The organism is Echinicola shivajiensis, assembly GCF_018642165.1.
GTDB classification, from domain to species: domain Bacteria; phylum Bacteroidota; class Bacteroidia; order Cytophagales; family Cyclobacteriaceae; genus Echinicola; species Echinicola shivajiensis.
This window is the reverse complement of the sequence record NZ_JAHHZM010000019.1, coordinates 1-57,671: the sequence shown is the minus strand read 5'-3', so window position 1 is coordinate 57,671 and position 57,671 is coordinate 1. Positions and strand designations below refer to the sequence as shown.

Genomic DNA, 57,671 nt, shown 5'->3' with positions numbered 1-57,671 from the left:
TTCAACTCATTGGGGATTCCACCATTTATAATTCGTTTCAATGACCGTCTAGCATCAATAATAGAAGACGTTGTTAAGGAATCGGAACAAAATACTCCTGGTAAGGAACGTGTGATCAAATTGCATACCGAGCTTTTGGTTGTGGAATTGGTGAGGCATATTCTTAAAAACCGTCTATTTGTAGAAGAAATGTCTACCAATAGTACTTATTTTAAAGACCCTCGATTAATCGATATGTTTAATTATATCAAGAAAAACATCGGTGGAGACCTTTCTAATAAGATACTGGCGAAGGTGGCCAATGTATCAGAAGACTATGTAGGCCAGTATTTTAAAATGCTTACCGGAATCAATCCTCAGGATTATATCGAATACCAAAGAATGGAAGCTGCAGTGGATCTGCTAAGGACTACTAAGAAAAGCATCCGTGATATAGGCAAGGAAGTTGGATATAAGGACACTGCCTATTTCTGTAGAAGATTTAAGATGATGTATGGATTGCCTGCAGGAAAAATGAGAAGAAGAGAATCCCTAATTAACGTTCAGGGATAAGTTATAGACATGAACATAATCAAGAACCTCGGTCAGCAGATCGGGGTTTTTTTCTACCCCATTTCCTAAAACAATCAAATCAGCTCCCGCATTCCAGGCAGCTTTTGCTTTTTCCACCGAATTGATGCCCCCTCCTACTATCAATGGACATGCTGTATGTTCTTTTACTTGGGAAATGATGTTTTCACTTACTGTGCTGGATGCCCCGCTGCCGGCATCAAGGAAAAGATGTTTTAATCCCAAAAACTTTCCTGCCAGGGCTGTAGCTACTGCCAATGCAGGCTTATTGTTGGGAAGTGGCATGGTCTGACTGATATAGTTGACGCTGGTAATTTCCCCATTATTGACCAGCATATATCCTGTTGGCAGAACCTCCAAATTGGTCTTGGCCAGGATTGGCGCAGCTGTTACCTGTTGACCAATTAATAGTTCTGGGTTTCTTCCGGAAATAAGCGTTAGAAATAAAATACCATCTGCCAAGTCACTTACTTGGATGACATTGCCCGGAAAAATTACTACTGGTATTGTAGGGCATATCCCTTTAATAAAAGAAATGAGCTTATGGATATTTTGTGCTGTAAGCAAGCTGCCCCCTACAAAGAAGAAATCGATAGCTTTATCGGCCGCCATATTGATCAATGCTTCAAAGGGGCGTTTGTCCGCTACTTTTTCTGGGTCTATCAGCAGGGCCACTGCTTTTTGACCAGTTAAATGCAGTTCTTGAAGTTTTCTGCTAATATGATCAGGCTTTTTTATTGGCATTAGCTGCTTTTTTTGATAATTCGTTCATCAATTTTGCCTGACCTGCTGATAGCAAAACCATAAAAAGTCTTTTTCCCATGGAGCCCAATAAGGAGGATTTCTTCTTATTAGCCTTTTTGAGTGTGTTTTTTTCGATTGCTCCTTCACTTTCCAAATCCTTGATCAGTCTTTTAAGTTTTTTGTCTTTCTTTTTTCTGAACATTTTTGAGACCCCGTAAGAAAGGATTCCTCCGGCCAGAACAGCTCCCCCAAACTTAACCCAAGTTTCAGACTCTTTTTTCAAAGTGCCAATTTGCTGTTCCAGTTGCTTTTCCAGATCAGCGGCTTCCTGCCTAAGGTCTTTATTCGTCATGATCTTTTTTCTGGTTTTTGGTGTATACAAAAAACTTATGCAATCCCTCAAGGATATAGTTTTGAATGGTTTTAGAGTCTTTTATGATATATAATACTATAAAAAGGCCCAAATAAATCAGTCCAACATATAAGAATCCAAGAGAATTGGAATAGGTAATTTCAGCAAAATAGAATGCTAGGGAAATGCTGGAAAATAAAAGGATCAGTACAGCTAAAATCACCATCATGCTCAAAAGGGCAACTTTGGTAATTACCTGAGCTATTTGTCCCTCAAAATCCTTTTTGACCATTTCTATCCTGACCTCAATTAGCTTTTTGACAGTCTTGATAATCTCAGCGGCGTTTAGCATCATTTTAGATTTATAATTAAAAATTTATTCAAGAGATTAATATGTTACAATATACATCAAAAAGCTCGCACCAAAAACTAATATTGGATGACCTTTAGTGCAAAATTAACTCTTTAGGATTGCTTCCTAAGGCATTTGAAGCAGCTTTTTCATTTGAGTATACTTAATATGGTCATATGTTTCAGTGATATAGCTCTAATGAATCTAGATCAAATTGGATATAAACCAATGCTATTCTGTAGGGATATTTTGTTTTTTTATATGCCTCTTTTTTTGAGCAGACTTTAAATTTCAGAGAGTTCAAAGGTAATGCTTTGTTGAAATAGTGAATTTTTCAACAAATTTTTGCGAGCAGGCTTTTATCATAGGATGATTAATATCATGAACTTAATTACTGTGTGTATTGATCTGTAAAACAATGGATTAGTTGGTTTTTTACCTTTGTTTTGTACTGGTATTGGGTCTGTTTATTCAAAGCTTGGGAGCTAAAACAGGATCTGAAATGGCCTTAATTATACATTGGGATTTAACTAATGGTGTTTTTTTTGCGTTTTATTAATAATGGAAAAGATTAATATAAGTAGCTAAAAGTACCCACTTTTAGAAAAGTCTCGATCGAAGTTTTTTAAACCTTAATGATTATGATGAACGGAGAACCCAAAAAAAAGGAGATGACAGAAGAAGAAAGAATACGCCGAGCTTTTAAGGAGAAAGATTGGAGCGAAATCAAAAGTGCAAACTCATGGGTGATTTTTAAGGTCATGTCGGAGTTTGTGGAGGGTTTTGAAAAATTAGCCAAAATAGGACCTTGTGTGTCGATATTTGGCTCGGCCCGTACCCCACAAGGAAATAAGTATTATAAAATAGCGGAAGAGTTGGCTTCTAAATTGGTCAGGCACGGCTATGGGGTAATTACAGGTGGTGGACCTGGTATCATGGAAGCAGGAAACAAAGGAGCTCATGCAGAAAATGGTAAATCTGTGGGCTTGAACATACAATTGCCTTTTGAACAGTTCAATAATATTTATATTGATCAGGATAAATTGATAACATTTGACTATTTCTTTGTCAGAAAGGTTATGTTTGTAAAATATGCTCAGGGCTTTATAGTTCTTCCTGGAGGTTTTGGAACGATGGATGAGCTTTTCGAGGCCATGACATTGATCCAAACCAAAAAAACAGGCCGCTTTCCGATTATTTTGGTCGGCAAGGAATTCTGGGAAGGATTGATAGATTGGATAGAAAGTGTGATGCTGGAAAAACACAAAAATATAAGTCCAGAAGATATGGACTTGTTCTCGGTAGTGGACACAGCTGAGGAAGCGGTCAAGTTGATCGACGAATTTTATAATAAATACCTATTATCTCCGAATTTCTAATTTTGAAAAATTATCATATTTACGTTTTGTACGGCCTAGTGGCCGTACTTTTTGGTTTAGTACTTTATTACAAAAACAATCCTCAAGAAAATATTTCCTTTCGAGAAAGGACAGAGGCTCATATTGGTCCCCAGCCCAGTTCGACAGGGGCAAGGGTAAAGCTGTTCGATCTGCCCGAGAAGCTGGATTTTGCAGGAGAGGAAGTGCCCTTAAAGGAAAGGGATATCAAGGAGCGGTTGGAGAGAGAAATTTATGTTAATGTGTATTGGGAGTCCAATATGCTATTGATGATGAAGCGTGCAGGGAAATTTTTGCCTACCATTGAAAAGATATTGGCCGAGAATGGGGTGCCAGATGATTTCAAATATGTGGCCATGATAGAATCTGGCCTGATGAATGTTGTATCTCCAGCGGGTGCTAGGGGATTTTGGCAGTTTATGGAGGGGACAGCAAAGGATTATGGCTTGGAAGTAAATAAGGAAGTGGATGAAAGGTATCATTTTGAGAAGGCTACTTTGGCTGCCTGTAAATACATCAAGAAGTCTTATGCAAAATTTGGTCAGTGGACCAATGTAGCTGCTAGTTATAATATAGGCCAAGCCGGGCTAAGCAGAAGGATAAATGATCAGCACCAGCCCGACTACTATGATCTTTTATTAAATGAAGAGACCAGTAGGTACATGTTTAGAATATTGGCTTTTAAAACAATTTTTGAAAATCCGAAGAAATATGGGTTTGAATTAAGCAAGGATGATCTGTACAGCCTTCCAGAGCTAAGGACATTAGGCATCAAAAGCAATGTGAAAGATTTGGCGGACTGGGCGATTAAGCATGGAAGTAACTATAAGGAGCTGAAGACCTATAATCCTTGGTTGAGAAGAAGTCAATTGACTGTAAGAAGAGGGAATGAGTATTTTGTGCAGCTTCCGGTAGAATGATTGGTTAATGGCGTGATCTTGGGAAATAATCGCTATTTTTCATATGGATTAGACTTGTATCCCAATGAAGTTCAAAAGATTATTGATTTTTCTGGGTATTGCCGGATTATTAGTTGTGTTTGTCCTACGGGGCATTCCTTTTTTTGTGAACCTGTATCTGAATAGCCATGCAGATGAAATTGTTGGTGATTTGATCACTAGGACCAATGATTTTAGTGGCCATAAAGTACGTTTTGGGAAAGTAAAACTGGATTATGATTACCGTGGGACCTTCTTGGAGTTGGATTCCGTGGCGATTTATCCTGATGAAAATTTTTCAGAAAGCAGGGTCAAGATACAGTTGCTTGCAGATAGGATATTATTGTCGGGCTTGAGATGGAAGGACCTACTTTTAAACAATACCGTAATATTGGATTCGGCGGAGCTTAGGAAGGTAAAAATACAGTCCCTTTCTCCTTCATTGGATTCTTTGAATCTTAAAAGCAAGCAAGGAATTAGTCGAAAAAAGGGGAAAGATTATCAAGCCATTAGTGTGAACAATGTGCAGTTGAGTGATTTTTCTATTGAAAATAAAGATGTGGACACCGATTCCACTAGGTTTGAGATTGATGGGCTGACCGTGACAGCGCAGAAATTCACCTTGACCAGTAAAGATTTGTCAGAGCCTGATGCGCTGTTTGATGTGGAAGACATTGAAGGAAAAATTGTTCATTCTTCCATTCATTTCAATAAGTACAGGAATCAACTAAATGCTGAAAACTTAATGTTCAGTATGAAAGAGCGAAGTCTTTCCATAGAGAATGTAAGTCTGGATAATAAGCTGCCCAAATATGAGTATATACAGGAATTTGATAAAGAGACCGATTGGGTAGAAATAGAGCAGGCAGGACTGGAAATGAAAAACATGAATTATGATGCTTTTTTTAGAAAGGGGATCATAGAGTCAGAGAAATTATTTGCTAAGGATTGGCGGATAGTGGTGTTTAGGGATAAAAGGAAGCCTGATAATACCTTGAAGCGTCCTAAAATGATCCAAAAAATCATAGGGGGAATTCCTAAGCCTGTCCATGTGGATATGGTCCAATTAGAAAATGGCCATGTGGAATATATAGAGCGTCCCGATAATGAATATCCGATAGCTGGAAAGATGTTTTTTAACCAAATCAATGCGGAAATAATCAACATCACCAATATCCCTGAAATGCTTGAAATGCATAATGAGATGACATTGAGGGCAGATGCTAGAATTATGGACAAAGGGGAAGTAGATCTCAATGTAGTTTATTATCTACAGGATAGCACAGGAGGATTTACGATGAAGGGCAATGTCAGGAACTTAGAAGCTCCTGCTATGAATGCCATGCTTCGCCCAGCCACTCAAGTAGAAGCCAGAACGGGGATCATTGATGATTTGGCTTTTAATATTAAAGGGGATGACATAGAAGGTTATGGGGAAGTGGTGATGAAATACCATGATTTGGCGATTGATATACGGGGTAAATCATTTGGTAAGCCACAGAATATTTTTCAAAAAATCGGTTCTTTTTTAACAAACAAATTGGTTATCCCCTCTGACAATCCGAATAAGAAAGGCCAGCTGAAAAAAGGTGATGTTTACTTTAAGCGGGATCAGAGCAAGTTCATTTTTAATTATTGGTGGAAGCTTGTTTTGAGCGGAATGCAATCAACCCTTACAGGTCAGGACGAAAAGAAAATGAGAAAAAATGCTGAACGGAAAGAATAGCCCAATAATCCGGAAAACTTATTTTGTTTTCCAAGGGTTTAAAAAGATGGCAAGGGTATTCCGTTAATAATCCATATTTTTGTCAAATTGTAATATCATCAAAAAAGTCCTGATCCATTCATGGCCAATACAGTAGCAGCAGTAGAAGAGAAAATAGAGATTTATGGTGCAAGGGAGCATAATCTCAAAAACATAGATTTATCCATTCCTAGGAACAAATTGGTGGTCATTACCGGGCTTAGTGGCAGTGGTAAGAGTTCCTTGGCTTTTGACACCATTTATGCAGAAGGCCAGAGAAGGTATATGGAAAGCTTTTCGGCCTATGCTCGTTCTTTTTTGGGAGGTATGGAGCGGCCAGATGTGGATAAGATCAATGGGCTTTCCCCGGTGATATCCATTGAGCAAAAGACGACCAGTAAAAATCCTAGATCAACTGTAGGGACAGTAACTGAAATTTATGATTTCATGCGTCTGCTTTATGCCCGCTCTGGAGAGGCTTATTCTTACCTTTCAGGGAAGAAAATGATCAGGCAGACGGAAGACCAGATAATCGATCAAATCCTGACGCACTTTGAGGGCAAAAAACTATATATCCTTGCTCCAGTTGTAAAGGGGCGTAAAGGGCATTACAGGGAGCTTTTCGAGCAGATCCGTAAAATGGGATTTTCCAAAGTCCGGGTAGATGGTGTGGTGATGGAAATGGTACCGAAGATGCAGGTAGACCGTTATAAAATCCATGATATTGAAATTGTGGTGGATAGGGTTGTGGCGGAAGAGGACGACCGTTACCGCATTACCCAATCATTGAAAACAGCCCTTCAGCATGGAAAAGGGATCATCATGTTGCGTGATGAGGATGGTGAAATACACCACTTCTCCAAATACTTGATGGACCCGACTACAGGCCTATCCTATGATGAGCCAGCACCCAACTCATTTTCTTTTAACAGTCCCTATGGCGCTTGTCCTACTTGTAATGGTTTGGGTAAAATAGATGAAATCACTCCTGAGAATATAATTCCAGATCGCAATCTAAGTATATCCCGTGGAGGGATCGCTCCCTTGGGGGAGTACAGGGATATCTGGATTTTCAAAAAGATAGATGCGATCTTAAAACATTATAAGTCCAGTCTTTCCACTCCCATTAAAGACCTAAAAGAGGAAGTATTAGAAGTACTCCTATATGGAGATAAAATGGAAGTAGAAGTGGATTCTGTAAAATATCCTGGTACAAAATGGAATACCACCTTTGAAGGGATAGTTAACTTTCTTGAAAAGCAGCAAGAAGGCGGTTCAGACAAAATCCAAAAATGGGTGAGTGATTTTACTACCACCAGGGTTTGTCCGGATTGCGAAGGCTACAGGTTGAAAAAGGAAGCTTTACATTTTTTGATAGCGGGCAAGCATATTGGACAGCTGGCCATGATGGATATTCAGCAGTTGGGAGACTGGTTTGATAATATAGAGGAAAAGCTGACTGAAAAACAGAAAATAATAGGAACAGAGGTACTCAAGGAAATTCGCAAGCGTATTGGTTTCTTATTGGATATAGGCTTGGATTATCTTTCCCTCAACCGTCCGTTAAGGACCCTTTCTGGTGGAGAGGCACAGCGTATCCGACTGGCTACTCAGATAGGAACACAATTGGTTGGGGTATTGTATATTCTGGATGAACCAAGTATTGGTTTGCACCAAAGAGATAATGTTAAATTGATCAAGGCGCTTCAAGATCTTAGAGATCTTGGCAATTCTGTTTTGGTGGTCGAGCACGATAAGGATATGATGATGGATGCCGATTATGTGGTGGATATCGGCCCAGGAGCGGGAAGGCATGGAGGTCATATTGTTGCCGAAGGAAGTCCTTCAGAATTTCTCCAGCAGAAAAGCCTTACCGCGAGGTATTTAAATGGGGATATGAGCATAGAGGTGCCAAAAGAGCGAAGAAAGGGCAATGGGAAAATACTTAAGCTGAGCAAGGCTACAGGTAATAACCTGAAAAATGTTGACCTGACCTTGCCTTTGGGCAGTATGATCTGTGTGACAGGAGTATCTGGAAGTGGAAAAAGTTCATTGATCCATGAAACCCTCTTTCCACTTTTGAACCAGCATTTTTATCGTTCCAGAAAAGAACCCCTTTCTTATGGAAGTATTGAAGGTTTGGAACATCTGGATAAGGTAATTGAAGTGGACCAATCGCCTATTGGAAGGACACCAAGGTCCAATCCAGCTACCTATACCGGTGTCTTTACAGACATCAGGGCATTGTTTACTGAATTGCCGGAAGCGAAAATTAGGGGGTATAAACCAGGTAGGTTTAGCTTCAATGTGAAAGGTGGACGCTGTGAAGATTGTGAAGGAGCAGGTATGAAATTGATTGAAATGGATTTCTTGCCAGATGTACATATTCCATGTGAAACCTGCAAAGGCAAACGTTATAATCGTGAAACCCTGGAAGTCCGCTTCAAGGGAAAATCAATTTCAGATGTGCTGGATATGACAGTTGAGCAGGCAGTGGAGTTTTTTGATAAACAGCCTAAGATTCTGCGAAAAATCCAGACCTTGAATGATGTTGGCTTGGGATATATTACCCTGGGGCAACATGCCACTACCCTATCTGGTGGTGAAGCGCAACGGGTGAAACTCGCTACTGAACTTTCTAAAAAGGATACGGGGAAAACATTCTATATACTGGATGAGCCTACCACTGGTTTGCATTTCCAAGATATAGAGCATCTTTTGGAGGTTTTGAACAGGTTGGTGGAGAAAGGCAATACAGTATTGATCATTGAACATAACCTGGATGTGATCAAGGTGGCTGATCATATTATTGACCTTGGGCCCGAAGGAGGAAATAAAGGAGGTGAGATCGTTATCCAAGGGACTCCCGAGCTAGTGGCAGAGCACCCTTCAAGTTATACGGCCAAATTCCTAAAGATGGAATTGGAGTAAGGGTTAGGCTAATTGGTCAAAACAGGTGATTTCCCTTTTAGCCAATGCTTGATCCATTGATAAAAAATACCTTCTGACATCCCAATACTTCCTTATATTTGGGAAAGCATGGATAGAAGTCGTTTATATTGGATATTGCAAATATTGGGTTGGTCTTGCTTTGCAGTGATCAACCTCTTTTTTGTCTCTTTGATTAGGGGCATCACTTCTGTGCAGATAGGGGCCTACCTTTCTTTAGGTGCTTTTTATTTGGTCTCTACCCACTATTTCAGGCATATCATCATTACCAAAAAGTGGTTCGATTTTAGCTTCAGCAAGTTGATGTCGAATGCGTTGGTGTTTTTGCTGGCGTTGAGCTTTGCCAATGTCATCGCCACTATTCTGATTAACTGGATATTTGGGATTTTAAGGGTACATGAGGACCTAAAGCCGATAGTATTACTGGTAAATATGTTCATCAGCTTCCTGTATTATACGCTGTGGACGATGATGTATTTTCTATACCACTTTTTGGAGAATTATAATACCACCCTTAAGTACCAAGCTAAAATCAATGAAATTAAACTCAATCAACTGAGAAGTCAGCTGAATCCACATTTTATCTTCAATGCCTTAAACAGTGTGAGAGCTCTTGTAGATGAAAATCCTCCAAAATCAAAGGAGGCCATTACCCAGCTCAGTAATATTTTACGTTACTCTCTGATCATGGACAAGAAAAGAACCATTGATTTCGGAGATGAAATTAAGATTGTACGGGATTATCTGGATCTGGAAACGATCAGGTTTGAAGAGCGGCTTAAGGTAAGTTTTGATATAGAAGAGAATGCCTATCATTATAAGATCCCTCCTATGATGTTGCAAACCATTGTTGAAAATGCTATCAAACATGGAATTTCAAACCGTATGAAGGGCGGTTTAATAGAAATCAAATGTTCTATAGGCCTTGCTGGGGACCTCTATCTCTTAGTTAAGAACAGCGGACAATTAAAGGGGGGTGTTGGTAGGAAGAATGACGGTAGTGGCCATGGCGTTTCCAATACCATGCAGCGGCTTAGATTGATATATGGCAACAAGGCCAGCTTTAAAATGAGAAACTTTGATGCTGAGTTTGTGCTGACAGAAATTAAAATTCCGAAACAAAGTATTAAATTAGATTAAACTTTTAAAACCATGCGCGCATTAGTAATCGATGATGAAAGACTGGCCAGGAAAGAACTTATCAATTTGCTTTCAGGGATAAATGATGTAGAAGTAGTTGGGGAGGCCATGAATGTAGATGATGCCAAGGAAAAGATTGCGGAATTAAATCCCGATGTAATTTTCTTGGACATTCAGATGCCAGAGAAGACAGGATTTGATTTATTGGCTGAATTAGAGGCTGTTCCCAAAGTAGTTTTTACCACAGCTTATGATGAGTTTGCCCTGAAGGCTTTCGAAGTCAATGCGCTAGATTATCTTTTAAAACCAATTGAGCCGGAAAGGTTATCAGAGGCCATCGCTAAACTGAAAAGTCAGACCGATTCCGGAAACGACAATACAAGTGAAAAGGCGGTAGAAAGTGAGGAGCCAAAATTAACTCTTAAGGATCAGGTTTTTGTAAAGGATGGTGATCGATGCTGGTTTGTAAAACTAGAAAATGTCCGATTATTTGAGTCTGATGGAAATTATATCAAGGTGTATTTTGATAATAATAAGCCGATGATCCACAAATCCCTCAATGCCCTGGATGAAAGGCTGGATGAGAAATCTTTTTTTAGGGCCAGCAGAAAGCACATTATTAATTTAGGTTGGGTAGAAGGGATAGAGCCATGGTTCAATGGAGGCCTAGTGGTGACTCTTAAAGGAGGAGACAGGATAGAAGTGAGTAGACGTCAGGCCGCCCGATTTAAGGATATGATGAGTTTATGATTTAAAAATGCAGTTATTGAATTGTATTTGTGGATTAATATTTACATTTTCATTGCGCAAGAACAGTTTTGGAAGAATTTCTGGAGGACGATCGGAAACCAGAATGGATTAAGAACATAACATTTACAGGTAAGGAACCGCTAATAGAATATGAAAGAAGAAAGAATTTTGGTTGTTGAGGATGATCCGGATATTGCAGAAAATATTGAGGAGATTCTCGAACTTTTAGGATATGTAAATATCGACATTGCTAATTCTGCCAATCAAGCTATTAAAGTAATCAAGAAGTATCGTCCTGATTTGGTATTTATGGATATCAAATTGAAAGGAGATAAAGATGGAATCGAATTGGGTGAGATCGTTCAGCAAATGGTTGATGCCCCCATCATCTATGTTACTTCATATAGTGATCCATCCATAATTGAAAGGGCCAAGCGCATACATCCAGCTGGATTTATTGTAAAGCCTTTCAATACCAATGACATTCACGCAATTGTTGAGATTGTTTTATATAACCGAAGAACCAATGCTTTACATTCTGATGCTCCAAAGGCTAAGGTAGAAAGCCCATATTTGGTTACAGATGCGGTTTATATTAAGTCTGACAATGCCTACGAAAGAGTCAATTACGAAGATATTTATTATGTGGAGGCCAATGGAAATATGGTTTCTATCTTTACCAAGGATAAGAACTACACCATTAGAAAGTCCATGAAGGATATGGAAGATAAGCTTCCAAGCGAATTGTTCTTAAGAGTACAGAAATCCTATATTGTTCAGTTGGGACAAATAGAAAGTTTTAGTACCAAAGAAATCAATCTTAAGAGTGGAGCTGTAGTTCAGGTGGGACGTCAGTATTATAATAGCTTCTTGGCTAAGCTTAACACCATTACTGAGAGTTAATGAAAAATCCGTTCTGAAAAACGAAAAAGCCTCCTTATGGAGGCTTTTTCGTTTTAAGATTTATAATAATTCATTGGCCAGATTTGCCAATTCCGAACGTTCTCCTTTTTCAAGTTTGATATGGGCATATAAAGGGTGGTCCTTTACCCTATCGATGAGGTAAGTCAAACCGTTACTTTGACTGTCCAGATAAGGCGTGTCAATTTGGTGCACATCACCAGTAAATATAATTTTCGTGTTTTCCCCTGCCCTACTGATGATGGTTTTGATTTCATGCGGTGTGAGGTTCTGGGCCTCGTCCACGATAAAGAAAATATTCGAAAGGGAGCGCCCCCTGATATAAGCCAATGGCTGAATTACAAGTTTTTCCTGGTTGACCATTTCAGTGATTTTTTGAAATTCCTTGTCGGATTCTTTGAATTGGTTTTGAATGAATTTCAAATTGTCCCAAAGCGGTTCCATATAGGGATTGAGCTTTGATTTGATATCTCCTGGGAGATAACCAATGTCTTTATTGCTCAAGGGAACAATAGGTCTAGCCAGGAATATTTGTTTGAAATCCCTACGTTGTTCCAAGGCTCCAGCAAGCGCCAATAGGGTTTTTCCTGTACCTGCTACTCCTTGTACCGATACCAGTTTAATATTAGGATTGGTTATCGCGTGGAGTGCAAAAGTCTGCTCAGCATTTCTAGGCTTCACATTATAGGCCATTTTTTTATCCACCCGTTCCATGGTGTTGGAATCCCCATTATAATAGGCCAGCACAGAGTTCTTATCGCTGCGCAAAATATAATAGGTATTGGATTTCCTTTTTCGGGTACCGAGTACAAGTTTGGCCTCTACTGTATGGCTGTCATATAATTGGTTGATTACATCTGGATCAATACCTTCAATGACTGCTTTTCCGGTATTTTCCAGTTCGGTGACATTTTTGATCTTACCCGTTTCATAATCTTCAGCATGGATGTCCAGTGATTTGGCCTTTAATCGAAGGTTGATATCCTTGCTCACCAAAATGACCTTTCTGCCATCTTCCTCACGTTTGAGCACAAGGGCTGCATTGAGGATTTTATGGTCATTTTTTTCCTCACCAAAGACCTTATTGGCATTGATTAGCTCTCCTTTAAGCTTATCGGAGGTCATCATGACCTTAAAGAATCCTTTGGTTTTTCCGTTGAGTGGCGTCCAGTGGTGGATCATATTGTCTTTAGACAATTTGTCCAGTAATCTAATAAACTCTCGCGCCTCGAAATTTTTAGAATCATTGCCCTTTTTAAACTGATCCAATTCCTCCAAAACTGTGATGGGGATAACCACATCGTGCTCTGCGAAATTCATGATAGAATTGTGGGCATAGAGTATGACCGAAGTGTCCAAAACAAAGATTTTTCGGTCGTTCTCGGTTTTTTTAGCTCTTGGCATAGGCGACGAAGTTTTGTGGTGAATAGTCTCTAATAAGATAGATAATAATCTCTGTGATTGCCATTTTTTTAACCAAAATTAAGAGGGTGAATCTGGTATGATATATAAGTTGTTGTAGTTCAGATGAATAAAAAGTGAAATGAACGCATGTACAAAAAAAGCCCCTTGAAAACTGCTAAAATAAGTTTCCCAGGGGCTAAATCATTTAATGAAATTTAATGTTAGGCTTTGCTTACCAACTCGCCTTCAAGGTCCATAAGGAAGCTGTCCAAAGCTCCTTGTCTTACGTGGTGCATCACTACGATCTTATACCATTTTGCTCCAAATTCATAGCTGTCTGCTACTAGATTGTATTTTTTGGCAATGCGATCGGAAATATATGCTGCTTTCATCGTGATGATGTTGAGGTGAGGGTTTCTGAAATGCTCCACTCCCATTCTTTCCAGCTTTTTACAAATTCTTTCAGCACGGTCGCACAAAGAAGCCATTTTGTATTTAAGTCCTTCTGAACCATGGATTTTTAGGATCATCCACATTGATACTGCATTTGCGCCAGACCTGGAGCCGCTCAAGGTGTAGTCTTTTCCAGGGATATATTGTGCTTCTTGGGTACAAACATGGTGAATATAGCCCTTTCTAATGAGGAAGAGGCCTGTACCATACGGTGTTTGTAGCATTTTATGTCCATCACTGGTGATAGATGTAATATAGGGGTTTTTGAAGGTGAATGCGCTGTCTTCATTAGTGAAGGGGTAAATGAACCCTCCATAAGCTGCATCCACATGAATTCTGAACTGCACGTTTGCAGCTGTAAAGAAATCTCCTAAAAGGTCCACATCATCCACTGAGCCAAACATGGTCGTAGAAAGGTTAGCGACTACAATGAAGTATTTGTAACCAGCCTCTTTAGCTTCTGCAATTTTATTTTCCAGGGATTCTTGCTTGATTTGCCTTGTTTCCTCATTTACTTCTAAGATAATATTGTGTAGGTTCAATAAGTTGGCTCCCTTAGGCATGGAGTAATGGGAGTCTTGTGAGTAAACTACTGCAATTTCTTCAGCTTTGGCATTGAACTCATCCCTGAAATAGTTTCTATAGACCCACATAGCCTGAATATTGGCCTCAGTACCCCCTGTGGCTACATAGCCATCTTGCTGCCCTTTTTTTCCGGCAAATATTTCCTCAGCAACCAGGTTGATCAGCTCCCTTTCTATTTTTTGAGTTCCTTTGAAGATATCCAGAACAGATTCTTCACTCAGAGTATGGATACCGATGTGATTAGGGTTATTGACCATGACAGACATAAAAGGGGCATCCTTAAGAAATGGCGCATCATGATAGAATTCTGTAGTGTCCAAATAGGTTCCTGGGACACCTAAGGCTGGGTTTTCTCCCCTATAGTCATGGTTTTCTGCTAATGCATCAAATACAGCTTTTTTTACTTCCTCGTGTGATAACTTTTTCCAATACATAATAATTATGTTTTGATTTGTACTAACTCTACTCCTGAAATTTCAGGCAAACGCATAGGTCTTGACTTTTGGTCCAAATAAGAATTATAGCTAATTAAATAGATGCAATTCTTCCTTAGGCAAAAGCACAAGGATAGGTTAGAATAGTAGGTTTTTGAAATGTGAAATAAGGTGGAATCTTTTAATTCCAGATTTTCCAGGCAGCTTCAGCCTGAAGGTGGAGCATTTCCAGTCCGTTTTTCACTGTTGCACTGCGGGCTTCGGTAGACCGCATTAGGAAGGTTTTTTCTGGATTGTATACCAGATCGTATATTTTATGCTCTCGGCCTATTTGACTAAGAGGAATAGCAGGCATTTCCTCAGTATTCGGAAAAGTGCCCAGTGGAGTTGTGTTAATGATAAGATGGTATTCCTGAAGAAGTTTTTCATTCTTGATCAGGTCCTGATAGCTGATCGTGCCGTTTTGTTCATTGGCACTTCTTGAGACCATTTTATAGGGAATCTCTAGGCTTTTTAGTGCTTGTTTTACCGCTTTGGAAGCTCCCCCTGTTCCGAGGATCAAGCCTTGAATATCATTGCTGTCTCCAAGCCAAACTTCAAGCGACTCCTTAAAGCCAATATAGTCTGTATTGTAGCCGATAAGCTTACCATCCTGAATTTTAATACAATTTACGGCACCTATTGCTTTACAACTAGGGTCGAGCTCGTCCAAAAAAGGAATTACCTGCTCTTTGTAGGGAATAGTTACATTTAGCCCTTCCAGTTCAGGGTTGTTATTGATTAAATCAGGAAATTTATCAATACTGTCCAACTCGTATAATTCGTACTGACAGCCACTGATGTTTTCTTTTTCAAATTTTTCAGTAAAATATTTCTTCGAAAAAGAATGCTTTAATGGATAACCGATAAGTCCGAATTTTCTCATTTTCCTTTTAAGTAATATGCTGTTCTCTCTAACCCTATCACTAAGATAATCCCGAAAAGAAATGCCAATAAGCCAATAAAGAACTTAGGTTCATTGCCTGTCACAGAAAGGTAATGATGTGGCCAAATATTTTCGGTAATAAAGGGTTTTTGCTCCCCACTGCTGGATATTCTGTAACTCAGGATATCTTTCCAAGGCCAAATTTTATTGATCGATCCCAGCATAAAGCCAGAAAGCGCTGCGATGGTCAGTGAATGATAATTATTCAACAACCAAGAAATTAGTCTTGAGAAAGATAATAGGCCGACTATGCATCCGGCTGCAAATATAGCTAAAGTAATTATATCTTTCTGATTTACAGCTTCTAAAATCACTTCATATTTCCCAAGAATTAATAAAAGGAAGCTTCCAGAGATGCCAGGTAAAATCATGGCACAAATAGCGATGGCTCCTGCAATGAAGGTAAAGTACATTGCTTCTGGTGAGCTTACCGGGTTTAATCCAGTTATCCAATAGGCCAATGCTGCACCTAGAGGAATGGCAAGAAAGACCATAAAATTCCACCTTTTGATATCCCTAAGTATCATAATGGAGCTGATGGTAATCAGTCCACAGAAAAAGGACCATAAGGGGATAGGCTGCTCTTCCATTAGGAAAGTAATGAGCTTGGAAAGGGTGAAAATACTGGTAAAGATTCCCAGTAACAAGGCAGCTAGAAAGGAACCGTTGATGTGTTTCCAAAGTGCTTTTATCTGGAGTTTGGACAAGAGCTGCAAGGCTACCATATCCACTGATTTAATGCTATCCAGCAGGGTTTCATAGATTCCTGTAATCAGGGCTATGGTACCACCGGATACACCTGGGACAATGTCAGCTGCTCCCATTCCCATTCCTTTGAGGAAGGTGAGAATATGGTTTTTCAAATGTTTCATGGAAAATAAAAACTAAAGCGACCGAGTTGGTGGTCAGTCGCTTAGGATTTTTATATGTTTGCTAGGTCTAGAAAATGGTCAAAAGTATCACCTCTTAATCCTAGCCTAATTGTTTCCAGTGGAATTACCTCGTTAGGGGCAATATTACCAAGGTTGACATTGGAGCCTAAAAGTTTGATAAACCAAACTTGCTGTGCCTTCTGAGGAGCTTCCCAAAGAATTTTTTCTTCAGGGATTTTGGTAAGAATCTCTTCGACCAAACCTTGTCTCACCTCTCCGGAATCACGGAATAGCCCTACATTACCTGCTTCCCTTGATTCACCGATTACTTTCCAGGCACCTGCATCCAATTCTTTTTGCATTTGTTCAATCCACTTGTAAGGAGGGATGATCTTTGCGGCATCTTTTGAACCAACCTCAGAAAGAACCGTTACATCTTTAGAAAGAATATTGATGTATTCACATTTCTTTTCATGGTCCAAAGTGATGGATCCGTCAGAAACTTCTGCATATGCCAAGTCAAACTTGTCCAAAACCTTTCTATAGTCCTCAAACTGATCTCTGATTACAAATGCTTCGAAAAGCGTTCCTCCAAAGTAAACTGGGATACCGGCATCTTTGTATATCTGGAGTTTTTGAGGTAGGTTTTTAGTAACATAAGAAGTTGCCCAACCAAGCTTCACAATATCTACATAATCTCCACAGGAATCTATAAAATCTTCTGCTTCTCTTAGGCTAAGACCTTTGTCCATTGCCATTGTGTATCCTGTCGTTCGTGGTTTTTCTGTACGTACGGGCACATTCTTCAGCACGTAATTCATTCTCTAATTTTTAAGGTAAATAGTATTCGGCTTATAATCCTTCTTTGTATTGAGCGATGATCTTGTATATGGCTTTCTGATGCTTTACTTCAGGCATCAGTTCATATAGCAGCTCATGTCGTTCAAAATCCAAAGTTAATGCATTTTCTAAATATGAAAAGGCTTCTTTGTATTTACCTGTTTTTATTAGATAAACTACTAGTCGATAATAGAGTTCCGATTCTTCGGGAAGTTCGTCCATTCCTTCCTTAAGGACATCTATGGCTTCTTCGAAACGGTTTTGATCAAAATAAATGATGGAGAGGTTAATATAGGTTTCCATTAGCCCAGGTTCTAGGTTAATGGCTTCTTCATATGCTTCTGAACTGGATTGTAAGTTGCCCAAGTGATATTCAGCATCAGCCAGACCTACCCAATAATTGGCATTTACAGCAGATATTTTCAGGGCCTTTTTGAAATAATGGATGGCCTCAAAATATTTGTCCTTTTTGAGCATGCACATGCCGAGCCCAAACCAGGCATCATCATATTCAGGATCCAGTTTGGCTGATTTCTTGAAATATTTGAAAGCCTGGTCTATTTGGTCCAGTTTTTCATAGGCTGCTGCCAAATAACAACAATTCTCTGAATTGGCTCCCTCACAGTTGATGGTGTTTTGATAAGCCTCCAGTGCTTTTTCATATTGCTTGGTGTTCATTAGGGCATTGCCCATATTGAAATAAGCGGAAGCAAAGGACTCATCAATGATCAAGGCATAATCATAGGCCTTGATAGCTTCTTCGAAGCGGCCAAGGCGGTTATAGACTACCCCAAGGTTATACCATGCGCCTGCGCTATAAGGATCCTGATCAATAAAGTCTTGGTAAAACTGTAGGATTTCATCAAATGAGCCTTCTTCCTCCGTAATCATGGCCAATTGGAATAATGCATCCTCATGGTTGATTTTCAGCTTTACTGCTTCTTTATAGTTGTAGATGGCCTTTTCATTATTGTTTTCGGCCCGGTAAAAATTTCCCAGTGAATAGTGTACCTCTGCTTTGTCTTCAGCCATTGGTAGGAAGTCCTCCAATATCTGAATAGCCTCTTTAATGTTTCCGTTGAGCAATAGGCCATTGGATAGCGCCAAAATGATTTCCTCATTATTGGGTGAAAGGTTGTTGAGGTTCTCCAGCATCTCCAGTCCTTCTTCCAGCTCATCATTGAAGATCAGACATTGTCCGTGAAGTAATTTTATTTCCAAAGAAAAGGGAAATCTCTCCAGGGCAATTTGACTGGCTTTAAGGGCCCTTTTGAATTTTTGTGTGTCAAAATAGAAACGGATAATGTCTTCCAGTTCCTCTTCATCAAAGAAGAGATCTAGATTAGCCTTTAGGGAGTTCTCAAACCGCTCTACCAATGCTCTTTCTTCTTCCCTATCGTGTTCAAAATCTCCAGTCATGCGCGTCGTTTTGAATTTAAATTTAAGATACCAATTAAATTGGTAGCACAAATAGCCAATGAAAATATTTTTTGACTTTTTTGATCTAAATACTTGATAATATTCGATCTAACGAAATTGAATTATTTTTCGTTCAATGCCCATCTAAAGGTGTCTTTTAGTTCAGAGAACTGGAAATCTAATGTTGACTTGATTTTTGTATTGTCAAATTTTATTTGCTGCTGCGCCAATTGGCCTGTTTGCCTGTTGATGATACTTTTTTTGCCAAATAAACCCGAGATTTTGCTCAACAGGCTTGCGACAGGAATCATCGCATCTTTTATTGGGATATTAGGAGCCTTTTTGTTCATTACCTCAGCCATTTCCATGAAAAATCGCTGATAGGCTAGAGATTCATTGTTTAGGATAAATCGCTCTCCCCATTGTCCCTTTTGGAATAACTGCAGGCTGATTTTGGCTGCATCTCGCACATCTATATAATTGATGTCTCCCAGGGGATAGAAAGAACTTTGCTTATTGATGTAATCATATAGCCCTGTACTGCTACTTCTCTCCTTCATTTTGGCCAATAAAATGGAAGGGTTGAGGACTATGGCTTCTAGGCCTTCCTGTACTCCACGCCAAACTTCCAGTTCCGCAAAATACTTGGAAATGGAATAAGGGGTGTTCCAAGGAGAGTCTATCCATTTATGGTTTTCATCAATGACCTTTTGTTCAGGGTTTCTTCCAATAGCGGCTACTGAACTTACATGTATGATCTTTTTGATACCTTGGCTCAACATCACATTGACCACATTGGTAGTGCCTTCATGGTTCACTTTCAACAGCTTTTCTTTGTCTTTATTGTCAAACGATACCAAGCCCGCGGAATGAATGATCAGGTCCATCCCCTCAAATGCCTCCTCCAATGACTGGTAATCATTGATGTCTCCATCATGCCAAATGATTTTTTTAGCCAATTGTCCCAATTGATCCGTTTTACTTTCGGGCCTTTTTAATCCATGGATTTCACCTTCTCCAAAAAACTCTTTGGCAAGGTAACTGCCAAAAAGACCTGTGATGCCGGTAATTAATATTTTCATAATTGGGTATTGGCTATTTTTGAAGCTCTTAATTTTTCATAATACTTGCTTGCGGTCAAATCCTCTAAACTGTCCAAGTAGCGGTGATTGTGACAGTCAGTTCCAACAAATTTAACAGCATTTCTGTCAATTAGTTTCTCAGCAAGTACTTTGACGGGTTTGGAATAGTAACCAGTGAGGGAAAGTAAATTGATTTGGAAGGTTACAGCTTTGTCTATCAATGAATCTAATAATTTGTGGTCTTGATGGAGATAGAGATATCTTTCTGGATGGGCAAATATGGGCTTGTAGCCCTTGGTTTCCAAGGCGAAAAGGGTTTCTTGGAGCATTCTTGGTTTATTGATGAATCCTGTTTCTAGAAGGATATAATTATCACCAAATGTGAGAAGAGGTTCTCCATTATTGATTTTCTCCATGAATACCTCGTCCAAGTAATATTCAGCAGCTGCTTCAATCTCTATGTCTATACCTTCTTTAATTAAGGCGGCTTGTAGTTTTTCAAGTCCTTCTGAGATGATTTCAGGGGTGTTTTTGTAAAATTCCGTCATCACATGTGGGGTGGTGATGAGTTTTCTCAAGCCGAAATTTTTGAGCCTTTTGATCAAGGCAACCGATTCATCCAAAGTTTTGGAACCATCGTCAATTCCAGGGATAAGATGTGAGTGCATATCTACTCCCATCCAATCCAAGGATAAAGGTTCCGTTTTCTTATTTTTGAATAAATCGAGTAATCCCATATTTACAAACCTCCTCCAGTTTGTTGTTTAAATTCTTCTAAAGTGGGCAATAATAGGTCCTTTTCAGAAATGATCGGAGAGCTTACCATCCAGTCAATATCCAAAGATTCATCGTTCCAGATGATTCCTCCTTCACTTTCTTTATTGTAAAAATTGGAGCATTTATAAGAAAACACCGCATCTTCCAAAACTGAAAAGCCATGGGCAAAACCTTCTGGGACATATAATAAATTGTGCTGAGCACTGTCCAAGATCACACCATGGTATTGCCCAAATGTAGGGGAGTCCTTTCTAAGATCTACAGCTACATCATAAACCTTACCTGTTATCACCCTTACGAGTTTGCCCTGCGCAGAAGGAGCATGCTGAAAATGTAAGCCTCTAACAGTCCCTGCTACTGAAAAAGATTGGTTATCCTGTACCCAATTAGTATTTATGCCTTTCTCGGCCAATATATCTTCCCTGTAAGTTTCCAAGAAATAACCCCTGGCGTCGTTGAAAACCTTTGGGTAAATTTCGTATACATCCTGAATAGGTGTACTTCTTATTTCCATGATTAAAATAGTCAATTAACTTTAGCAAGCTGTAAATTTCCATTCTTTCTCTTTAGTAGACTAATTTTAAACAAAATAATTTAGAGATTTGTTGGGAATGGAAAAGGGATTTTTGTTGTTATACCTCCCCTAAGGGACAAATCCAAAACAATTTAGATTAACTAATTATTTTAAATGGTTCTGGTAAATGTTAAATTATAATACATAAAATTGCAGTACTTATAGAAGTATACTGAATGAGTAAATATACAAGAAAATTAAAAAAACTGATAGACACCGCTCCAGTGGAGGAAACGGCTGTTTTGGTCGCCTTGATCAGGCAAAACCAATCAGAACATGAAGTAGAGGAACATTTGGACGAGCTGGCCTTTTTGACAGAGACCTTGGGTGCCAAGGAGGTGTACCGATTTACTCAGCGATTGGAAAAACCAGACGTGAGAAGTTTTGTTGGTTCAGGTAAGCTGGAGGAAATCCAGGCTTATATCAAGCATTTTGAGGTGGATATGGTAATATTTGATGATGACCTTTCCCCTTCTCAAATGAGGAATTTGGAAAATGAGCTTAAGGTCAAGGTTTATGACCGCTCCCTATTGATTTTGGATATCTTCCTCAACAGGGCCCAAACTGCCCAGGCCAAGACCCAGGTGGAACTGGCCCGTTTCCAATACCTTTTGCCAAGATTGACGAGGATGTGGACTCACCTGGAACGTCAGCGAGGTGGTACTTCCACCCGGGGTGGTGCCGGTGAGAAAGAGATTGAGACTGATAAAAGGATGATCCGGAACCAGATTACCTTGCTCAAAGAAAAGTTAAGAAAAATAGAAAAGCAGGGCGAGACCCAACGAAAGGGCAGAAAAGGTATCGTTCGTGTGGCATTAGTAGGATATACCAATGTGGGAAAAAGTACCTTGATGAACTTGGTGACCAAGTCTGAGGTTCTGGCTGAAAATAAGCTTTTTGCTACAGTGGACTCTACCGTTCGTAAGGTCGTATTGGATCAAATTCCATTTTTGCTTTCCGATACAGTTGGGTTTATCAGAAAACTCCCTACACACCTTATAGAATCTTTTAAGTCCACCTTGATGGAGATTCAGGAAGCAGATGTGTTGGTGCATGTGGTGGATATCTCTCACCCTAGTTTTGAAGACCATATTTCAGTGGTAAACCAGACCTTAAATGAGCTGGGTGCTGGAGATAAGCCTGTCTTACTGGTTTTCAATAAAGTTGATTTGGTGCCGAAAATGCCTTCTGAGGAAGAGTTGATGCATATGACAGAATTGGAAGTGGAGGAAGCCAATTTTTTAGATCTAGAAAAGCTTAAAAAAGTTTATTTCAAGAAAACAGGAATTGAACCTGTGTTTATGGCGGCGCAGGATGGTACCAATATTGAAGGTTTCAGAAAGAGCCTTACAGAAGAGGTGAAAAAGCAGCATTTGAGGATTTATCCTCATTACCTAGCAGCAGAGACCTATGATCTTTCTCAATTTGAAAATTTAGAAGAAGGTGATGAAAACTGATGCCTGAAGGCATTGGTTTTCATTTTTTATTTGAAGTTATTTTTTTAATAACTTGATATCAGGATCTTAAATTAGTTTGGGGCATTCTTGATTGTATGAAGAGATTATTTCGATTTTTAGTTAAGATCATACTTTGGTTCTTTATTATATCCATTGGATTGACGGTAATCTACCGATTTGTCCCGGTTTTTATCACTCCTTTAATGATCATTAGACTGGTAGAACAGTCAAAAGATGAAAAAAGGGAGATGAAACTTGAGAAGACGTGGGTACCTATAGGCGAAATATCTAAGCACATGGTTCAGGCAGTAGTGGCTTCTGAAGACCAAAAATTTTTGGAGCATTCAGGTTTTGATTTGGAGGCTATTGAGGAAGCATTAAAGGAAAATGAATCAGGGAAGCGCCTTAGAGGAGGTAGTACCATTTCCAATCAGACAGCAAAAAATGTCTTTTTATGGCCTGGAAGAAATTACCTAAGAAAGGGTTTGGAGGCCTACTTTACAGTTTTGATAGAACTGATTTGGTCCAAAGAGCGAATCATGGAAGTCTATCTCAATGTCATAGAAGTAGGCGATGGCGTTTATGGTGTAGAAGCGGCTGCTCAAAAGTATTATAATAAGCCAGCTGCCCAACTTAACAGAAACGAAGCCGCCATGATTGCAGCCATTTTACCCAATCCACAGCTTTGGTCTCCTGCCCGACCAACTGCCTATAATTATAAGCGGCAGTCCTGGATACTAAGAAATATGAATAATTTGAAGCCTGTTGGTTTTGGCAAATAACAGGCTAGATTTTGGACGATAGATAAAAGACAAAGTCTAAGATCTTTATTCTTGGGTTTGCGCCTTAATTTCAATGAGTTCTTGTGAAGAGAATCGATTAGACAACAGCTAAAAGCTCAGATTTTACCATAACAGAGCGAAGCTGTCGCGACAACATAGATATAGGGTGTTAAATGTCGGCTATAAAGCGAAGGTTAAAAGTCTTTTGTCTTTAATCTAGCGTCTTTTGTCTTATTTTAATGTTTCCTTTTTCAATATCAAAATAAGCAATATCTGCATCGATATTCTTTAAGATATTGATGGTTCGCTCTGGTCTAGCGTCAGTAATAAAGAGTTGACCAAATTCATGGTTAGCCACCAATTCCATCATCTTGCTAATTCTATAGTCATCAAGTTTGTCAAAGATATCGTCCAGGAGAAGAATTGGTTTGGTTCCTGTTTCTTCCTTGAATACCTGAAACTGCGCAAGCTTTAAAGCTATCACGAAGGACTTTTGCTGTCCTTGGGAGCCGAACTTTTTTAAGGGATAACCATCAATCTGGAAAACGAAATCATCTTTGTGGATACCTACATTGGTTCGTTTGAGGATGAGGTCTTTTTGAATACTGTTATAAAACTGCTTTTCAAAATCATCTGCAGCGCATTGGCTCTCATAGCGGATTTCCACAGCTTCACGCTGGCCTGAAATCTCGGCATAATGATGTAGCAAATAAGGCTCAAATCGTTCGATAAAGACTTTTCGTTCTTCGTGGATCCATTTGGATAAATTGATCAGCTCCAAGTCATAGGGTTCTAGAATGCTTTTATCCCGGCTGTTGTGCTCTGCCAATTGTTTGATCAGGGCATTTCTCTGTTTTAGAAAATGCTGATAGCGCACCAGATTGGAGAGATAGTTCTTGTCCAGTTGCGACAGTAAGCTGTCAAAAAACTTTCTTCTTTCCTCACTTCCCTCTTTGATCAAAGCCGTGTCATCCGGAGCTATAAGGACAACCGGCAATAAACCGATATGCTCGCTCATCTTATCGTAGGCCTTTGCATTATTGAGGATTTGTTTTTTCTTCTTGGCCTCCAAGATGCATTGGATTTCTATGTACTTGCCTGCTTTTTCAAATGACCCTTTCATGGAAAAGAAGCTTTGTTCATGCTGGATATTCTGCATATCCACCGAATTAAAAGCACTTTTTGTTAGGCACATATAGTGGATAGCATCTAGCAGGTTGGTTTTGCCACTGCCATTGATACCTAAGAAGCAGTTGATTTCCTCCGAAAAAGTCACCTTGGCCTTGGGGTAGTTCTTGAATTGTATCAGTTGAAGGCTTTTTAGGTGCATGGAGTAAATATTCTTTAAAGTTCAATATACAAATGTAAGGAGAAGGATATTTTTTGAAAGAGAATATTTAATAGTAATAATTTATAAGGACTTGATAGGGGTGTATGTTAATCAGTTTGGTAGCTGGTAACAAAGTTCTTTTTACTAAAAACTTTTTAAATGTAAAAAATACACTAAATTTACAGCTGACCATTGAGAATGGTGAATTTACAATGACAAACAAAATAACCCCATGAATTATCTGCAAAAGTTGTGCATGGCCTTGATGATGGCTACTGCATTTTCCAGCTCTTTATTCGCCCAAGAATTGTCTTTTAATAATCCTATTGCAGAACAGCGAGCGGATCCCTGGATTTACAAAAATGAGGATGGGACGTATTATTTAATCGCCACAGTGCCTGAATATGACCGCATAGTCATCAGGAAATCCGAGAGCATTAATGGGCTTAAGCAAGCCAGTGAAAAAGAGGTTTGGCACAAACATGAACAAGGTGTAATGGGACACCATATCTGGGCTCCTGAATTGCATCGGATAGATGGGAAATGGTATATCTATTTTGCAGCAGGTGAAGCGGAAAATATCTGGAATATACGAATGTGGGCATTATCGAATGCATCAGAGGATCCCACAGAAGGAGAATGGGAAGAAGAGGGCAGGATAATGACAGATATAGATTCTTTTTCACTTGATGCCACAACATTTGAACATAATGGTAAGCGATATATGATCTGGGCGCAAAATGTGCGTGGTGGTGAACATGGTACTGGTCTGGTCATGTCAGAAATGCAGGATCCAACTACTTTAAAAGGTCCCGAATTGGTGCTGACAGAACCGGAGTTTGATTGGGAAAGAGTAAAATATAATGTCAATGAAGGACCGGCTGTCCTGAAAAGAAACGGGAAAATTTTTGTCACTTATTCTGCAAGTGCCACCAATGAGAATTATTGTATGGGGCTATTATGGATTGATGAAAACGCAGATTTGTTAGATATAAATAACTGGAATAAGTCCCCAGGCCCAGTATTCTATTCCAATGAAGATTTGGACAGGTATGGCCCAGGACACAACTCTTTTACAACCGCTGAAGATGGAGAAACAGTCATAATGATTTACCACGCTCGTGATTATAAAGATATCCAGGGACATGAATTATCGGATCCAAATAGGGCTACGAGGGCCCGTATAATTGATTGGACACCAAGTGGATTTCCTGATTTTATGCAAAAGAAAGGAGATTAGCCTATAACCTTAGGAGTTTATAAAATTCAAATTGCCAAGAGCTTATACACTTTTCTTCGAAAGTGAATTTGAAAAGAGCTTCTTATTTCCCCAATTCCTTTTCCAGAATCATAAAAGACTTTGTTAATCAGTGAATACTTATTTATATTTGAGCCCCGAAAAATGCATATTTTATAAATAACGATATGGCGAAAAAGAGTTCGACAACCACTAAATCCAAAGTAAAATACTCCAAAGATACCTATGCATATTGGTATGAGAGCATGTTGCTCATGAGGAGATTTGAAGAAAAAGCTGGTCAATTATACGGCCAACAAAAAATCAGAGGTTTTTGTCACCTATACATAGGACAGGAAGCTTGTGCTGCAGGTGCAATTACAGCTCTTGATAAAGACGATAAGTGGATTACTGCTTACCGTGATCACGCTCATCCACTAGGGTTGGGCACTGACCCAGGAGCAGTAATGGCAGAACTTTATGGAAAAGCTACTGGTACTACCAAGGGTAAAGGTGGTTCTATGCACATCTTCGATAAAGAAAGAAACTTTATGGGAGGTCATGGAATCGTTGGTGCTCAGGTGCCTATGGGTCTAGGAATCGGTTTTGCCGAAAAATATAAAGGCACTAAGAACCTATGTATTTGTCATATGGGTGATGGTGCTGTTAGACAAGGGGCCGTTCATGAGGCTTTTAACTTGGCTATGCTTTATAAAACCCCTGTAATCTTTGTAATCGAAAACAACGGTTATGCAATGGGTACTTCAGTGAAGCGTTCTTCAAATGTAGATGATCTTTCTACTATTGGTGAATCTTATGATATGCCATCTTTTGCCGTTGATGGGATGAACGTTGAAGAAGTTCATGAAGCTGTTTCTGAAGCAGCTGAAAGAGCAAGAAAAGGTGATGGACCTACCCTTTTGGAATTCAGGACTTACCGATATAAAGGTCACTCAATGTCTGATCCGCAAAAATACAGGACCCGTGAAGAGGTAGAGTCTTATAAGGCAAAGGATCCAATCGAGCAGGTTAAAAAGACCATCGTAGATAATGCTATTCTTTCTGAAGACGAAATCAAGGAAATCGATGCAAGAGTGAAAAAGCAAGTGACTGATGCTGTTAAATTTGCGGAAGAATCTCCATGGCCTGACGGACAAAAAGCATTTGAAGATGTTTACATGCAAGAGGATTATCCTTTTGTAATGGAATAAACTAAGATATTATTAAGAAGTCAGCCTTTAGCATGAATAATCTTATTCATTTGGCTGACTTTTTTTATGATAGTTTGCGAATAAACTAAAACCGTTATATTTGCGACTGAAATTTTATAATAATGGTTAAGAAAGAGATAAAAAAGGGGCCAGCTCAAGAAGAACATAATGAGCTACTTGAAAACCCAGAAGCGATTGCTGAAAGTTTAGGTAGAGGAGAGGTTTTCTTGAAAAAGAATTCTCGAGTGGTAGGTGGAATACTGATAGCAGGGATCATAGTGATCGCAGGTATTTTGTATTTCCAGTTCAATACCGCCAATAAAGACAAGAAGGCTCAAGGAGATATGTTCCAGGCAGTTTATTATTTCGAGCAGGATAGCTTGGATTATGCTTTGAATGGCGATGGAGTAAATGACGGCTTCTTGAAGATTATAGATGAATATAGTGGTACCAATGCTGCTAACTTAGCACAATTTTACACTGGTGCTATTTATCTTCAGAATGGCGAGTTTCAAAAAGCCGTTGACCATTTAGAAGAATTTTCATCTGAAGATTTCTTTGTGCAAGCTAAAGCTTACTCTCTTTTGGGAGATGCATATGTTGAGTTAGACAATATCAACAGTGCCATCACAGCTTATGAAAAAGCAGTTAGCTATAAAGAAAACAAATTCTTTACGCCTATTTACCTGAATAAATTGGCCATTGCTTATGAAGCAGCTGGTCAGCTGGATAAGGCGATAAGTGCTTATGGGAAAATTGAAAGCAATTACCCTGAGTCATACGAATACACTTTGGCACGAAAGCACAAGGCTCGCTTAGAGGGTCTTGCTTCGAATTAATGCCTATAGGATTACAGCATATTGAAGAGTAAGGCCCAAAAGGTCTTACTTTTTTTGTGTTTATACATTAAAGAATAAGTTTAATAAATATAAAGATGGCAACTTCACTTAAAAACTTAAGCCAGCATTCAGGCAAAAATATCCAGGATATTAGTGATAAAAGATTCGGAATCGTCGTTTCTGAATGGAACGAAGAGGTAACGGAATCGCTATATGAAGGTGCAATAGAGACTTTGCGGTCTCATGGTGCCAAAAAAGAGAACATCTATCGTAAAAATGTTCCGGGTTCTTTTGAGCTTACACTGGCTGCCCAATGGATGGCTGAGGTAGAAGAGATTGATGCGGTAATCTGCCTAGGTTGCGTGATCCAAGGAGAAACTAAGCATTTCGATTTTATTTGTGATGCGGTGGCCCATGGGATCACCAATGTTGGATTAAAATATAATAAGCCAGTGATTTTTGGGGTACTGACCCCTAATACCCATCAGCAAGCTTTGGATAGAGCTGGAGGGAAGCATGGAAATAAAGGTGATGAAGCTGCTATTACTGCTATTAAAATGCTTGGCTTCTAATTGCCCAAGGACAAAACAAACCATTAACATACATTAATACTCCTATGAGAATCATGAAGTTTGGGGGTACCTCTGTAGGTAAACCCGAAAGAATGCATCAGGTAAAAGACCTGATCACCAGAACTAGTGAAAGGAAAATTGTCGTTTTATCGGCCCTTTCTGGTACAACAAATGCCTTGGTAGGTATCGGCGATGCACTTGCAGAAGGAAAGAAGGATTTGGCTAAGGAGCGTATCGACGCCTTACATGCACATTACCTAGAGTTTTACAAACAACTTCTGGAAACTGAAGCCGGTCAGAAAAAGGCTGAGAAAATCATTAAGGAGCATTTTGAGTTTTTGAACATCATCCTCAAAATTTCTTTTAACGAGGCAATTAATCGTGATATCTTAGCTCAAGGTGAACTTTTGTCTACTAAATTGTTCTACACCCTTTTAGAAGAGAAAGATATTCCTGCCATCTTTTTGCCTGCTCTGGAGTTTATGAGCATTGATGAAAACAATGAGCCGGAGTTGAGTAAAATAAGTGATAGGCTGAAGTCAATCCTTAAGAATTACGAAAAGGATGCAATTTTTGTAACTCAAGGATATATCTGTAAAAACCATAGAAACGAGGTGGATAACCTCAAAAGAGGAGGTAGTGATTATACTGCTTCTCTTATCGGGGCTGCTATCAAGGCCAGTGTGGTGGAAATCTGGACAGACATCGATGGAATGCACAATAATGATCCAAGGGTTGTGGACAAAACCCGTCCTATTGCCCAGTTGTCATTTGATGAGGCTGCTGAGTTGGCTTATTTTGGAGCTAAGATCCTTCATCCTGCATCTATCTGGCCAGCGCAGAATTATAATATCCCTGTGAAATTGTTGAATACAATGGAGCCGGAAGCAGCAGGAACTACAATTACCGCTGAGGAAACCGGAAAAGGTGTTAAGGCCATTGCTGCTAAGGATGGAATCATAGCGGTGAAAATCAAATCCAGCCGTATGTTGCTTGCTTATGGTTTCTTGAGAAAGGTGTTTGAAATTTTTGAAAAGTACAAAACGCCAATCGATATGATTACCACTTCAGAAGTGGCAGTTTCTGTAACCATCGATGATGATTCACATTTGAAGGACATTGTCCTTGAGTTGGAGAAATTTGGAAATACTGAGGTAGACTATGGCCAAACCATCATCTGCGTAGCTGGAAATATGATTGCTGAAAATACCGGTATGGTGAAAGAGGTAATGGATGCTTTGGTGGACTTCCCATTAAGAATGGTTTCTTATGGTGGCAGCCGTAACAATGTCTCCATCCTTATAGATACTAAATATAAAAATGAGGCCCTGCAACGACTCAATGATGAGTTGTTCCAGTGGTAATAAAATTCAAAAGCCATCCGCCTAGGCGGATGGCTTTTGAATTTATAATAGTATATCATAGCCCCTTCAAAAAAACTTTGGATTTTTTTGAACCCGTCCCATTGATGAAAAAAGCAATAAGCTTCCTTACAGATTGTTTATCTTGCGACAAAATTTGAAATTGAATCAGCCCGTATGAACAAATTCACCCTTTTTACATTTTTGATGGCCTTTGCTTTACAAGCTTTTGCCCAAGGTCAATATATTACCCAATTCGAGCAATCTGGCGGAACGCAAACGCCCGAATATGAACAAATTATCAGTTATTATCAGGTCTTAGCTAATGATTTTGAAGATGTTGAAATCAAAGCTATGGGGCCAACAGATTCTGGTAAGCCTTTGCATTTGGTGATTTATGATCCAAAAAGGGATTTCAACCCGGACAAGTGGAAGTCAGATGGTCGTTTGGTAGTTTTTGTCAATAATGGCATTCATCCAGGAGAGCCAATGGGGATAGATGCTTCCATGATGTATTTGAGGGATTTGCTATTGGGTAAAGAGTCATGGTCTGAGGATATGGTTCTAGCTTTGATACCTGTTTACAATATTGGTGGTCATCTTAACAGAAACTCCACTACTCGTGTCAATCAAGAGGGACCTGAAGAACATGGTTTCAGAGGGAATGCCCAAAATTATGATTTGAATAGGGATTTTATCAAAACGGATACAAAGAATTCCGCAAGTTTTCAGGAAATTTTTCAATGGTTGTCTCCCCATGTTTTTCTGGATAACCATACCAGTAATGGAGCCGATTACCAGCATGTGATGACCCTGATCGAAACCCAACATAATATGTTAGGTGGTGAGGCAGGTAAGTATATGCATGAAGTGCTAACTCCTGGTTTATTCAGTGAGATGAAGAAAAGGGATTTTCCATTGGTACCCTATGTAAATGTCTGGGGTGATGTTCCAGAAAAAGGATGGAACCAATTTAAGGATTCTCCTAGATACAGCAGCGGATATACTTCCTTGTTTCATACCATCTCTTATGTACCTGAGGCGCATATGCTCAAAACTTACAAACAAAGGGTGGAAAGTATGTATGCCCTATATCAATCCTATTTCACTATATTGGAAAGAGATGCTGAAATGGTGGTAAAGTCTGTAGAGGCAGATAGAAAAGCTGATATAAGTAAGGAAACGTTTGATTTTAATTATCAGCTTCTGAGCGAAAACCCTGTTAAGATTGAGTTTTTAGGATTTAAGTCAGGATATAAGCCGAGTAAAGTTTCTGGAAAGGATAGATTGTATTATGACAGAAGCCAACCTTATGAAATAGAGGTGGATTATTATGATACCTATAGGCCAAGTCTAAATATAAAAAAGCCAAAAGCCTACTTGATTCCACAAGGATGGCTAAAAGTAATAGAGAACTTGAAACGTAATAAAGTGAAGATGCATGCTTTGCAGTCTGATACTACCATGACTTTACAGGTATATCAGATTGAAGATTTCAAAACTTTGTCCAGTCCATATGAAGGACATTACCTTCATTCTGATATCAAGGTGAAGAAAGTGGAGAAAACCATTAAGCTGAGAGCTGGTGACTGGTATGTTCCTATGGAGCAGGAAGCCAACGGTTATATTATGGAGGTTTTAGAGCCGGAAGCTGAAGACAGCTTTTTTGCTTGGAATTATTTTGATACCATAATCCAATCCAAAGAAGGATATTCTGCTTATGTTTTTGAAGACTTAGCTGCAAAATTCTTGGAAGAAAATCCGGAGGTAAGAATTGCACTGGAAAAGAAAAAGTCGGAAGATGCCGAATTTGCCAATAATGGTTCTGCCCAGCTAATGTGGGTTTATAAACATTCTCCGTGGAAAGAAGACGCACATATGCAATATCCAATATTCCGGTTGGAATAAATAGAATATGAACCAACAAAGCTATCTAAAACGACTACAGAAAAAATGGCAATTGAAAAGCCTTGGGCAAGTGCTGCTGGTATTATTGGTGTTTGCCTGTACGGGCTTGACAGTAGTATTCATCAAACAGCCTATATTTGATTTCCTTGGAGTGAACATGGAGTCTGGCGGGGTCTGGAAAACCCTTTTGTACTTGTTGCTAGTTTTGCCACTTTACCAAATCATGCTGTTGTTTTATGGTTTTTTGTTCGGGCAGTTTAGCTTCTTTTGGGAAAAAGAGAAAGAAATATTCCAAAGATTAAGGAAGCTGTTCATCCGTAACCATCCTTAAAGCGTAGGTTAAGCGGGGAAAGCACCTATGAAGGCCGTTTTCTTTTGATCTACTGAACTTTATCAATTGTAAACCAAATCATGTACATTTGTAGCCGCAAATGTACAAGCACCTGACCAAATTATGGCAAAGAAGAAAAAAGCGCTGGAAGAACACGAAAAGAGAAAGCTGAATAAGAAGAACCTACGTAAGCTGATAGGTATATTTAATTTTGTTTTGCCCTATAAGGGGGTATTTATAATAGGCTTGTTTTTCCTATTGTTTTCCAGCTTGACCTTATTGGCATTTCCCTATGTGGCCGGTAAGTTGATTGATACAGCTCAGGGCAAGGAGTGGATATTCAATGATATTAATATCATCGCATTGGTATTGATAGGGATATTGTTTGTCCAGAGTGTGTTTTCCTTTTTTAGGGTATGGTTGTTCGCGCAGGTAAGTGAAAAGTCAATGCGTGATATCAGGTTGTCACTGTACAGCAGGTTGGTGAATTTACCCATGAGCTTTTTTGATAAAAGGAGGACTGGGGAGCTGATCAGTCGGATTACTTCAGATGTAAGTTTATTGCAAGATACCTTCTCTACTACCCTTGCGGAATTGTTCCGTCAGATAGTGACGCTGCTGGCTGGTACGGTTTTTCTTTTTGTAACTACTCCTAGGTTGACCTTGTTTATGCTGGCGACTTTCCCGGTGTTGGTTATCATCGCCATGGTGTTTGGGAAGTTTATCCGTAAGCTATCTAAGGAAACCCAGGATCAATTGGCCAATGCCAATGTAATCGTTGAAGAAACTCTTCAATCTATTACTACCGTGAAATCCTTCGCAGGGGAAGCTTATGAGTCTGCCAGATATGAAAAGGGATTGAATAAGGTGGTCAAAGTGGCTTTGAAAGCAGCAGGATTTAGAGGGGCTTTTATTTCCTTTATCATATTCGCATTATTTGGAGGTATAGTAGCAGTGATGTGGTATGGTGCCATGATGGTAAGTACAGGTGCCATGAGTATTGGGGATTTAGTTTCCTTTGTGCTTTACACTACTTTTATTGGAGGTTCCATTGCAGGGCTTGGGGATATTTATGGGCAGGTTCAAAAGGCTATTGGTTCGTCAGAACGAGTACTAGAAATCTTGGAGGAAGCTCCAGAAGAGTCTTTGGCAGATTATCAGGATGCTAGTATTATCGGAGATGTGGAATTCAATAATGTTAGCTTTAATTACCCGACCCGACCAGATGCTTCGGTGTTGAACAATATCCAATTGTCCATTAGGTCAGGAGAAAAAATAGCCTTGGCAGGTCATTCTGGAGCGGGTAAGTCAACTATTATCCAGCTGTTGATGAAGTTCTATTCGATTCGTTTTGGGGAGATCAAGATTGATGGGAAGCCCATTCAGGACTGGAATTTGAAGCAACTTCGTTCCAATATTGGGATTGTTCCTCAGGAGGTATTGTTATTTGGTGGAAGTATTAGGGAGAATATAGCCTATGCAAAGCCCGAGGCCAGTGAAGAGGAGATCATTTCTGCAGCGAAGAAGGCCAATGCTTGGCAATTTATCGGCAAGTTCCCGGAAGGTTTGGATACCATGGTGGGTGAGCGCGGAGTAAAATTGTCAGGAGGTCAAAGGCAAAGGATTGCCATAGCAAGGGCGATATTGAAAGATCCATCCATTTTAATTTTGGATGAGGCTACCTCTTCATTGGATGCAGAATCCGAGGCTTTAGTTCAGGAAGCATTGGATGAACTGATGAAAAATAGGACAACCATTGTTATTGCTCATAGGCTGGCTACTATTAGAAAGGTGGATAGGATTTATGTCCTGAAGGATGGTGAAATAGTTGAAGAAGGAAATCATGAGGCCTTGGCGGCCCAAGAAGGAGGTTTTTATGCCAATCTGGTCAAATTGCAGTTTGCAGACTAGGAGCTGAAAAATAGAAATAAAAAAAGCCAGTAAGTATGATGCTTACTGGCTTACCCATTTTTTAAATTTGCTTACTTTTTCTCTGCTGACGATAATATCACTCTCGAATGGAACTTTAGGAATAATTCTTAGCCTACTGTTAAGGTGTTTTTTAATGGTATCTATTGTTTCAATATTCAAAATAATGCTTCTGTTGATTCTGAAAAATTGGGCTGGGTCGAGTTGATCCTCCAGATCCATCAATTTATAACTGATGTGGTACTGGTTTCCAGATCCCAATTCCACCAAATAGGTTTGCCCTTGATCCGCAAGGAAAAAAGCCACGTCATTTTGGTTCTTGTAAAAAAGCTGTTCTCCAGATTTTACCAAAAATCTTGATTTCTGATGGTTAGCCCCAGTCACTCCTAGAATTTGCTTGCTGAAATGTAATTTGTTGTTTGAGCGGTACAATGATTTGAATTTCTCAAAAGACCTCGAGAGGCGCGCGTCAGAGGGATTGTCGTTGATAAAATCCAGACAGTTGAGGGAGAAAGCCTTTTCCGTGACAAATGGTTTGGAAGAGGTGAATATCACCGGGATAAACTTATTCATTTTCTCGAAAGCATAAGGATGCAAATCAATCAGTTCATAGCTTCCTAAGATCAAGTCCACCCTATTTCCGGCCTCCAAATAATGGATAGCTTCTTCCCATGAAGGCAGGACCTCCATGGTTTTGGCCTCTACGCAAGCCTGATGGATATGGTGGCTAAGTCTATAGCCTTCCTCAGGTTTGTGAATGACCAAACAATGGATGAAATGATTTTTTGCTTCCATATACAGTTTTTACCGATAGTTTTTCCGTTATAAAAAAGGGATCAATAGGCTTTTAGACTAATATCCAGACTTTTTACGTGATGAGTAAGGGCTCCAACAGAAATAAAATCTACGCCACATTCTGCTACTCCCTTTAAGGTATCTTCGGTGATGCCTCCTGAAGCCTCAGTTGCAACTTTGCCATTTATAAGACTAACGGCCTTCCTCATCTCATCGTTGCCCATATTATCGAGCATGATTACATCGACTCCTCCTACAGATAGAACTTCTTTTACTTCCTCAAGATTCCGGGTTTCTACCTCGATTTTCAAATCAAGCAGATTTTCCTTTAAATATTGCTTGGTAGAGGCTATGGCCGCTGCTATGCCGCCTGCAAAGTCAATATGGTTATCCTTGAGCATAACCATATCATAAAGAGCAAAGCGGTGATTCTCTCCTCCCCCAATGGCTACTGCCCACTTTTCTAACATTCTGAAGTTAGGAGTTGTTTTCCTAGTGTCCAATAATTTGGCATTGGTATGGGAAATTAATTGACAGAGTTGATTGGTCTTGGTAGCGATACCGCTCATGCGCTGCATGCAGTTCAGTACCAAGCGTTCTGTGGTAAGAATGGAGGCCGCTTTTCCAGCTACTGTAAGGCCAATGTCTCCTTTTTTTGCCTGTTGGCCATCTTCCATCAAAAGTTTTACCTCTAGGTCAGCGTCATAAGAGTGAAAGATCATTTCCGCTAGTTTTAAGCCGGCAATAATCCCTTCTTCTTTGATGATTAACTGTGCCCTACCCATTTGACCTTTGGGTATGGAGGCCAAGGTGGAGTGATCACCTTCTCCAACATCTTCTTTAAAAGCGGATTGGATAAATGCCTCTAAATTTTCCTGAGTTAAGTAATTTTCTTTCACGTTGTAAAAATAAGAAAATTCAGGAAAGCAGCCTTTTTTAGGCTCAATCTTGGTGATAAAAAGATACTCGGAAGTATTTAGGAATATAATTTACTCCTTATTGAAGTCCATGGAGTAAATCCTGATATTGTCATCTTTCAATTTACACTTGATCAGGGTTCTGAAATTTCCGTGCGAGCTTTGATAGCTTCCTATATAATAAAGAATTTGGGATCCCGATTTTCCTTTATGTACAATGTCAAATTCTTCTGGAGGAAATTTTTTGAAGAAATCCCTAAGAATCAACTCAGCTTGGTTTTTGGAGTAGTCTCCCTCATTTCCATTAATGTTAAGTTCCACATTATTTTCGAACATAGCAGAGAGATCCCTACTTGATCCGGCTTTGAGTGAAATGCTTATACTTTTTTCATGGTCACTACTTTGCGCCCATGCAGGCTGAGTACTGGCCAGTATGGCAAACATAAAAATATAAAATGTATGCGTAATTAATTTTTTCATTATTAGACTTAGCTCAAATTTTAAGCCAAAATTTATGATTGGTTGGGTAACTGTTTGAAGTGAACAAAAAAAGGTATTTTTTGATAAAAATAGAAGAAAATGTTGTTTAAATCCTTTTAAAATCAGGGAATAGAAAAATGGCTTAAGCCGGAGGAATTTCCTATCATTGCATTTAAATCTTTATATTTGCCTTATGGATAAAAAAGTTTTATTAATGATTTTAGATGGTTGGGGCTTGGCCACCAATCCTGAAGTATCAGCTATAGACAAAGCGAATACACCATTTATTGACAGCCTTTTTGAAAAATACCCACATTCTAAATTAGAAGCATCTGGATTGGCAGTTGGTCTACCAGAGGGGCAGATGGGTAATTCTGAAGTAGGCCATATGAACATCGGTGCCGGCAGAGTTGTCTATCAAGATCTGGTAAAAATCAATAAGGCAGTTGACGAGGGTGACTTGAATGAAAACCCAGTGTTGAAAGAAGCTTTTGCAGTAGCAAAGAAAAAGGGTAAGAAAGTTCACTTTATCGGATTGGTTTCTGATGGTGGTGTCCATGCCCATGTTAAGCATCTTTTGGGACTTTGTGATGCTGCCAAAGCCAATGGGGTTGAAGAAGCTTATATCCATGCTTTTACTGATGGAAGAGATACTGACCCAAAGAGCGGTTTAGGATTCTTGGAGCAAGTACAGAACCATTGTGAAAACTCTTCTGGTAAGATAGCCTCTGTAATTGGTCGTTATTATGCCATGGATCGTGATAAGAGATGGGAAAGGGTGAAGTTGGCCTATGATGCGATGGTGTTGGGTGAAGGTGAAAAGTCTAAAGATATTCTTTCAGCGATTAGAAAATCCTATGCTAATGGAGTAACGGATGAGTTTATCCGTCCAATTGTTCATGTAGATGAAAAAGGTAATGCCATTGCCAAAATAGAAGATGGTGATGTGGTTATTTGCTTTAATTTCCGTACAGACCGAGGTAGAGAAATTACCCAGGTTTTGACCCAAGAGGATTTTGAAGATTATAAGATGAAGAAATTGGACCTTCATTATGTAACCTTTACCAATTATGACGAGACCTTCAAAGGTGTCAAGGTTATTTTTGAAAAAGACAATCTTAAAAATACCCTAGGTGAAGTTTTGGCAGCAAAGGGTAAAAAGCAAATCCGTATTGCCGAGACAGAAAAATATCCTCACGTAACCTTCTTTTTCTCAGGAGGCCGTGAAACTGAGTTTGATGGTGAATCCAGGATCCTTTGTAGCTCACCAAAAGTAGCTACTTATGATCTTCAGCCTGAAATGAGTGCTCACGAAATAGCGAAGAAAATAAACACTGAACTTGATAAGAAAGAAGCTGATTTTGTGTGTTTGAACTTTGCCAACGCTGATATGGTGGGGCATACCGGTGTGTTTGATGCTGCCGTAAAAGCTTGTGAAGCGGTGGACGAATGCGCCAGTTCTGTGATCAGTACTGCGCTGAAGAATGACTATTCAGTAATTGTGATTGCTGATCATGGGAATAGTGATTTGATGATCAATGAAGATGGTTCTCCAAATACTGCACATACAACGAACTTAGTGCCATGTATCATGGTTGATAAGAAGGACCGCCTAGAAGTGAAGGATGGCAAATTGGGAGATTTAGCTCCTACTATCCTTACGATGATAGGTGTGGACATTCCTGCAGATATGACAGGAGATGTTTTGCTAAAATAATTGATCTTGAAAAAACGATTTTCTATAGTATTGCTTAGTGGGCTGCTGCTCTCCTGTTCAGAAGGGGAAAAGCAGCCCTTGGCAAATCCGACCCAAATTGATAAATATTTTCCACTCAAGGATTTTGTAGAAGAACAGATCAATAGTCTTGATGGTCAAAAGGTAGGCAAACTCAGCTTGATCAATGGTGATGAGCAGACTTCTGAAGTGATTTTGGACAAGGATGCCTGGCGTAAGGAGCTGGATATATTTATTCAGTCAGATATCAATAAAGCAGCTAACTCTTCTTCCTACGAAACAATTGAAAAAGACGGTAAGCTCACTCATAGATTAAAAGAAGGGGCAAAAGGTTCCATTAAATTGATTGAGATAAGTTATGCGGAGGGAAGTGATAGAGTAAGCAGTATCTATTTTGAATCTGAGGAAGATAATATGTTTTATGAATCTTCAGCTGAGGGAGTATTGGAAATGAATGAGACTGGTGCTTTAGAGCAATATGAAGTTAGCGGATTTCAGAAAGTGTGGTTTTTGGAGCCAAATAAGATAAAAGTACAGGGAGAAGTGATTGACTAAGGTGTTTTGCTAACTCAATAAAAAAGGGGCTGAAACTTAAGTTTCAGCCCCTTTTTTATCTTCATCACCTATCAACTGAAAGCAAAGAAGATCAGCCAAACGATGATTAATATTGGAAGCAGTATAGGGATAGAGAAACGAATGATATATCCAAAGAATGAAGGCATTTTGATGCCACTTTGCTCTGCAATAGACTTTACCATAAAGTTAGGTCCGTTGCCTATATAGGTCATAGCTCCGAAGAATACAGCAGCTAAAGAGATTGCCATGAGTTCGAAAGCAGAATCATGATAGCCGTCCATGGCAAATTGTTTTACCATCTCCACGTTCGAAATAGAAGCTCCTTTAGAGGCCATGGCTGCAGCCAAAAAGTTGAGATAGGTAGGGGCATTGTCCAAAAAACCCGATAATAAACCTGTTCCCCAGTAAAGGGTATTATGAGTGATCAGCTCAGATCCTTCTGGCGATTTGGCAAAATTCCCTACCAATTGAAGTGCCGGCATCATGGTGCCAAAGATCCCTACGAATATATAGGCTACCTCCCTAATGGGTTCGAAATTGAATTCATTTCCTTTTATGGCCCTATCGTCAGCAAATTTGTATGAAAAGAAAGCCACGGAGAACATGATGATTTCCCTAATATAGGAGAATTTCATTCCGTCGTAATGTATGGCAGGAACCCAATCGATTACATTTGGATCCAAGAATACAGAGATGATTATGATCAGTAACCATAAGAAGTTTTTGTAACCTATCAATGACATTTTATTACTGTAGGTTACTTCTTCAATGGTTTCATTATCGTTAGCTCTTCCAAATTTGCGGTCGATGAAGTAGAATACTACAGAAAGGATCACTAAAGCAACAGTCCAAGCTGGCCAGTTATGATCCAATGTCCAGAAAAAAGGAATCCCTTTCAAGAAACCAAGGAAAAGTGGAGGGTCTCCAATAGGAGTCAATGAACCACCAATATTACTTACCATAAAAATAAAGAAGATGATATGATAAGCTTGGATATTGTGTTTGTTTAATCTGATAAATGGCCTGATCAAAAGCATTGAAGCTCCCGTCGTACCTATAAGGTTGGAAATGATGGCCCCTATGATCAGTAGAGATACATTGGCAAAAGGGGTTGACTTTTTATCTACTTTAATAAGAATACCTCCTGATGCTATATATAATGACGAAAGTAAGGCAATAAATTGTAGGTATTCGGCCAGTGCATGGATGGGTTGGTGGACGTCGTGTAATACGAATAGGTAATAGGCAACAACCAATGTGGCTAGAATAATAGCCACTTTTGGGTAATTATGATGCCAAAAGTGCTCATAAAATAGCGGTCCTGTGGCAATCATCAATAATAAAACTACAAATGGAATTACTAACCAAATTGGAGCCTGTCCATGCTCTCCCTCTTCCTCTCCGTGTTCTCCAGGCATTTCAGAGGCATGAACAGTGTCCGATGAGTGGCCTTGGTCTATTTGTTCATGGTCCTGTACTACTTCTGTTTTATGGTCATTATCAAGTGCCAGAACAGTGGGTATCCCCGTGTAAAATATGGCTCCCCAAATAATACCAAAAGCAATAATAATATTCTTCATTAAAATGAAATTAAATTTTTTCGTCTTCGTTTACGCTGATTTTATTTTGTTAAGTTTAAAGAATAGTTAGAAGGGTTTTGTTATGATCCCCCTAAACTACTCAATTTGCATTATACCCACCAAACAAAATTGGTATGGTCGGAATAAATTAACTTTGTGTTAATCTTTTTGACCTTAAAAAGGTGATATTGTTAAATAAGTTGATTTATTGCTATTTCAAAAGATTTTCTTGCAATGCCTGTCTTTTCAGGCTGCATTTGATGAGTTTTTTTTAAAGCCCTGAGAATTGTTTGGCTAACATCCTCAAAAATGGCCTTGTCGGTAACTTCTGCTTTATCAGACATTAGGTAAGCAAATACCCTAGCCATTCCACAATTGGCAATAAAGTCGGGTATGACGGAGACTTCTTTATCAGCCGCCAAGCCTATAGGACCGAAAAAGATTTCCTTATCCGCAAAGGGGACATTGGCGCCACAGGAAAGTACTTCTAGTCCAGCATTGACCAATCTGTTTACTTGGTCAATATTGATTAATCTTGAGGCAGCGGCAGGAATAAATATTTCATGCTGGATGTCCCAAATTGTTTTATTTATTTCCTTGAAAGGTAACAACTCCTCAGCAACTAATTTATTGCCCGATCTATGGGTAAATAATTTTCGGATTTCATCAAGTCCGTAGCCGTTTTTGTTGATCAAGCCTCCCTCCTTATCCATAATGCCCACTACCTTAACTCCTTCTACCGCCAAGAAACATGCTGCTGCTGCTCCTACATTTCCCCAGCCTTGGATGATGGCTCTTTTGCCTCTCAATTCTCCACCCCAGAGATGATAGTAATGTTTTACTGCCTCAGCTACCCCAAAACCAGTGATCATATCTGCCACTTTGTACTTTTTTGGGCTGTCTGGTGTGTAATGAGGGTCTTCCAAAATTTTGGAAACCCCTTGCCTCAGTTGACCGATCTTTTTAATCTTTTGGGGCTCAGTAGCATGAAAATGTCCATGAACAATACCTTCCTGAGGATGCCAAAGACCAAATGATTCGGTAATTGGGATCACTTCATCGATTTCGTCAATATTGAGGTCCCCACCGGTACCATAGTAACTTTTTAATATGGGCATCACTGCCTTATACCATCTTTTCAGTACCTGTTCCTTTCTGGGGTCGTTCGGATCAAAATTTATTCCCGACTTGGCCCCTCCTATCGGTGGGCCTGAGACAGTGAATTTTATTTCCATAGTTTTAGCTAAGGACTCAACTTCTCTCCTGTCCAAGCCTTTTCTCATCCGGGTTCCTCCCCCTGCTGCTCCTCCTCTTAAAGAGTTGATCACAGCCCAGCCTTTAGCTTCTGTTTCACTGTCATTCCATTCAAAAACTATTTCAGGCGGTTTGTCCTCAAATTTTTTGAGCGGCTCAATCATATTTGGGTTTTTAAGGTTGCACAAAAATATAAAAAAAACAGACTTTTGCTATATGGAAACCTATGTTTGAGGATAGTTTGTGAAATGATTAGTTTTAGGTTGTTTTTTCGACCTGTTTTTGCCGTTTGATTGATAAAAATTAAAATCCATGGTTATTTGTAGGGTCTGTGTATTGGCTTTGGTAAATAAGTCAAATACTGATTCTGTTCAATTTAGTGAATTTGTCCAAATGGATTGGTTTAAAACTGGTAAAAACTAATTTTTGTTATGAAGTAATTTATTTACGTTCAGTGAAATATGCTTGGTAAAAGAATAGCAGTTAAAAAAAATCAAGAAATCAAATTCGGTTCATAGAGCGTTCCTCCGCAGCTGTTCCTGCTCGCACCAGTTACAGAGGAAAAGGAATTGGCTTCTTTTCTGAGTTTTAGAACTCCCAAGAAAGCAAAAATAAGTGCCTCCTTAAAGTCAATGATTTCTTTATCAGGAACAATTGCTAATACCTTGTTGCCTAATTTTTCAGAAAGTTCATCTATAAAGAAACTATTGTAAGCTCCTCCGCCTGTGATAAGTAATTTGCTTGTTGGTTTTGAAGTATGTGAAAGTACTACTTTACTAATCTGTTCTGCATAATGTCTCACCAAGGTGGCTAGGATATCCTCTTCTGCATTATTTTCACTTTCCAATAGTGGAAGAAAGCTGTTTTCTATATCTTCCCTTCCCAATGATTTCGCCCCGGTATGTGTGTAATATGGAAGCGTGTTGAGTTGGTCCAAGAGGGAGTGTACCACTTTGCCACTTTTTGCCAGTTTCCCTTGATCATCATAGGGGAACCCCCTTTTGGCTGCAAAATGATTTAGGAGCAAGTTGAAAGGAGAAGTGTCAAATGCTTTTCTTTGACCGTTGCTTATCATGGAAATATTGGAAATCCCACCTAAATTTAAGCAAAAGTCGTATTCTTCAAAAAGAAAATGATCCCCAACTGGTGCCAAGGGGGCTCCTTGACCACCTAATAAAACATCTTTGGTCCTAAAGTCATTGATCACGGGTAGGCCACAAGCTTGCATTAGGCTCCACCCACAGCCAATCTGTGTGGTTAATCTTTTTTGGGGTTGGTGAAAAACCGTATGGCCGTGAGAAGCTACAGCATCAGGCCCAAGTTGATAAGTTTTACAGAATTCGTTTACCTTTTCTCCCATCCAAGTACCAAATTCCCTGTCCAAAAGACAGAGCTGCTCTCCAGAAAGCAAGTGTGCTTGCCCAAGTCTTTTTCCCAAATCCTCAGGAAACTCAGCAGTAGTGGCTTCAATAATGTTAAAGGACCATTTTTGGTCATATACAAATCTACAGTGTGCCATGTCCAACCCATCACCTGAAGTTCCGGACATTAGACCGATTACATGGTAAATATTTGAAGTATCCATGTTAGGGTTAAAGTTTGTTAAAATCAGATATGTAAAGATAAATTTATACGGTGGATTTTAAACTCGGATATTAAAATCATTAATTTAGGCAAAAATTTGGCCACCTGTTTTCAATATTTAAAGGTCAAAAAATAGATAGAACAGGAATGTTCAAAAATGAATTTTGATTGAGGAACTTAGTCATAGATATAGGGAATACCAGGATAAAAAGCGCATTGTTTGAGGGGCTGGAAATAATTGAGGAGCAAAGCTTAATTTATATGGATGAGCTTATCCAACAAACCAGCAACTGGGATTTTGATCATGTAATAGTCAGTTCGGTGCGTTGGTCAAGTCAGGAACTTGGGCTGATGTTGCCTTTTGACTTTTTGTTTCTTGACAAGGAAACCCTTTTTCCTGTCAAAAACCAATATCAAACGCCCCATACTTTGGGACTTGATAGGCTGGCAGCGGCGATTGGAGCCTTTAGTAGTGCGGGCAAAGGCCCGGTTTTGAGCATTGATTTGGGTACATGTATTACTTATGACTTTATCAATGAGCAGGAATCCTATTTAGGAGGGGGAATATCTCCTGGAATGCAGATGAGGTTCAGGGCCATGCATGAGCAGACTGCTCGTTTGCCTTTGATCAATTTTGATTTGGAGAGAGGGACTCCCGAATTAGTAGGTGCTAATACCCTCGATGGAATGAAAAGTGGTGTTTATTTTGGAATTAAAAATGAAATAGAAGGTATAATAAACCAATACCTTGGCAATCATCAGGATTTAGAGGTCTTTATTTGCGGTGGTGATGCAAAATTCTTTGAAAGCTTAACAAAAGACCACATATTTGTAATCCCCAATTTAGTCCTTCACGGACTGAATAGAATATTAATTTACAATGTCAATAAAAACTAGACTGCATCTGTTAGGCGTCTTTTGCGCCTTTTTTATATTTAATCAAGCAAAAGGGCAAATCGGTTCCTCTACCTACAGTTCCATCGGAGTTGGGGATATGAACAATTCTGGCCTTACCCAGAACCAAGCAATGGGTGGTTTGGGTATCAGTTATGGTGATGCTTGGTCGGTGAATCAGGTAAACCCTGCTTTATCGGTAAAAAACAATGTTTTTAACTTTCAGGCTGCATTTAATTATAAGCGCTATCAAGCTAGAACAGAAGAAAACAGTGCCACACTTGATGGAGGAGGTTTAAGTTATGTGGCCGTGTCTTTGCCTGTTAAGCCTAGAAAATGGACCGTGGGGCTTGGATTGAATCAGGTAAGTTCAGTGGATTATGAACACATTATCAATAGTGATGTGACTAATTCAGATTATACTGCCATCAATAGGGTCAGAGGACGTGGGGGAATCAGTGAGGTTTATTTGAACACTGGTTTTGAATTGTTAAAAGACCTTAATATAGGTTTTCAAGGAAGTTATGTCTTCGGCTCGACTATCGCTAGAGAGCAATTGTCATTGGTAGATGAGGAAGGTGCATTGACAGGTTTGCTTACGGAATTGTATGACAGACAGACGGTTAATGATTTTGGCCTTAAGGCAGGTGTTCATTATGCTGCCCGTACCGGAGATCGTAGCAGGCTGAACTTTGGTGCCATATACCAGGTGTATGGAGATCTAAAGACGAAACGCTATACAAAAGTTGCGGAAAATGGTCAAGGTACAGATCCTGATTCTGACGGAGAACTGATTTACGATAATGAAATTGGGAGTATTTATTTACCTAATAAATTAGGTTATGGTATAACTTTCGAAAAAATTAATAAATTTGTAATTGGACTTGAAGCTCAACATCAGGATTTTAGGGATTATAGGTCCTTTTCTGACGACAATACTGGCTTAGGGAAGTCTTTTAAAGTTGGCTTAGGGGGACAGTTTGTTCCCGATATTTATTCTTTGGAGAGCGTGTTTATGCGTACTACTTTCCGAGCTGGAATTGAGTTTGAGCAAACCCCATATCTTATTAACCAAAATAAGGTCAATGATATTGGCATTAATTTTGGAGCTTCTGTTCCTATGAGCAGCTTGTCACTTTTGAATTTAGCTGTTAAGGTGGGACAGAGAGGTACAACAAGTAATGGATTGGTTCAAGAGAATTATTTCAAATTCACTTTGGGCTTCTCCATAAATGATAACAGTTGGTTCTACAAAAAAGTATTTGAATAAACACAACGAGTATGAAAGCTAAATTTGCATTATTAGGGTTATTATCTTTTGTTGTTGTGGGCTTAACGCATGCACAGGACAATTGGAATTGGCCGTCAGATCCTCAGATGGAGGCCAAAGCTAGGGAGTATAATGCTGCCTACAATGATTATTTAAAATCAGATCAATTTATTCAGGCAACCAAACCTTTACATTGGTTATTGGTGAATGCTCCAGATCTAAACGAAGCCATTTATATCAATGGTGTAAAAGTTTACGATGGCGCAGCAAAGGCTGCCACTGATGAAGCTCAAAAAGCTGTTTACCAAGATTCAGTAATGACGGTATACGATATTAGAGCTGAAAAATACAATAATGAAGCTGATTGGATTGAAAATAAAGCTTATTACGGCTACGGATATTATAAAGGAAACAAAGATAAAGTAGCCGATGCGGCTTCTTATTTTGCTAGAGATATTGAACTTAATGGTGAAATCAATACCATAGGTTTGGTACCAGCTTATTTTGACCTTGTATATAGAAATTATGCTTACAATAAAGCATATACTGATGAGCAGGTACTTGAAATCTATGATGATCTTTACAAGCGTTTAGATAAAGCTGAAGCGGAAGGTGATGACGCCTCAGGCGCAAAATCAACTTTGGATCAGCTCCTAGTAGCCATGGAAATCATTGACTGTGATTTCATCCAAGAGAAATTGGGGCCACAATTGGAAGCAGATCCAAGCAATATCACTTTGGCTAAAAGAATTTTCCAATATTCTGTTCAGTACAAGTGTACTTCTTCCGAGACTTTTGCTAAGGCCTTAGAGGTGGTGGATAATGACAGTCCAACATTCTCTACTTCCCAAGTGAGAGGTTTGAGATATATGCAGGATGGAGATCATGCAAAAGCTGAAGAAATGTTCACTAGGGCATTGGAATTGGCTGAAACTGATAAGCAAAAGGCAGAGGTAACTTACGACCTTGCTAAGGCACAGGCCCAATTAGGAAAAAAATCTGCAGCAAGACAGTCTGCTATGAAAGTAGCTGAGCTTGATTCAGAAAAAACATCTGAAGCTTGGACATTTATTGGTAGCTTGTACATGGGCTCTTCCAGTGACTGTAGAGGTGGCCAAAGTAGAGTAAAAGATTACTCTATATTTATTGCTGCTTACGATGCCTTCGCAAAAGCAGGTGACAACAAAGGAATGGCCAATGCTAAGGCTAGGTTCCCTTCTAAGGAAGAGTTGTTTACAGAAGGTTATCAGGTTGGACAAACATTGAATACTGGATGTTGGATTGGACAAACAGTGTCCTTGAAAACCAGAGATTAATCCTGAAAAATATATTTCTTAAGAAATTAAAAGGCGGTTCGAACAACCGCCTTTTTTCTTTCGTAAAAAAACGGGATATGAATAGTTATTCCATTGTGATCTGAAATTACTTTAAAACTATTTGTTTGCATTAGTTTTAGTGTAAGGTTACTGTAGATACTACCCACTGTGGTTCTGTTATCCTTAAACTCTAAAAAGCGTTGTTTTCTTGTATTTTCAGTCTTCATTACGAATCCTATTATATAATGCCGTTTAAAACAGGATTAATTTGATAAATTTGTGCCATGAGACGGAGTGTTTTACTTCTTTTGATATTATCGATTGGCTTTTCCTGTAGGGAAAGCGTGGACCTTAGGCAGCTTCAGAATTATGATGGTCCGACGAGGATAACTACCGGAATGGAAGTTTATCGAAGTGATTCTGCGGTTGTGAAAGTCAAAGTGAATGCTGAGCAACAGCTTGTATTCGATAATGGGAATTCTGAATTCCCCAAGGGGATTTTGATTCACTTCTTTGATGATGAAGGTAAACTTACTTCCACCATCCAAGCTGACAAAGGATTTCAGAATCAAAAGGACAAAATATACCGTGGAGAAGGGGATGTGAGGGTGCATAATTTAGAAAATGGCACCAAGTTAAATTCTGAGGAGCTCTACTGGGATGAGAGAAATGGTAGGATTTTCACGGAGAAGTTTGTGACAGTAACCAAAGCTGATGGAACGGTAATCCCTGCAAAGGGAATGGAGTCTGATGAGGCTTTGACTGATATTACTTTCTTTGAAGTTACGGATGGTACCATACCTATTCCTGAAGAAAACGGCGGGTCTAGGCCCTGAGGAAGAGTGCCCTAAAGTGTGAGATTAAATATGAAATTGAAAGGAATAGTTTTATTGTCATTGTCAGCAGCTTTAGTGATCATAGGGACGCATGTTACCATGACCCAAGGGATTACTTTTAGCTACCCTATTTTTATGTTTGCTGTGGCAATGTTATTTTGGTACAAATACCTAAAGACCAAGATGGCAGAAAATGAGGAGCAGGAAGCTCAGCAGCCACAAAAACGAAAGAAAAAACGCCCATAATGGAATATCAATATTTGGCTTATGTCCTGATTACGCTTTTGTTCTCGGCTTTGTTTTCAGGATTGGAAATTGCCTTTGTATCAGCCAATAAACTTCAAATAGAACTGCAAAATAAGCAGGGAGGTTTTACCGGAAAAGTACTGGCTGGTTTTGTGAAAAACCCTGGGCAATTTATTGGGACTACCCTACTGGGCAATACCGTTTCCCTTGTAGTCTATGGTATTTTTATGGCCTATCTACTTGAACCTTCTATCATTTACTATTTGGGATTTTTACCAGATGGTTTTCATGGTTTGAATAATGAGGCAACTGTAATGATTATACAGACCATTATTTCCACCATTATTGTACTGATTACCGCGGAATTTATTCCCAAGAGTATTTTTATGCTCAATCCTAATAATTTGTTAGGCTTTTTTGCGCTTCCTTTTTTGGTGATTTATTATTTGCTATATCCTTTGGTTTGGTTGATAGTGGGGATGTCTAGGTTTTTTATTACAAAAGTGCTGAATTTGGAATATAGTGAAGACAAGCCGGTGTTTAAAATTACTGACCTGAATTCCTTTATCCAGAACAACCTGGAAACTGAAGGTGATGACAGTATGGATATAGATACCAAGATCTTTGACAATGCTGTAGAGTTCAAAACGGTAAAAGCACGGGACTGCATGGTGCCAAGAACTGATATTGTAGCTGTGGATGTGGAAGACAATATCAAAGACCTAAAAAGTATCTTTATGAGCAGTGGCCATTCCAAAATTATTGTTTATAAGGAAAATATTGATGATGTAATTGGTTATTGCCATCATTTGGAGCTATTCAAAAAGCCAAAGAGTATAGAAGATATTCTTACACCAATAATCATCGTGCCAGAGACCGCCTTGGTGAATGAGCTTTTGGTTCAGTTTATCTCAGAAAGAAAAAGTTTGGCATTGGTAGTGGACGAATTTGGCGGCACAAGTGGAATAGTGAGCATGGAGGATATTATTGAGGAGATATTTGGTGAAATTGAGGATGAATATGACAGTGATGACCTGATAGAACAGAAAGTAGGAGATTATGAGTACCTTTTGAGTGCCAGGCATGAGATAGATTATCTCAATGAAAAATATGATTGGAACTTACCCGAAGGGGACTATGATACCTTGTCGGGTTTTATACTTTCCATAACAGAAAATATCCCCAAAAAGGGTGAATCAGTGGTTTACGGGCCATTTACTTTTACGGTTGTTTCCAAGCAAGAACACCGAATCGATACGGTAAAATTGAAGATAAATACATAAGAGAATTTAATAAGTAATTTATTGACAGCGATAATATTTTGAATTTACCGTTAGATGTAATTATTTTGCGACACTTCAAAAACTAGAAGAATGGCTTTAATAAAAGAAATTAGACAGAGAACAGGTCTTGCAATAGGTGTTATTGCATTTGGATTAATACTTTTCCTTGTAGGAGGAGACTTATTGGGTCCAAATTCCATGCTCCTTGGAGGTAGGGATACCACAGTGGGAGAAATCAACGGGGAAGAAATATCCTATGATGAGTATTTGAATCAAGTGGAGCTATTTAAGCAAAACTATGTTCAAAACACGGGAAGGAACCCATCAGAAAATGAAATGTACAGCATCCGTGAGCAGGCTTGGCAGGGAATGATAGTGAAGAAAGTGTTTTCTGAGCAATATGAAGCCCTAGGTATGACTATTTCCGATAAGGAATTGGTGGATATGGTCCAAGGAAAAAACATTGTTGCTGAACTCCGTCAGCAATTGACCAATCCTGAGACTGGTCAGTTTGACGAACAACAATTGATTGCCTTTTTACAATCACTGGAATCGGCTCCAGCTCAACAGCGTGCCATGTGGGCGCAGCAAGAGCAAACATTTGCTGAGTCTAGATTGCGTATCAAGTATGACAATCTATTGGCATCTTCATCTTATGCCAATAAGGAAGAAGGAGCAATGCAATATAAGATGCAGTCAAGCATTGCTGATGTAGAGCATTTGTTTATTCCTTATTATGCTGTTTCAGATTCTGCGATTAGTATCAGTGAATCTGATTTGAAAGCTTATTTGGATGAGAACAAGGAAAGATTCCAAGCAGCCAAGACTAGGGATATCTCCTATGTTACCTTTAATCTTTACCCAAGTGGTGAAGATTCTGCAGCGGTAATCCAGGAGATCAACCAATTGACTGCGGAATTAAGAGCTAGTGCAGATGATTCTGTTTTTGTTTTGAGAAATTCAGAATTCAGCAATCCATTCAGAACTTTCCTTCCAGGTCAACCACTTCCGACTGATTTGACCTCTAATGCTGGGGAAATCGAAAAAGGTGGTGTATATGGGCCTTTCATTACCAATAGAAGTACTTATGTGACTTATAAGGTTTCTGATAAATTTGACAGTACGCCTAGAATGAGAGCAAGCCATATTTTATTGGGAACGCAAGGAATGGACGAAGCAGCCAAAGCTGAAGTGAAAGCCCAAGCTGAGGAAGTGCTTGCTGAAGTGAAAGAATCAGGTAATTTCTTTGCTGCTGCACAGCAATATGGCCAAGATGGAACTGCCCAAAGAGGTGGTGATCTGGGTTGGTTTGCAAAAGCAGATTTTGTTGAGCCATTTGCCGAAGCTGTATTTGCCGCTAAATCTACTGGCTTGATCAATAAAGTGGTAGAGACAGAATATGGTTACCATATTATCAGTGTTACTGAATTGCCTAAGACTGAAACAGTGAAATTGGCTGTTCTTGAGTTGGAATTGGGTCCAAGTGATGCTACTAGAAATGAAATCTTTAGAAATGCAGATTACTTTGCTGCCAACTCTGGAAACGCAGATGAGTTCAAGACCAATGCCGAAGAAGAAGGATACAGAGTAATGTCTGCTGCTGAATTGACGACTAATGCAAGAACTATCAACAACCTTACAGGAGCTAGAGAAGTAGTAAGATGGGCATTCAATGATGCCTCTATTGGAAGTGTTTCCCAAGTGTTTGAATTGGAGAATGCTTATGTAGTAGCTACTTTGAAAGGCAAGACAGATGGTGAAGAAGTTACGCTTGCACAGGTTAGAGCTGAGGTGTCTGCCCAAGTAAGAAATGACAAGAAAGCCAAAGTGATCATAGATAAGTTAGCTGGTAAGGAAAGCCTTTCTGCAATGCAGGAAGTGTTCCCAGAGTTTGCATCATTGGGTACTGCTGCTGATTTGAACTTGATGGACAATACTATCCCAGGAATCGGTTATGCTCCAAAAGCTGTTGGTGCGATCTTCGGTTTGAAGGAGGGTGGTATTACCAAGCCTATCAAGGAAGATATTGGTGTGGTTGTAGCGAAACTGAACAGCAAGACTCCTGCTAGTGAAATTGCTGATTATAGCATGTATAAAAACCAATTGGAGGCGAGTGCTAAGCAAAGAACTACCTATATGATTATGATGGCTGCCCAGGAATTGGCTGATGTAAAAGATTATAGATACAAATTCTTTTAATTAGGATTTGCTTTAAATATTGAATCCCATTCTCATTAGAGGATGGGATTTTCTTGTTTAGGGGATTTTATTTTTCATCTGTCATGTTAAAAGACTAAATTCGGGGTAATTATGAAAAAAGAATTTGATAAAAAGGCTTTTAAGGCGAAACTGGAGGAGCAGAACTCTTTTCCGGCCTTGTATATGTTTAAATTTATTGTACCCAGGGGCAAGGAGGGGGAAGTGGCAGAATTATTGCCCAATAATGAAACCAATTTAAAGGAATCTGCAAAGGGTACTTATATCAGTGTCACCATAAAGGCCATGATGCCAGATAGTGATTCGATTCTTGGTATATATGAAAAAGCCTCAAAAATAGAAGGAATAATTTCTCTATAAACAATAATTGTATGTGGGCAGAAGAAAACAATAAGCTAAAAAAAACATTCGAATTTGGGGATTTTACAGAAGCCTTTGCCTTTATGTGCAGGGTAGCTTTTCTTGCTGAGGCCCATGGCCATCATCCGAATTGGAGCAATGTATACAATAAGGTAGTAATTGAGCTGTGCACGCATGATCAAGGAAATATTGTAACTGAAAAGGACAGGAAGTTGGCTAAGGCCATCGACAATCTTCAAAAATGACAGAAATAAACAGACCTGACCTTTATGTGGTCCCTACTCCTATAGGTAATCTTGAAGATATTACTTTGCGTGCCATAGAGGTCCTGAAGACCGTGGATGTAATCCTTGCAGAAGATACACGTACCACGGGCAAATTGTTAAAGCATCTTGAGATCAAGAGGCCACTGCAGAGTTACCATATTTTTAATGAACATAAGGCCGTAGAAAAGCTTATTGAACGGATGGAGGCTGGGGAGCAATTTGCCTTGGTCAGTGATGCGGGAACTCCTGCTATCAGTGATCCTGGATTTTTGTTGGTAAGAGCTGCCAGAGAGGCCGAACTTACTGTAAACTGTCTTCCTGGACCTACAGCATTTGTGCCTGCCCTGGTCAATTCAGCCTTGCCCAATGATCGCTTTGTTTTTGAGGGCTTTTTGCCACATAAGAAAGGACGTAAAACGCGTATTGAGAATTTGATGGAAGAGCCACGTACCATGATCTTCTATGAGTCACCACATAGGCTTTTGAAGACCCTTGGTCAATTTAAAGAGGCATTTGGGGAAGATCGGCTTGCATGTGTTTCCAGAGAGCTTACCAAGGTGTTTGAAGAGAATATACGAGGCAGTTTGTCGGAGTTAATAGAATATTATGAAAATAATCCCATTAAAGGGGAAATTGTAATTACTGTTTCAGGTAAAAATTAGATGATGGAATTAAAAGAACTTTTGGATAGAACCATTCTGATAGCCAAAGAGGCTGGAGCTTTTATTAGGAGAGAAAGACAAAGTTTTGATTTAAAAGACGTAGAGCACAAGGGGTTCAACGACCTTGTTTCTTATGTGGATAAGGAAGCCGAAAAAATTGTCGTTAATGGTCTTAAGAAGGTATTGCCTGAAGCCGGCTTCATCACAGAGGAGGGAACAGCTAACAAGCGTGAAGAAGAGTATAATTGGATAGTAGACCCATTGGATGGTACCACCAATTTTGTGCATGGCATTCCGGTTTTTTCTGTCAGCATTGCTTTGATGAAAAATGAGGAGATCGTTTTGGGTGTGGTATATGAGGTGAACAATAATGAGTGTTTTTATGCTACCAAAGGAGGCGGTGCCTTTTGTAATGACACGAAGATCCATGTAAGCACTGCCCCTTCCCTGGCCAACAGTTTGATAGCTACCGGTTTCCCTTATTATCAGTTTGAAAAGCTGGATGATTACCTGTCAATTTTAAAACGTATTATGCAGAAGTCCCATGGGATTCGTAGGTTAGGAAGTGCAGCAGTGGATTTATGTTATGTGGCTTCTGGAAGAGTAGAAGGATTTTTCGAATATAACCTTAACTCTTATGATGTAGCGGGAGGCTTGATCATTGTACAAGAAGCAGGTGGAAAGGTAAGTGATTTTGGAAATGGTATGAACTTTGTGTTTGGAAGGGAGATTGTGGCGAGTAATGGGAATATTCATAATGAGCTATTAGAAGAGGTAAATAAGTCTTGGTAGGCTTGTTTTGATGTCCATTTGAATTATAATTTTGGGTTTTCATCATTTGAAAAATGTATTGTGCTTGTTTTCAGTAAGATATGCAGTAATAAATTTGGTTAATCGATTGGAATTTTATAGTTTTCAAATGATTATACTAGTGAAAATCTTAACAAGTGCAATCACCCAATCGTTATCCATTCTCTCACCAAGAAGGGTAATTTCTCCACAGTCATTAACATTGAACCGATATTTATAATTAGACTATTTGCATGACTTTAGGAATAATAGGCGGAACAAAACTTTCAATAAGCTTGGGAAACAAATACCTTTCCCGGGGATTGAATGTTGTGTTTGGCGTAAGGGAGGAATTTGAAGCAAAACAGATTGAATGGAAGATCCTGAAAATGCAAAATGACAAGGTCTTCGGTTATTGTGAAGCGATGGAGAAGGCCGATGTTATTTTGATATGTTGTGAGAATGAATATTTACCATTGGTTTGCCAGTGTCTGAGCCAATATGATAAAACGGACAAGATTGTGTTGGACTGCACAAATGGAAATTATAATCCCAATTTTGCTTGCAATACTTGTTATATACAAGAGAACTCTGGTTATGACAGGGTCTTAAAAGGTTTTAATAATTTGGGCTTGGACTATCCAAAGTCAGATCCATTGGAACTGGTAAAGGAAACTTATTTTTGTGGAGATAACGAGAGTGATAAGTTTAAGGTAAAGAAGCTTATAGAGCTGATTGGTTTCAAGGCGGTGGACGCTGGAAATCTCAATAATGCTCCATTGCTAGAGGCCTTTTACCATCTTAGGAAGCAGATCAGCCACCAAAAAAACGAGAACATAGATTATCACTTTAAGTTAATGTCTGTCTGACAAGAAGCATTTTTTATACTTTCCTTAGCCAAGGGGCTCCAAGGCATTAAATTTGATGTAATTTTAGATGAATTTTTAATATGCTGAATTCAGTATATATAATTGGATAAATCAAATTTTAAATTTTGCCATGAAGAAGACCCTAATAATTGTATTAGTTGCTTTTGCCCTTTTGCTAGTGAGCTTAATAGCTCTTCCTATTATTTTCAAGGATAAAATCGTAGCACGAATTGACCAAGAAATAGCCAATACAATAGATGCTCATGTCTTTTATGATGTTGACAATTTCAGCCTAAGTGTGCTGAAGCGATTTCCTAATATTTCTGCGACCATTGAAGAGTTTGGTGTGGTAGGCAGTGGACCTTTTGAAGGTGATACACTGGCCCATGTCAATAGTTTTCAGGTTGACCTCAACCTGTTTTCAGTCATTTTTGGGGATTATCCCGAACTCACCGGACTACATTTAAATGGTGGACAAATCTATGTGAAGGTATTGGAGGATGGAACTGCCAACTATAACATCATGAAGGAAAGTGAAGAGCCTTCCGCGCCAGAGGAACCATCGAATTTCAAATTTGGGATTGATTTGATGGAGGTCAGTGATGTCAATTTTGTCTATGATGACAGACAACTTAAATACTTCATGGCTTTGCAGGATTTCCAGTTAGAAGGAGCAGGAGACTTTAACGCTGACATTTACGGTATTGATGGGCGCATTGATACCAAAGTGTTGAAAGTGGATTTTGACGATGTCAATTATATCAGTGATAAGACCTTTATGGCAGATACGGAAATTCAGGTGGATATGAACCAAATGAAGTTCTCTTTTGGCGAAGGGCAATTTGGTGTAAATGACTTTTTGTTCGGGGTGAATGGTTTTGTGGCTATGCCTTCGGATGATATTGATATTGATTTGACCTTTGAGGGAAAGGAAAATACCTTTAAAAGTGTGCTTTCTCTAGTTCCTGGTATATATACAGAATCGTTTACGGGTTTAAATACCAGTGGAACGATGGACTTTGGAGGTTTTCTAAAAGGAACCTATAGTGAAAGTCAGTTCCCTAAATTCAATATTGGATTGAAAGTAAAAGAGGGAATGTTCCAATATCCAGACCTGCCTAGACCAGTCAAAGATGTAAATATAGATCTGACAGTCAAAAATGAATCTGGCAACCTGGATTATACTCAGGTGGACATCCCGGCCTTTAATCTTACTTTCGGATCCAACCCTATCTCAGGAAGGTTGTTCTTGGAAAATTTACTTACTTATGATGTTGATGGACAATTAAAAGGTAAGCTAAATCTTGCCGAATTGACTTCGATCTTCCCGATTGACGGGATGGACCTTAAGGGTATTTTGGATGTAGATGCTACTGCCAAAGGGCGATATGATAGTGTAGCAGAAATTATTCCTGCCATCAATGCCAAAATGAACTTGAGTAATGGTTACGTGAAAAGTGAAGAATATCCTGCACCTATTGAGGATCTAAATGTCAAGACCTCCATTGTGAATAGTACAGGGAAAATGGCTGACTTTTTAGTGGACATGTCCAATATAGGCTTTAAACTAGAAGGTGAAGAGGTAAAGGGTAATATGAAAGTCAGCGATTTGGATCGTCTAAACTGGGATGGTTCCGTTCATGGTGCGGTGGATTTAGGTAAGATCATTAAAATATTTCCTATGGAAGGTGTTATTATGGAAGGCAAGATCAAGGCCGATATAGATACCAAAGGGAGCTATGCAGATGTTGAAACCGAGCGTTACAATAAACTGGATACTAGAGGACAGGTAGTACTGAATGACTTTTATTATACAGATAAGGACTTACCGCAGGGGATCCGTATCCATCAAGCCAAAGGAGATTTTAGCCCACAGGCTGTTAACCTAACGAACTTTGATGCCAGACTTGGGGAAAGTCCTGTGAAAGCTGCGGGTAGCCTTTCCAATTATATGGCTTATATGTTTGAAGAAAAAGCCGTGTTGAAAGGTAAACTGGATGTCAATTCGAGCAAGTTCAATATTAACGAATGGATGACCGAGAGTGAAAGCGCTACAGCTGATACTACTGAACTTAGTTTGATTGAACTGCCCAAGAATATAGACTTTAGTATGAGTGTGCAGGCAGATGAAGTCTTGTACGATAATTTGGTTTTCAATGATGCCAAAGGGCAAATGACTTTAAAAGATGGTGTTCTGACTTTTAAAGATGCAGGAATGAAAACTATGGGTGGACAAATGACCTTGAACGGTACTTATAATACTCAGAATATTAAGGATCCAAAATTCAATATGGATTTTAAAGTCCTTGGTATAAGTATTCAGGAGGCCTTCAAATCTTTCAATACCGTTAAGGCCTTTGCGCCGATTGCCCAGCACCTGAATGGCGATTTTACCAGTGGATTTTCCCTTTCCGGTAAATTGGGTCAAGATATGATGCCGGTGCTTTCTTCCTTGGATGGCAGCGGGCTGATAGAAGTGGCTCAGGCTGTGTTGGAAAATAGCAAGATTGTGAGCGGGATCACTTCATTGACCAAATTGAAGGATGGCAATACCATAGAGATCAAGGATCTAAAGCTTAAGGCTGAGATCAAAGATGGGATGCTGGCCGTGAGTCCTTTTGATATTAAGCTTTGGGATTATAAGGCCAAGGTCCAAGGTAGTACTGGTTTTGATGGCAGTATCAATTATTTAGTGAATATGGAAATTCCTGCAGGCAAGTTGGGCAGTCAGGCCAATAATTTGTTGGCATCCCTTTCTGGTACTGAGGCTACAGGAGAAACGAAAATACCATTGGCGATCAATCTAGGAGGAACTTATCAACAACCTAAGGTAGGCTTGGCAGGAGGCGAAAGCATGGAAACTATGGTTGCGAATGCCCTTAAAGCAAGGGCTTCTTCTGAAGGAAAGAAACTTCAGGACCAGTTGACAGAGCAGTTTAAGGCCCAAGAGGATAGTGCCAAGCAGGAAATGAAGGTGAAAGCAGATGCTGCTCAGGACAGTGCCAAGAAAGAACTGAATAAAAAGGTCGAAGAAGCCCAAAATAAAGCTACCGATGAGGTGAAGGATTTAGTGAAGGGACTATTTGGCAAGTCCAAGACATCAAAGGATACTACCAAGTCGAATCAGTAAATTTGATATGAGCATTTATAAACCAGGCAGAGGTAACTCTGTCCGGTTTTTTGTTTTAATGGTTAGAATATGGGCAATAAGTAGCTTTCTAGTTTTGGTATGAAGAAATTCTGTTGTCTACTATTTCAAGGAAAGTTGCTGAATTGGTAATGGACTTTGAGTTTGTTTTAAGGTAAGTGTTTGATAGCTAGCGTCAAGAAACAAATTTAAAATAAAAGTTTTTCCGGTAAGAAAAAAGCGGTTATCTTTGCAGACCCAAAAGAGGGAAGGGAAGTATATCCGGCCAATTAAAAAGGTTGAAAAAACTTTCAAAAACATTTTAAAAAAGTGTGTTGAAAAACAAAATAAATTCCTCACCTTTGCAGACCCAAAC

General features: G+C 39.2%; 52 protein-coding genes (1 of these 52 running past the window's edge). 33 read left to right on the top strand and 19 right to left on the bottom strand.

Annotation, left to right across the window (positions count from 1 at the left end):
* Positions 1-552, top strand: the 3' portion of a protein-coding gene (locus KMW37_RS20465) for an AraC family transcriptional regulator (RefSeq protein WP_215226506.1). Its footprint begins 381 nt before the window's first position; only the last 552 of its 933 coding nucleotides appear in the window; the start codon falls outside the window, past its left edge; the stop codon is at positions 550-552.
* Here KMW37_RS20465 and KMW37_RS20460 read toward each other — a convergent pair.
* The 3 genes from KMW37_RS20460 to KMW37_RS20450 are packed head-to-tail and all read right to left on the bottom strand — an operon-like array spanning position 532 to position 2,021.
* On the bottom strand, positions 532-1,314 hold the full coding sequence (locus KMW37_RS20460) for a geranylgeranylglyceryl/heptaprenylglyceryl phosphate synthase (RefSeq protein WP_215226505.1): 783 nt from the start codon (positions 1,312-1,314) through the stop codon (positions 532-534). The two genes, KMW37_RS20465 and KMW37_RS20460, sit on opposite strands and share 21 nt — an antisense overlap.
* Positions 1,295-1,666, bottom strand: coding sequence for a hypothetical protein (locus KMW37_RS20455; RefSeq protein WP_215226504.1), 372 nt, complete (start codon positions 1,664-1,666; stop codon positions 1,295-1,297). Before KMW37_RS20455 ends, KMW37_RS20460 begins: the two co-directional genes overlap by 20 nt.
* Positions 1,656-2,021 carry a phage holin family protein gene (locus KMW37_RS20450; protein ID WP_215226503.1) on the bottom strand — a complete coding sequence of 122 codons (366 nt, stop codon included), beginning with the start codon at positions 2,019-2,021 and terminating at the stop codon, positions 1,656-1,658. The genes KMW37_RS20455 and KMW37_RS20450 overlap by 11 nt, the downstream gene beginning before the upstream one ends.
* Positions 2,022-2,662: 641 nt before the next feature.
* Here KMW37_RS20450 and KMW37_RS20445 point away from each other — a divergent pair.
* The 7 genes from KMW37_RS20445 (at position 2,663) to KMW37_RS20415 (ending at position 11,839) form a co-directional block, all read left to right on the top strand.
* Entirely contained in the window at positions 2,663-3,397 is a 735-nt protein-coding gene (locus tag KMW37_RS20445) for an LOG family protein (protein ID WP_215226540.1), read from the top strand.
* Between the two features lie 2 nt (positions 3,398-3,399).
* Positions 3,400-4,335 (top strand): lytic transglycosylase domain-containing protein, encoded by a 936-nt coding sequence (locus KMW37_RS20440; RefSeq protein ID WP_215226502.1) that lies wholly within the window; start codon positions 3,400-3,402, stop codon positions 4,333-4,335.
* A 64-nt stretch (positions 4,336-4,399) separates the two neighbouring features.
* On the top strand, positions 4,400-6,079 hold the full coding sequence (locus KMW37_RS20435) for an AsmA family protein (RefSeq protein ID WP_215226501.1): 1,680 nt from the start codon (positions 4,400-4,402) through the stop codon (positions 6,077-6,079).
* A 120-nt stretch (positions 6,080-6,199) separates the two neighbouring features.
* A complete protein-coding gene (gene uvrA / locus KMW37_RS20430) occupies positions 6,200-9,028 on the top strand; it encodes an excinuclease ABC subunit UvrA (protein WP_215226500.1) in 2,829 nt (942 codons plus the stop codon).
* Between the two features lie 108 nt (positions 9,029-9,136).
* Positions 9,137-10,186: a sensor histidine kinase gene (locus KMW37_RS20425; protein WP_215226499.1), complete on the top strand. Its 1,050-nt coding sequence runs from the start codon at positions 9,137-9,139 to the stop codon at positions 10,184-10,186.
* Positions 10,187-10,198: 12 nt separating this feature from the next.
* A complete protein-coding gene (locus tag KMW37_RS20420; RefSeq protein WP_215226498.1) occupies positions 10,199-10,936 on the top strand; it encodes a LytR/AlgR family response regulator transcription factor in 738 nt (245 codons plus the stop codon).
* A 150-nt stretch (positions 10,937-11,086) separates the two neighbouring features.
* Positions 11,087-11,839, top strand: coding sequence for a LytR/AlgR family response regulator transcription factor (locus KMW37_RS20415; RefSeq protein WP_215226497.1), 753 nt, complete (start codon positions 11,087-11,089; stop codon positions 11,837-11,839).
* Between the two features lie 60 nt (positions 11,840-11,899).
* On the opposite strand, the gene KMW37_RS20410 is transcribed toward KMW37_RS20415, so the two are convergent.
* The 9 genes from KMW37_RS20410 to rfbC all read right to left on the bottom strand — a co-directional run bounded on the left by KMW37_RS20410 (position 11,900) and on the right by rfbC (position 21,222).
* On the bottom strand, positions 11,900-13,261 hold the full coding sequence (locus KMW37_RS20410; protein ID WP_215226496.1) for a PhoH family protein: 1,362 nt from the start codon (positions 13,259-13,261) through the stop codon (positions 11,900-11,902).
* 221 nt (positions 13,262-13,482) lie between these two features.
* Positions 13,483-14,733, bottom strand: coding sequence for a pyridoxal phosphate-dependent decarboxylase family protein (locus KMW37_RS20405; RefSeq protein WP_215226495.1), 1,251 nt, complete (start codon positions 14,731-14,733; stop codon positions 13,483-13,485).
* A gap of 181 nt (positions 14,734-14,914) precedes the next feature.
* Complete coding sequence (locus KMW37_RS20400) at positions 14,915-15,658, bottom strand: shikimate dehydrogenase family protein (protein WP_215226494.1); 744 nt, start codon at positions 15,656-15,658, stop codon at positions 14,915-14,917.
* Positions 15,655-16,590 (bottom strand): DUF368 domain-containing protein, encoded by a 936-nt coding sequence (locus KMW37_RS20395; RefSeq protein WP_215226493.1) that lies wholly within the window; start codon positions 16,588-16,590, stop codon positions 15,655-15,657. The genes KMW37_RS20400 and KMW37_RS20395 overlap by 4 nt, the downstream gene beginning before the upstream one ends.
* A 50-nt stretch (positions 16,591-16,640) precedes the next feature.
* Positions 16,641-17,411 carry a phosphosulfolactate synthase gene (locus KMW37_RS20390; protein ID WP_215226492.1) on the bottom strand — a complete coding sequence of 257 codons (771 nt, stop codon included), beginning with the start codon at positions 17,409-17,411 and terminating at the stop codon, positions 16,641-16,643.
* Positions 17,412-17,442: 31 nt separating this feature from the next.
* Entirely contained in the window at positions 17,443-18,849 is a 1,407-nt protein-coding gene (locus KMW37_RS20385) for a tetratricopeptide repeat protein (protein WP_215226491.1), read from the bottom strand.
* A 122-nt stretch (positions 18,850-18,971) separates the two neighbouring features.
* Positions 18,972-19,931: an SDR family NAD(P)-dependent oxidoreductase gene (locus tag KMW37_RS20380; RefSeq protein WP_215226490.1), complete on the bottom strand. Its 960-nt coding sequence runs from the start codon at positions 19,929-19,931 to the stop codon at positions 18,972-18,974.
* Positions 19,928-20,668, bottom strand: a complete 741-nt coding sequence (locus KMW37_RS20375) for a tyrosine-protein phosphatase (RefSeq protein WP_215226489.1) — start codon at positions 20,666-20,668, stop codon at positions 19,928-19,930. The genes KMW37_RS20380 and KMW37_RS20375 overlap by 4 nt, the downstream gene beginning before the upstream one ends.
* 2 nt (positions 20,669-20,670) lie before the next feature.
* A complete protein-coding gene (gene rfbC / locus KMW37_RS20370; RefSeq protein WP_215226488.1) occupies positions 20,671-21,222 on the bottom strand; it encodes a dTDP-4-dehydrorhamnose 3,5-epimerase in 552 nt (183 codons plus the stop codon).
* Between the two features lie 236 nt (positions 21,223-21,458).
* Here rfbC and hflX point away from each other — a divergent pair, with 236 nt between their 5' ends.
* Positions 21,459-22,739 (top strand): GTPase HflX, encoded by a 1,281-nt coding sequence (hflX, locus tag KMW37_RS20365; RefSeq protein WP_215226487.1) that lies wholly within the window; start codon positions 21,459-21,461, stop codon positions 22,737-22,739.
* A 95-nt stretch (positions 22,740-22,834) separates the two neighbouring features.
* Positions 22,835-23,521, top strand: a complete 687-nt coding sequence (gene mtgA, locus KMW37_RS20360) for a monofunctional biosynthetic peptidoglycan transglycosylase (RefSeq protein ID WP_215226486.1) — start codon at positions 22,835-22,837, stop codon at positions 23,519-23,521.
* A gap of 211 nt (positions 23,522-23,732) precedes the next feature.
* On the opposite strand, the gene recF is transcribed toward mtgA, so the two are convergent.
* Positions 23,733-24,851, bottom strand: a complete 1,119-nt coding sequence (gene recF, locus KMW37_RS20355) for a DNA replication/repair protein RecF (protein WP_215226485.1) — start codon at positions 24,849-24,851, stop codon at positions 23,733-23,735.
* A gap of 232 nt (positions 24,852-25,083) precedes the next feature.
* Between recF and KMW37_RS20350 the strand changes: the two genes are divergently transcribed.
* The 8 genes from KMW37_RS20350 to KMW37_RS20315 all read left to right on the top strand — a co-directional run bounded on the left by KMW37_RS20350 (position 25,084) and on the right by KMW37_RS20315 (position 34,221).
* Positions 25,084-26,091 carry a glycoside hydrolase family 43 protein gene (locus KMW37_RS20350; protein WP_215226484.1) on the top strand — a complete coding sequence of 336 codons (1,008 nt, stop codon included), beginning with the start codon at positions 25,084-25,086 and terminating at the stop codon, positions 26,089-26,091.
* Between the two features lie 185 nt (positions 26,092-26,276).
* The gene (pdhA, locus tag KMW37_RS20345; protein ID WP_215226483.1) at positions 26,277-27,299 is read left to right on the top strand and encodes a pyruvate dehydrogenase (acetyl-transferring) E1 component subunit alpha; all 1,023 of its coding nucleotides are present in this window, start codon (positions 26,277-26,279) and stop codon (positions 27,297-27,299) included.
* A 122-nt stretch (positions 27,300-27,421) separates the two neighbouring features.
* Positions 27,422-28,138 (top strand): tetratricopeptide repeat protein, encoded by a 717-nt coding sequence (locus KMW37_RS20340; RefSeq protein WP_215226482.1) that lies wholly within the window; start codon positions 27,422-27,424, stop codon positions 28,136-28,138.
* Between the two features lie 95 nt (positions 28,139-28,233).
* Positions 28,234-28,710, top strand: coding sequence for a 6,7-dimethyl-8-ribityllumazine synthase (gene ribH / locus KMW37_RS20335; protein WP_215226481.1), 477 nt, complete (start codon positions 28,234-28,236; stop codon positions 28,708-28,710).
* A gap of 44 nt (positions 28,711-28,754) precedes the next feature.
* Positions 28,755-30,074 carry an aspartate kinase gene (locus tag KMW37_RS20330; protein ID WP_215226480.1) on the top strand — a complete coding sequence of 440 codons (1,320 nt, stop codon included), beginning with the start codon at positions 28,755-28,757 and terminating at the stop codon, positions 30,072-30,074.
* Positions 30,075-30,248: 174 nt separating this feature from the next.
* A complete protein-coding gene (locus KMW37_RS20325) occupies positions 30,249-31,979 on the top strand; it encodes a M14 family zinc carboxypeptidase (protein WP_215226479.1) in 1,731 nt (576 codons plus the stop codon).
* A gap of 7 nt (positions 31,980-31,986) precedes the next feature.
* Positions 31,987-32,310, top strand: coding sequence for a DUF6787 family protein (locus tag KMW37_RS20320; protein ID WP_215226478.1), 324 nt, complete (start codon positions 31,987-31,989; stop codon positions 32,308-32,310).
* Between the two features lie 123 nt (positions 32,311-32,433).
* Positions 32,434-34,221 (top strand): ABC transporter ATP-binding protein, encoded by a 1,788-nt coding sequence (locus KMW37_RS20315; protein ID WP_215226477.1) that lies wholly within the window; start codon positions 32,434-32,436, stop codon positions 34,219-34,221.
* A gap of 42 nt (positions 34,222-34,263) precedes the next feature.
* Here the strand turns inward: KMW37_RS20315 and KMW37_RS20310 are convergent, their stop codons facing one another.
* The 3 genes from KMW37_RS20310 to KMW37_RS20300 form a co-directional block, all read right to left on the bottom strand.
* Positions 34,264-35,034 (bottom strand): LytR/AlgR family response regulator transcription factor, encoded by a 771-nt coding sequence (locus KMW37_RS20310; RefSeq protein WP_215226476.1) that lies wholly within the window; start codon positions 35,032-35,034, stop codon positions 34,264-34,266.
* 41 nt (positions 35,035-35,075) lie between these two features.
* Positions 35,076-35,933 (bottom strand): carboxylating nicotinate-nucleotide diphosphorylase, encoded by an 858-nt coding sequence (nadC, locus tag KMW37_RS20305; RefSeq protein WP_215226475.1) that lies wholly within the window; start codon positions 35,931-35,933, stop codon positions 35,076-35,078.
* A gap of 90 nt (positions 35,934-36,023) precedes the next feature.
* Positions 36,024-36,431: a DUF4783 domain-containing protein gene (locus KMW37_RS20300; protein WP_215226474.1), complete on the bottom strand. Its 408-nt coding sequence runs from the start codon at positions 36,429-36,431 to the stop codon at positions 36,024-36,026.
* A 193-nt stretch (positions 36,432-36,624) separates the two neighbouring features.
* Here KMW37_RS20300 and gpmI point away from each other — a divergent pair, with 193 nt between their 5' ends.
* Positions 36,625-38,148, top strand: coding sequence for a 2,3-bisphosphoglycerate-independent phosphoglycerate mutase (gpmI, locus tag KMW37_RS20295; protein ID WP_215226473.1), 1,524 nt, complete (start codon positions 36,625-36,627; stop codon positions 38,146-38,148).
* A gap of 6 nt (positions 38,149-38,154) precedes the next feature.
* Positions 38,155-38,721 carry a hypothetical protein gene (locus tag KMW37_RS20290; RefSeq protein ID WP_246581584.1) on the top strand — a complete coding sequence of 189 codons (567 nt, stop codon included), beginning with the start codon at positions 38,155-38,157 and terminating at the stop codon, positions 38,719-38,721.
* A 71-nt stretch (positions 38,722-38,792) separates the two neighbouring features.
* Here KMW37_RS20290 and KMW37_RS20285 read toward each other — a convergent pair whose 3' ends face one another.
* The 3 genes from KMW37_RS20285 to KMW37_RS20275 all read right to left on the bottom strand — a co-directional run bounded on the left by KMW37_RS20285 (position 38,793) and on the right by KMW37_RS20275 (position 43,161).
* Positions 38,793-40,322: a sodium:proton antiporter gene (locus tag KMW37_RS20285; protein ID WP_215226472.1), complete on the bottom strand. Its 1,530-nt coding sequence runs from the start codon at positions 40,320-40,322 to the stop codon at positions 38,793-38,795.
* 191 nt (positions 40,323-40,513) lie between these two features.
* Entirely contained in the window at positions 40,514-41,740 is a 1,227-nt protein-coding gene (locus KMW37_RS20280) for a Glu/Leu/Phe/Val dehydrogenase dimerization domain-containing protein (protein ID WP_215226471.1), read from the bottom strand.
* 329 nt (positions 41,741-42,069) lie between these two features.
* Entirely contained in the window at positions 42,070-43,161 is a 1,092-nt protein-coding gene (locus KMW37_RS20275; RefSeq protein WP_215226470.1) for an anhydro-N-acetylmuramic acid kinase, read from the bottom strand.
* 167 nt (positions 43,162-43,328) lie between these two features.
* Here KMW37_RS20275 and KMW37_RS20270 point away from each other — a divergent pair, with 167 nt between their 5' ends.
* From KMW37_RS20270 to KMW37_RS20210, 13 genes are all read left to right on the top strand, one after another.
* Positions 43,329-44,057 carry a type III pantothenate kinase gene (locus KMW37_RS20270; protein ID WP_215226469.1) on the top strand — a complete coding sequence of 243 codons (729 nt, stop codon included), beginning with the start codon at positions 43,329-43,331 and terminating at the stop codon, positions 44,055-44,057.
* Positions 44,041-45,324, top strand: a complete 1,284-nt coding sequence (locus KMW37_RS20265) for a hypothetical protein (RefSeq protein ID WP_215226468.1) — start codon at positions 44,041-44,043, stop codon at positions 45,322-45,324. Before KMW37_RS20270 ends, KMW37_RS20265 begins: the two co-directional genes overlap by 17 nt.
* 11 nt (positions 45,325-45,335) lie before the next feature.
* Positions 45,336-46,640: a tetratricopeptide repeat protein gene (locus tag KMW37_RS20260; protein ID WP_215226467.1), complete on the top strand. Its 1,305-nt coding sequence runs from the start codon at positions 45,336-45,338 to the stop codon at positions 46,638-46,640.
* Between the two features lie 284 nt (positions 46,641-46,924).
* Positions 46,925-47,476, top strand: a complete 552-nt coding sequence (gene lptC, locus KMW37_RS20255) for an LPS export ABC transporter periplasmic protein LptC (protein ID WP_215226466.1) — start codon at positions 46,925-46,927, stop codon at positions 47,474-47,476.
* Between the two features lie 30 nt (positions 47,477-47,506).
* The gene (locus tag KMW37_RS20250; RefSeq protein WP_215226465.1) at positions 47,507-47,722 is read left to right on the top strand and encodes a hypothetical protein; all 216 of its coding nucleotides are present in this window, start codon (positions 47,507-47,509) and stop codon (positions 47,720-47,722) included.
* Entirely contained in the window at positions 47,722-49,005 is a 1,284-nt protein-coding gene (locus KMW37_RS20245; RefSeq protein WP_215226464.1) for a hemolysin family protein, read from the top strand. Before KMW37_RS20250 ends, KMW37_RS20245 begins: the two co-directional genes overlap by 1 nt.
* A gap of 90 nt (positions 49,006-49,095) precedes the next feature.
* Positions 49,096-51,204 (top strand): peptidylprolyl isomerase, encoded by a 2,109-nt coding sequence (locus KMW37_RS20240; protein WP_215226463.1) that lies wholly within the window; start codon positions 49,096-49,098, stop codon positions 51,202-51,204.
* A gap of 111 nt (positions 51,205-51,315) precedes the next feature.
* On the top strand, positions 51,316-51,582 hold the full coding sequence (locus KMW37_RS20235; protein WP_215226462.1) for a DUF493 family protein: 267 nt from the start codon (positions 51,316-51,318) through the stop codon (positions 51,580-51,582).
* Between the two features lie 11 nt (positions 51,583-51,593).
* Positions 51,594-51,827 carry a 4a-hydroxytetrahydrobiopterin dehydratase gene (locus KMW37_RS20230; RefSeq protein ID WP_215226461.1) on the top strand — a complete coding sequence of 78 codons (234 nt, stop codon included), beginning with the start codon at positions 51,594-51,596 and terminating at the stop codon, positions 51,825-51,827.
* Positions 51,824-52,510 carry a 16S rRNA (cytidine(1402)-2'-O)-methyltransferase gene (gene rsmI, locus KMW37_RS20225; RefSeq protein ID WP_215226460.1) on the top strand — a complete coding sequence of 229 codons (687 nt, stop codon included), beginning with the start codon at positions 51,824-51,826 and terminating at the stop codon, positions 52,508-52,510. The genes KMW37_RS20230 and rsmI overlap by 4 nt, the downstream gene beginning before the upstream one ends.
* 3 nt (positions 52,511-52,513) lie before the next feature.
* Positions 52,514-53,302, top strand: coding sequence for an inositol monophosphatase family protein (locus KMW37_RS20220; RefSeq protein ID WP_215226538.1), 789 nt, complete (start codon positions 52,514-52,516; stop codon positions 53,300-53,302).
* 251 nt (positions 53,303-53,553) lie between these two features.
* Entirely contained in the window at positions 53,554-54,168 is a 615-nt protein-coding gene (locus KMW37_RS20215; RefSeq protein WP_215226459.1) for an NADPH-dependent F420 reductase, read from the top strand.
* Between the two features lie 130 nt (positions 54,169-54,298).
* On the top strand, positions 54,299-57,298 hold the full coding sequence (locus KMW37_RS20210) for an AsmA-like C-terminal region-containing protein (protein WP_215226458.1): 3,000 nt from the start codon (positions 54,299-54,301) through the stop codon (positions 57,296-57,298).
* Positions 57,299-57,671 lie beyond the last annotated feature (373 nt).

Bases quoted from the DNA above. Each gene is read 5' to 3' on its own strand.
- KMW37_RS20460 (WP_215226505.1), bottom strand. From the start codon at position 1,314: ATGCCAATAAAAAAGCCTGATCATATTAGCAGAAAACTTCAAGAACTG.
- KMW37_RS20455 (WP_215226504.1), bottom strand. From the start codon at position 1,666: ATGACGAATAAAGACCTTAGGCAGGAAGCCGCTGATCTGGAAAAGCAA.
- KMW37_RS20450 (WP_215226503.1), bottom strand. From the start codon at position 2,021: ATGATGCTAAACGCCGCTGAGATTATCAAGACTGTCAAAAAGCTAATT.
- KMW37_RS20445 (WP_215226540.1), top strand. From the start codon at position 2,663: ATGAACGGAGAACCCAAAAAAAAGGAGATGACAGAAGAAGAAAGAATA.
- KMW37_RS20435 (WP_215226501.1), top strand. From the start codon at position 4,400: ATGAAGTTCAAAAGATTATTGATTTTTCTGGGTATTGCCGGATTATTA.
- uvrA (WP_215226500.1), top strand. From the start codon at position 6,200: ATGGCCAATACAGTAGCAGCAGTAGAAGAGAAAATAGAGATTTATGGT.
- KMW37_RS20425 (WP_215226499.1), top strand. From the start codon at position 9,137: ATGGATAGAAGTCGTTTATATTGGATATTGCAAATATTGGGTTGGTCT.
- KMW37_RS20420 (WP_215226498.1), top strand. From the start codon at position 10,199: ATGCGCGCATTAGTAATCGATGATGAAAGACTGGCCAGGAAAGAACTT.
- KMW37_RS20415 (WP_215226497.1), top strand. From the start codon at position 11,087: ATGAAAGAAGAAAGAATTTTGGTTGTTGAGGATGATCCGGATATTGCA.
- KMW37_RS20410 (WP_215226496.1), bottom strand. From the start codon at position 13,261: ATGCCAAGAGCTAAAAAAACCGAGAACGACCGAAAAATCTTTGTTTTG.
- KMW37_RS20405 (WP_215226495.1), bottom strand. From the start codon at position 14,733: ATGTATTGGAAAAAGTTATCACACGAGGAAGTAAAAAAAGCTGTATTT.
- KMW37_RS20400 (WP_215226494.1), bottom strand. From the start codon at position 15,658: ATGAGAAAATTCGGACTTATCGGTTATCCATTAAAGCATTCTTTTTCG.
- KMW37_RS20395 (WP_215226493.1), bottom strand. From the start codon at position 16,590: ATGAAACATTTGAAAAACCATATTCTCACCTTCCTCAAAGGAATGGGA.
- KMW37_RS20390 (WP_215226492.1), bottom strand. From the start codon at position 17,411: ATGAATTACGTGCTGAAGAATGTGCCCGTACGTACAGAAAAACCACGA.
- KMW37_RS20385 (WP_215226491.1), bottom strand. From the start codon at position 18,849: ATGACTGGAGATTTTGAACACGATAGGGAAGAAGAAAGAGCATTGGTA.
- KMW37_RS20380 (WP_215226490.1), bottom strand. From the start codon at position 19,931: ATGAAAATATTAATTACCGGCATCACAGGTCTTTTTGGCAGTTACCTT.
- KMW37_RS20375 (WP_215226489.1), bottom strand. From the start codon at position 20,668: ATGGGATTACTCGATTTATTCAAAAATAAGAAAACGGAACCTTTATCC.
- rfbC (WP_215226488.1), bottom strand. From the start codon at position 21,222: ATGGAAATAAGAAGTACACCTATTCAGGATGTATACGAAATTTACCCA.
- hflX (WP_215226487.1), top strand. From the start codon at position 21,459: ATGAGTAAATATACAAGAAAATTAAAAAAACTGATAGACACCGCTCCA.
- mtgA (WP_215226486.1), top strand. From the start codon at position 22,835: ATGAAGAGATTATTTCGATTTTTAGTTAAGATCATACTTTGGTTCTTT.
- recF (WP_215226485.1), bottom strand. From the start codon at position 24,851: ATGCACCTAAAAAGCCTTCAACTGATACAATTCAAGAACTACCCCAAG.
- KMW37_RS20350 (WP_215226484.1), top strand. From the start codon at position 25,084: ATGAATTATCTGCAAAAGTTGTGCATGGCCTTGATGATGGCTACTGCA.
- pdhA (WP_215226483.1), top strand. From the start codon at position 26,277: ATGGCGAAAAAGAGTTCGACAACCACTAAATCCAAAGTAAAATACTCC.
- KMW37_RS20340 (WP_215226482.1), top strand. From the start codon at position 27,422: ATGGTTAAGAAAGAGATAAAAAAGGGGCCAGCTCAAGAAGAACATAAT.
- ribH (WP_215226481.1), top strand. From the start codon at position 28,234: ATGGCAACTTCACTTAAAAACTTAAGCCAGCATTCAGGCAAAAATATC.
- KMW37_RS20330 (WP_215226480.1), top strand. From the start codon at position 28,755: ATGAGAATCATGAAGTTTGGGGGTACCTCTGTAGGTAAACCCGAAAGA.
- KMW37_RS20325 (WP_215226479.1), top strand. From the start codon at position 30,249: ATGAACAAATTCACCCTTTTTACATTTTTGATGGCCTTTGCTTTACAA.
- KMW37_RS20320 (WP_215226478.1), top strand. From the start codon at position 31,987: ATGAACCAACAAAGCTATCTAAAACGACTACAGAAAAAATGGCAATTG.
- KMW37_RS20315 (WP_215226477.1), top strand. From the start codon at position 32,434: ATGGCAAAGAAGAAAAAAGCGCTGGAAGAACACGAAAAGAGAAAGCTG.
- KMW37_RS20310 (WP_215226476.1), bottom strand. From the start codon at position 35,034: ATGGAAGCAAAAAATCATTTCATCCATTGTTTGGTCATTCACAAACCT.
- KMW37_RS20300 (WP_215226474.1), bottom strand. From the start codon at position 36,431: ATGAAAAAATTAATTACGCATACATTTTATATTTTTATGTTTGCCATA.
- gpmI (WP_215226473.1), top strand. From the start codon at position 36,625: ATGGATAAAAAAGTTTTATTAATGATTTTAGATGGTTGGGGCTTGGCC.
- KMW37_RS20285 (WP_215226472.1), bottom strand. From the start codon at position 40,322: ATGAAGAATATTATTATTGCTTTTGGTATTATTTGGGGAGCCATATTT.
- KMW37_RS20280 (WP_215226471.1), bottom strand. From the start codon at position 41,740: ATGATTGAGCCGCTCAAAAAATTTGAGGACAAACCGCCTGAAATAGTT.
- KMW37_RS20275 (WP_215226470.1), bottom strand. From the start codon at position 43,161: ATGGATACTTCAAATATTTACCATGTAATCGGTCTAATGTCCGGAACT.
- KMW37_RS20265 (WP_215226468.1), top strand. From the start codon at position 44,041: ATGTCAATAAAAACTAGACTGCATCTGTTAGGCGTCTTTTGCGCCTTT.
- KMW37_RS20260 (WP_215226467.1), top strand. From the start codon at position 45,336: ATGAAAGCTAAATTTGCATTATTAGGGTTATTATCTTTTGTTGTTGTG.
- lptC (WP_215226466.1), top strand. From the start codon at position 46,925: ATGAGACGGAGTGTTTTACTTCTTTTGATATTATCGATTGGCTTTTCC.
- KMW37_RS20250 (WP_215226465.1), top strand. From the start codon at position 47,507: ATGAAATTGAAAGGAATAGTTTTATTGTCATTGTCAGCAGCTTTAGTG.
- KMW37_RS20245 (WP_215226464.1), top strand. From the start codon at position 47,722: ATGGAATATCAATATTTGGCTTATGTCCTGATTACGCTTTTGTTCTCG.
- KMW37_RS20240 (WP_215226463.1), top strand. From the start codon at position 49,096: ATGGCTTTAATAAAAGAAATTAGACAGAGAACAGGTCTTGCAATAGGT.
- KMW37_RS20235 (WP_215226462.1), top strand. From the start codon at position 51,316: ATGAAAAAAGAATTTGATAAAAAGGCTTTTAAGGCGAAACTGGAGGAG.
- KMW37_RS20230 (WP_215226461.1), top strand. From the start codon at position 51,594: ATGTGGGCAGAAGAAAACAATAAGCTAAAAAAAACATTCGAATTTGGG.
- rsmI (WP_215226460.1), top strand. From the start codon at position 51,824: ATGACAGAAATAAACAGACCTGACCTTTATGTGGTCCCTACTCCTATA.
- KMW37_RS20220 (WP_215226538.1), top strand. From the start codon at position 52,514: ATGGAATTAAAAGAACTTTTGGATAGAACCATTCTGATAGCCAAAGAG.
- KMW37_RS20215 (WP_215226459.1), top strand. From the start codon at position 53,554: ATGACTTTAGGAATAATAGGCGGAACAAAACTTTCAATAAGCTTGGGA.
- KMW37_RS20210 (WP_215226458.1), top strand. From the start codon at position 54,299: ATGAAGAAGACCCTAATAATTGTATTAGTTGCTTTTGCCCTTTTGCTA.